The organism is Caulobacter sp. (genome assembly GCF_049283275.1).
In the GTDB taxonomy this organism is placed as follows: Bacteria; Pseudomonadota; Alphaproteobacteria; order Caulobacterales; family Caulobacteraceae; genus Caulobacter.
Window position 1 is genome coordinate 1 of record NZ_JBAPVS010000142.1, and the last position, 57,671, is coordinate 57,671.

42 protein-coding genes (1 of these 42 running past the window's edge) are annotated in these 57,671 nt (G+C 66.2%); 10 read left to right on the forward strand and 32 right to left on the reverse strand.

Annotation, left to right across the window (positions count from 1 at the left end):
- From WAL33_RS06975 to WAL33_RS06995, 5 genes are all read right to left on the reverse strand, one after another.
- The coding region (locus WAL33_RS06975) for a hypothetical protein (RefSeq protein WP_422179972.1) at nt 1-103 on the reverse strand (103 nt) is incomplete at its 3' end.
- 13 nt (nt 104-116) lie between these two features.
- On the reverse strand, nt 117-1,196 hold the full coding sequence (locus WAL33_RS06980; RefSeq protein ID WP_422179822.1) for a LacI family DNA-binding transcriptional regulator: 1,080 nt from the start codon (nt 1,194-1,196) through the stop codon (nt 117-119).
- Nucleotides 1,193-4,177 carry a glycosyl hydrolase 115 family protein gene (locus tag WAL33_RS06985; protein ID WP_422179824.1) on the reverse strand — a complete coding sequence of 995 codons (2,985 nt, stop codon included), beginning with the start codon at nt 4,175-4,177 and terminating at the stop codon, nt 1,193-1,195. The genes WAL33_RS06980 and WAL33_RS06985 overlap by 4 nt, the downstream gene beginning before the upstream one ends.
- 96 nt (nt 4,178-4,273) lie before the next feature.
- Nucleotides 4,274-7,126: a TonB-dependent receptor gene (locus tag WAL33_RS06990; RefSeq protein WP_422179826.1), complete on the reverse strand. Its 2,853-nt coding sequence runs from the start codon at nt 7,124-7,126 to the stop codon at nt 4,274-4,276.
- A gap of 588 nt (nt 7,127-7,714) precedes the next feature.
- Nucleotides 7,715-8,428, reverse strand: coding sequence for a sensor histidine kinase (locus tag WAL33_RS06995; RefSeq protein ID WP_422179828.1), 714 nt, complete (start codon nt 8,426-8,428; stop codon nt 7,715-7,717).
- 156 nt (nt 8,429-8,584) lie between these two features.
- Here WAL33_RS06995 and WAL33_RS07000 point away from each other — a divergent pair, with 156 nt between their 5' ends.
- On the forward strand, nt 8,585-8,776 hold the full coding sequence (locus WAL33_RS07000) for a hypothetical protein (protein WP_422179830.1): 192 nt from the start codon (nt 8,585-8,587) through the stop codon (nt 8,774-8,776).
- Nucleotides 8,773-10,227: a hypothetical protein gene (locus WAL33_RS07005; protein WP_422179832.1), complete on the forward strand. Its 1,455-nt coding sequence runs from the start codon at nt 8,773-8,775 to the stop codon at nt 10,225-10,227. The genes WAL33_RS07000 and WAL33_RS07005 overlap by 4 nt, the downstream gene beginning before the upstream one ends.
- Here WAL33_RS07005 and WAL33_RS07010 read toward each other — a convergent pair.
- From WAL33_RS07010 to WAL33_RS07035, 6 genes are all read right to left on the reverse strand, one after another.
- The gene (locus WAL33_RS07010; RefSeq protein WP_422179834.1) at nt 10,224-10,565 is read right to left on the reverse strand and encodes a hypothetical protein; all 342 of its coding nucleotides are present in this window, start codon (nt 10,563-10,565) and stop codon (nt 10,224-10,226) included. The genes WAL33_RS07005 and WAL33_RS07010 overlap by 4 nt on opposite strands.
- Before the next feature lie 79 nt (nt 10,566-10,644).
- A complete protein-coding gene (locus WAL33_RS07015) occupies nt 10,645-11,190 on the reverse strand; it encodes a toxin-activating lysine-acyltransferase (protein WP_422179836.1) in 546 nt (181 codons plus the stop codon).
- 21 nt (nt 11,191-11,211) lie between these two features.
- Nucleotides 11,212-25,125 carry a cadherin domain-containing protein gene (locus WAL33_RS07020; RefSeq protein WP_422179838.1) on the reverse strand — a complete coding sequence of 4,638 codons (13,914 nt, stop codon included), beginning with the start codon at nt 25,123-25,125 and terminating at the stop codon, nt 11,212-11,214.
- The gene (locus tag WAL33_RS07025; protein WP_422179840.1) at nt 25,122-25,892 is read right to left on the reverse strand and encodes an imm11 family protein; all 771 of its coding nucleotides are present in this window, start codon (nt 25,890-25,892) and stop codon (nt 25,122-25,124) included. Before WAL33_RS07025 ends, WAL33_RS07020 begins: the two co-directional genes overlap by 4 nt.
- Before the next feature lie 2 nt (nt 25,893-25,894).
- A complete protein-coding gene (locus WAL33_RS07030; RefSeq protein WP_422179842.1) occupies nt 25,895-27,304 on the reverse strand; it encodes an HlyD family type I secretion periplasmic adaptor subunit in 1,410 nt (469 codons plus the stop codon).
- Nucleotides 27,301-29,460 (reverse strand): type I secretion system permease/ATPase, encoded by a 2,160-nt coding sequence (locus tag WAL33_RS07035; RefSeq protein WP_422179844.1) that lies wholly within the window; start codon nt 29,458-29,460, stop codon nt 27,301-27,303. Before WAL33_RS07035 ends, WAL33_RS07030 begins: the two co-directional genes overlap by 4 nt.
- Before the next feature lie 552 nt (nt 29,461-30,012).
- Here WAL33_RS07035 and WAL33_RS07040 point away from each other — a divergent pair.
- The gene (locus WAL33_RS07040) at nt 30,013-31,218 is read left to right on the forward strand and encodes a BamA/TamA family outer membrane protein (RefSeq protein WP_422179846.1); all 1,206 of its coding nucleotides are present in this window, start codon (nt 30,013-30,015) and stop codon (nt 31,216-31,218) included.
- A 5-nt stretch (nt 31,219-31,223) separates the two neighbouring features.
- Here WAL33_RS07040 and WAL33_RS07045 read toward each other — a convergent pair whose 3' ends face one another.
- Entirely contained in the window at nt 31,224-31,754 is a 531-nt protein-coding gene (locus WAL33_RS07045) for a YSC84-related protein (RefSeq protein WP_422179848.1), read from the reverse strand.
- Nucleotides 31,755-31,928: 174 nt separating this feature from the next.
- A complete protein-coding gene (locus WAL33_RS07050; protein WP_422179849.1) occupies nt 31,929-32,102 on the reverse strand; it encodes a hypothetical protein in 174 nt (57 codons plus the stop codon).
- Nucleotides 32,103-32,250: 148 nt separating this feature from the next.
- Here WAL33_RS07050 and bla point away from each other — a divergent pair, with 148 nt between their 5' ends.
- Nucleotides 32,251-33,201, forward strand: coding sequence for a subclass B3 metallo-beta-lactamase (gene bla / locus WAL33_RS07055; protein ID WP_422179851.1), 951 nt, complete (start codon nt 32,251-32,253; stop codon nt 33,199-33,201).
- A gap of 10 nt (nt 33,202-33,211) precedes the next feature.
- Nucleotides 33,212-34,408 (forward strand): carbohydrate porin, encoded by a 1,197-nt coding sequence (locus tag WAL33_RS07060; protein WP_422179853.1) that lies wholly within the window; start codon nt 33,212-33,214, stop codon nt 34,406-34,408.
- A gap of 3 nt (nt 34,409-34,411) precedes the next feature.
- Here WAL33_RS07060 and WAL33_RS07065 read toward each other — a convergent pair whose 3' ends face one another.
- The 3 genes from WAL33_RS07065 to WAL33_RS07075 form a co-directional block, all read right to left on the reverse strand.
- Nucleotides 34,412-34,804, reverse strand: a complete 393-nt coding sequence (locus WAL33_RS07065) for a hypothetical protein (protein WP_422179855.1) — start codon at nt 34,802-34,804, stop codon at nt 34,412-34,414.
- A 140-nt stretch (nt 34,805-34,944) separates the two neighbouring features.
- Nucleotides 34,945-35,754 (reverse strand): hypothetical protein, encoded by an 810-nt coding sequence (locus WAL33_RS07070; RefSeq protein ID WP_422179857.1) that lies wholly within the window; start codon nt 35,752-35,754, stop codon nt 34,945-34,947.
- Between the two features lie 2 nt (nt 35,755-35,756).
- Nucleotides 35,757-36,332, reverse strand: a complete 576-nt coding sequence (locus WAL33_RS07075) for a hypothetical protein (RefSeq protein WP_422179858.1) — start codon at nt 36,330-36,332, stop codon at nt 35,757-35,759.
- Nucleotides 36,333-36,505: 173 nt separating this feature from the next.
- On the opposite strand from WAL33_RS07075, the gene WAL33_RS07080 reads away from it, so the two are divergent.
- Entirely contained in the window at nt 36,506-37,138 is a 633-nt protein-coding gene (locus WAL33_RS07080) for a response regulator (RefSeq protein WP_422179860.1), read from the forward strand.
- Nucleotides 37,139-37,206: 68 nt separating this feature from the next.
- Here the strand turns inward: WAL33_RS07080 and WAL33_RS07085 are convergent, their stop codons facing one another.
- Nucleotides 37,207-38,676 carry a histidine kinase gene (locus tag WAL33_RS07085; RefSeq protein ID WP_422179862.1) on the reverse strand — a complete coding sequence of 490 codons (1,470 nt, stop codon included), beginning with the start codon at nt 38,674-38,676 and terminating at the stop codon, nt 37,207-37,209.
- 154 nt (nt 38,677-38,830) lie between these two features.
- Entirely contained in the window at nt 38,831-39,055 is a 225-nt protein-coding gene (locus tag WAL33_RS07090) for a hypothetical protein (protein WP_422179864.1), read from the reverse strand.
- 161 nt (nt 39,056-39,216) lie between these two features.
- Here WAL33_RS07090 and WAL33_RS07095 point away from each other — a divergent pair, with 161 nt between their 5' ends.
- Nucleotides 39,217-40,134: a LysR family transcriptional regulator gene (locus WAL33_RS07095; RefSeq protein WP_422179866.1), complete on the forward strand. Its 918-nt coding sequence runs from the start codon at nt 39,217-39,219 to the stop codon at nt 40,132-40,134.
- Between the two features lie 192 nt (nt 40,135-40,326).
- Here WAL33_RS07095 and guaA read toward each other — a convergent pair whose 3' ends face one another.
- The 7 genes from guaA to WAL33_RS07130 form a co-directional block, all read right to left on the reverse strand.
- Entirely contained in the window at nt 40,327-41,889 is a 1,563-nt protein-coding gene (gene guaA, locus WAL33_RS07100) for a glutamine-hydrolyzing GMP synthase (protein ID WP_422179868.1), read from the reverse strand.
- Nucleotides 41,890-41,947: 58 nt separating this feature from the next.
- Nucleotides 41,948-43,228: an RsmB/NOP family class I SAM-dependent RNA methyltransferase gene (locus WAL33_RS07105; RefSeq protein ID WP_422179870.1), complete on the reverse strand. Its 1,281-nt coding sequence runs from the start codon at nt 43,226-43,228 to the stop codon at nt 41,948-41,950.
- Between the two features lie 8 nt (nt 43,229-43,236).
- Nucleotides 43,237-43,632 carry an MAPEG family protein gene (locus WAL33_RS07110; RefSeq protein ID WP_422179872.1) on the reverse strand — a complete coding sequence of 132 codons (396 nt, stop codon included), beginning with the start codon at nt 43,630-43,632 and terminating at the stop codon, nt 43,237-43,239.
- A gap of 2 nt (nt 43,633-43,634) precedes the next feature.
- On the reverse strand, nt 43,635-45,098 hold the full coding sequence (guaB, locus tag WAL33_RS07115) for an IMP dehydrogenase (protein ID WP_422179874.1): 1,464 nt from the start codon (nt 45,096-45,098) through the stop codon (nt 43,635-43,637).
- Nucleotides 45,099-45,173: 75 nt separating this feature from the next.
- Nucleotides 45,174-46,199 (reverse strand): potassium channel family protein, encoded by a 1,026-nt coding sequence (locus WAL33_RS07120; RefSeq protein WP_422179876.1) that lies wholly within the window; start codon nt 46,197-46,199, stop codon nt 45,174-45,176.
- 8 nt (nt 46,200-46,207) lie between these two features.
- The gene (locus WAL33_RS07125) at nt 46,208-46,915 is read right to left on the reverse strand and encodes an RlmE family RNA methyltransferase (RefSeq protein ID WP_422179878.1); all 708 of its coding nucleotides are present in this window, start codon (nt 46,913-46,915) and stop codon (nt 46,208-46,210) included.
- Complete coding sequence (locus WAL33_RS07130) at nt 46,912-48,039, reverse strand: Ppx/GppA phosphatase family protein (protein ID WP_422179880.1); 1,128 nt, start codon at nt 48,037-48,039, stop codon at nt 46,912-46,914. Before WAL33_RS07130 ends, WAL33_RS07125 begins: the two co-directional genes overlap by 4 nt.
- Before the next feature lie 161 nt (nt 48,040-48,200).
- Here WAL33_RS07130 and hspQ point away from each other — a divergent pair, with 161 nt between their 5' ends.
- Nucleotides 48,201-48,530 carry a heat shock protein HspQ gene (hspQ, locus tag WAL33_RS07135; protein WP_145687186.1) on the forward strand — a complete coding sequence of 110 codons (330 nt, stop codon included), beginning with the start codon at nt 48,201-48,203 and terminating at the stop codon, nt 48,528-48,530.
- Nucleotides 48,531-48,611: 81 nt separating this feature from the next.
- Nucleotides 48,612-49,493, forward strand: a complete 882-nt coding sequence (gene phhA / locus WAL33_RS07140) for a phenylalanine 4-monooxygenase (protein ID WP_422179883.1) — start codon at nt 48,612-48,614, stop codon at nt 49,491-49,493.
- Here the strand turns inward: phhA and WAL33_RS07145 are convergent.
- Complete coding sequence (locus tag WAL33_RS07145; protein WP_422179885.1) at nt 49,451-50,662, reverse strand: acyltransferase family protein; 1,212 nt, start codon at nt 50,660-50,662, stop codon at nt 49,451-49,453. The genes phhA and WAL33_RS07145 overlap by 43 nt on opposite strands.
- A gap of 135 nt (nt 50,663-50,797) precedes the next feature.
- Between WAL33_RS07145 and WAL33_RS07150 the strand changes: the two genes are divergently transcribed.
- Nucleotides 50,798-51,598 (forward strand): LytTR family DNA-binding domain-containing protein, encoded by an 801-nt coding sequence (locus WAL33_RS07150; RefSeq protein ID WP_422179887.1) that lies wholly within the window; start codon nt 50,798-50,800, stop codon nt 51,596-51,598.
- Here WAL33_RS07150 and WAL33_RS07155 read toward each other — a convergent pair.
- The 6 genes from WAL33_RS07155 to WAL33_RS07180 form a co-directional block, all read right to left on the reverse strand.
- Entirely contained in the window at nt 51,595-52,107 is a 513-nt protein-coding gene (locus WAL33_RS07155; protein WP_422179889.1) for a GNAT family N-acetyltransferase, read from the reverse strand. The two genes, WAL33_RS07150 and WAL33_RS07155, sit on opposite strands and share 4 nt — an antisense overlap.
- A gap of 2 nt (nt 52,108-52,109) precedes the next feature.
- On the reverse strand, nt 52,110-53,453 hold the full coding sequence (gene astB / locus WAL33_RS07160; RefSeq protein WP_422179891.1) for an N-succinylarginine dihydrolase: 1,344 nt from the start codon (nt 53,451-53,453) through the stop codon (nt 52,110-52,112).
- Entirely contained in the window at nt 53,450-54,901 is a 1,452-nt protein-coding gene (gene astD / locus WAL33_RS07165; protein ID WP_422179893.1) for a succinylglutamate-semialdehyde dehydrogenase, read from the reverse strand. The genes astB and astD overlap by 4 nt, the downstream gene beginning before the upstream one ends.
- Entirely contained in the window at nt 54,898-55,902 is a 1,005-nt protein-coding gene (locus WAL33_RS07170) for an arginine N-succinyltransferase (RefSeq protein ID WP_422179895.1), read from the reverse strand. Before WAL33_RS07170 ends, astD begins: the two co-directional genes overlap by 4 nt.
- 2 nt (nt 55,903-55,904) lie before the next feature.
- The gene (locus WAL33_RS07175; RefSeq protein WP_422179897.1) at nt 55,905-57,161 is read right to left on the reverse strand and encodes a hydrolase; all 1,257 of its coding nucleotides are present in this window, start codon (nt 57,159-57,161) and stop codon (nt 55,905-55,907) included.
- Between the two features lie 202 nt (nt 57,162-57,363).
- Nucleotides 57,364-57,671 carry the end of a translocation/assembly module TamB domain-containing protein gene (locus WAL33_RS07180; RefSeq protein ID WP_422179899.1) on the reverse strand. Its footprint extends 3,883 nt past the window's final position, so only the last 308 of its 4,191 coding nucleotides appear in the window; its start codon lies off the right edge, out of view; the stop codon is at nt 57,364-57,366.

Genomic DNA, 57,671 nt, shown 5'->3' on the forward strand with positions numbered 1-57,671 from the left:
TGGCGTACGACACGTTCTGCCGATCGATATAGGCGATCAGGTACATCACGCAGAACAACGGCATCAGCCGTCGCGTCACCTGTCCGACGGTGGCGCGTTCCATGTCTTGGGACGCCTTAGGCACGCGGACGAGCCCCGTCGCCAAGTCCCAATGGAGCGTCCGTGCGACGGGGCGGGGCGGTGGACTCACGCTCGATCAGGTCGTGACCGAGCACATAGTCGGCCGTCCGTTCGTCATCGGGGTCGGATGAGCGCAGGGCCCGCATCAACCGATCCAGCGCCACGGCCGCCATCTGCCGCACGGGCTGCCGGATAGTGGTGAGCGGCGGCCAGAGGGTCGTGGCCACCGTCGTGTCGTCGAACCCCACCACGGTCAGGTCGCGCGGCACATCCAGATGCCGGCGATGGGCAACCGAGACGGCGGCGGCGGCCATGTCGTCGTTGCTGGCGAAGATCGCCGTGGGAGCTGGTGCGCAATCGAGCAGCCACTCGGCCGCACGCAACCCCGAGCCATAGGTGAACGTCCCCTGCGCCAAAATCAGCTCAGCCCCCTCCACCGCCGCGATCGCCGCGCGCGCGCCTTCCAGGCGCTCGGCGCTGGCGGTCTGATCAGGGTTTCCAACGATAAAGCCGATCCGCCGATGGCCCAGATCCAGCAGGTGTCGGGCCATGGCATGGCTGGCCTGGCGGTCGTCGATGCGGACGTTGATCGCGTCGATCGGTGGACGACCGGAGGCGACCACGGCGACGGGCAGCTTCGCCGCCCGTAGAATATCGCGCACAACCGACGACTCGCCCTGGGGCGGCGCCAGGACAACGCCCTGCACGCCGGCGGCCAGCAGTTTATCCATTTCCTGCGGAGCCGGAGCATGACCCTTTTCGCCCCGCGCCAAGATCAACCGGGCTCCGGCGCTGGTGGCCTCCTCGAACACGCCGATCAGAAAGTCGCTCATGAAGGCGGCGCTGGGATTGGAATAGATCACTCCGATCCGCAGTTCGCCGGCCGTAACCAAGTTCCGGGCCGCCAGGTTAGGCGCGTAGTTCAGCTCGCGGATCGCGGCCAGCACGGCCAGGCGCGTGACCTCCCGGACGCTGGCGCCGTCATTGATCACCCGCGAGACGGTCATCCGTGAGACGCCGGCCAAGCGGGCGACGTCGATGATGGTGGCGCTGCGGACGCGGTCCGGCCTGCTCAATGGACAACCTTCTTGAAATCTGTCGACGCCGCGGCGGCCAACAGCTGCGCTCCGCGCACGCGAGTCTCCGGCGCCGGCCCATAGGCGCGGGCCGCGCCCACGAACGCCAGCTCAAGGCGATCCAGCGCGAAGCCTGGGTCAAGGGCGTGGATTGTCACGACGTGCGGGCCCGGCTTCAGGCGAAGGTTCTGCACGGTCTCGACGGCGGCGTTGCTCTGGACGCGCTCGAGCCAGCGGGCGCTGAACTCCGGCGCGGTGAAGTCGAGCAGTTGCAACGGCTCGTCGTCGATCTGGACGGCCACCCGCATGCGGTTCTCGGAGGTGACCGGCAGGATCGGCAGGGCCACGACCCGCAGGGTGGCCGGATCGTCGGTGGTGACGGTCGAGAAGCGCCAACTGGCCTTAGGCGCGGAGGCGAGCGCGGCCATGTCTTTGGCGTCGATTGAACGCATCTTGATGTCCGAACGCAGGACCGCGCCGGTATGACCCAACCCCTCCAGCACCGACCACCCCTGCCCCACCTGGTCGGCGTGGGCAGCGTACATCGAGACCAAGCGGTCGGCCTCGATGAACGAGACGTCCGGCGTGGCCTGGGTCGGGGCCAGGACCACCGTCACCGGGATCGGCAGGGGCGCGCCGCCGCACTGGATGTTGACGGTTCCGCGCGTCGCGCCCCTTGGGGCCGAGGCCCAGTCGATGCTGACCATCAGGCGGCGCTCGAGGACCGATGAGGCGGACAGGGTCCCGGCCGCCTCGCTGACCTTGATCCAGGGCTGGTCGGGCGTCGCGGTCCACTGGGCCGTGGCGGTCTTGTCCTTGACGAACAGGTCGACGTAACGCGTCCCGCCCAGTTCCGGATGGAAGGCCGGCAGCTCCGGCGCGGCGTAGCGCAGCAGATGTGGCAGCTTGCGCATGAACTCAGACTCGCCCGGGATCGCGGTCTGGACGTCGTAGAACGAGCCCCCCTCCGCGAACGCCGCGCAACCGGCCTCCTCGCCGCCGGTCCAGCTCGGCGCGGAGGGGGCCTTATAAAATGGCAGGCTGTGGGGCGACATGCCCATGATCCCGGCCCACTTGCCGCCGGCGACAGTCTCGTTGAAGGCCTTGCCGCCGGCCTCGATCCTGGCCTGGGCGTCCAGGATGTTCTGGCCATAGGCGTCGGCGCTGGCCCGATGCTGGTAGGCGTAGGCGATCGAGCGGTCCAGATCCAATTGCCGTTGGTTGACGGCTGTCGCCATGTCGACCGGGAACTTCACCAGCTCGTAGAAGGCGTCCTTGCGGTCAGCAGGCAGGCTCTGCATCAGGGCCGCGCTCTGGGCCGCCAGATCGTCGTAGGCCGCGCGGCGACGGGCGTTCTCGTCGCCGAAGCTGGCCATGTTGAACTCGGTCTGGCGCACCGGCGTCACCGGCTTGGTGGTGGTCCAGCCCATGAATTCGGGATTGCGGGTGAAGGCCAAGTCGTACTGACGCCACAGGATGTCGGCGATCCTCGCCCCATCGGCCGCGCCGAAGTTCTCGCTGGCCCAGCGCTCCAGATGGCGCTTGATGCTGGCCACATTCGGATAGGCGTCGTTGTCGAACGCCATGTCGAGGAACAACTGGGTCAAGTACTCGCCGGGCTTGATGTCGCCGACATTGACGATCCACAGCCGCCGCGCGTCGTACTGGTAGGCCTTGTTCATCTCCTCCCACATCAGGGCGGGATGGGTGTTGGCCAGCCACAGGTACGACATGGGGTAGCCCCAATACGAGATGTGGTAGTAGACGCCCGAACCGCCCGAGCGGGCGCGCTCCTTGGCGTTGCTGAGCCGACGGATGTAGCCGTAGTTGTCGTCGGGCCAGTTCAGCGTGACGTCGTCGGGCACCTTCAGGCCGGAGTCGTAAGCGGGCAGCACCTCCTTGTAGGGGGTGAACACCTGCGGAACCTGGTCGACCGGCGTCTTCAGCTCTTCGCCCAGCATCCTACGCTGCTCGGCGAACACCTGCTCCAGCGCGCGGGCCTGGTCCTGCGGCGTGTTGGCGCCCTGCATGGGACGGTCCTCGATGCCGCGCATCCCGACCGTGTACATGTTCTCGTCCTTGCCCCACCGACGCACGGCCTGACGCCAGTAGTCCATGACCCGCTTGCGGTTCTCGAAGATGTTGTAGGGGCCCATCGTTTCGACGTCCCACTCGCGGATATTGGTGCGCGAGATCATCTCGGCGTGCGAGCTGGCCCGGACCAGGCCGTAGGACTGCGCCATCTCGGCGTTGCCCGGGATCTGGTTGAACGATTTTTCGATGCCGCGCATGCCCGGCCAGAAGGTGTTGGCCTTCAGCCGCCACATCAGCTCGTACACTCGGGCGTAGGTCTTGGGCCCAATGTCGTGCAGCTTCGGGTCGTTGGTCTGCGAAGCCCACGGGTAGAGGCCGAATTCCTCATCATTGAGGAAGACGCCACGGTACTTCACCGACGGGGTCTTGGAGTAGCGCAGGGCGCCGTCGACCGCGACGCGGTCGACTTGGCGGATCTTGACGTCCGCCCACCATTCCCACGGCGAGACGCCCATCTCGCGCGACAGGTCCATCACGCCCCAAATCGTCCCACGCGTGTCAGCGCCGAAGATCAACAGGGCCGGACGGCCGTCCGGGAGGGTCACCTGGGCGCGGCCATAGGTCTCCCATTGGCCGGCGAGACGCGTGGCGTCGACGCCGTTGGCCTTCAGCAGGGCGGCGATGGTCGGCGACCTGGCCAGACCGAAGATCACGACAGGCCCCTGCCCGGCCGCATTGCGCGCCACGACAGGGGTCTTGCCGGTCAGGGCCGCCAGGTCATGAGCGAGAAGTTCGGCGGCCTTGCCCAGCGGCGGGGCCTTGGCGTCGTCATAGACGATGGTCGGCGCGACCTGGCCGTCGAACAGGGTCAGTTCGCCCGCGTGGCTCACCGAGGCCAGCAATGAGAAGGCCGCCAGCGTGAGGACGGCGAGGATTTGGCGGGGCATGACGACTCTCCGACGACCAGATCCTGGCCGCTACCTTACAAATTCTCGGCAATGAGGCGGGGCCCGCCAAAACGCGCCCCGCCTTGGATCGCCTGCCTAGAACTTCGCTCGCACGCCGATAAGGAACTGGCGTCCCGGATAGTAGATGCTGAACGGCGCGCTCTCGAAGCTGGAGTAGGTCGTCAGCGGCTCGTTGGTCATGTTCACCGCGTTGAAGGTGATCTGATACGCCTTGTCCATCCAGTCGGGCGTATAACTGGCCGACATGTCCAGCTGGCCGCGGGCTGCCAGGATGTTCGACACGTTGACGTTGTTCTGCGGCGGGATCGCGATCACCGCGTCATCGGTATAAGTGTAGTTCAACCGCACCGAAACGCCGTAGTTTTCGAAGTACGCGCCCAGCGTATAGAGGTTGGGCGCGATGCCCACAGCCGTGGCGGCCGAGCCCGGCGAGTCCTGCTCGATGTGGGTGTAGTTCGCCGTGACCCCAAAGCCGGCGATCCCGCCCGGCAGGCGGTTGGTGATGAAGTCCAGCGGCTGCTGCCAGATGAACTCCTGCCCTCGGATTGACAGGGTCTGGTCCACGTTCGCCGTGGTGTTGATCGAGATGACCGTGTTCATGTTGATGCCGGTCGCCAACTGGGTGCTGGAAAGCGCCGACAGCGGGATGCCCAGGGTCGAGAACGGCGCCTGGATCTGGCGGGTTTGGGTGAAGCCCTGGATGTCCTTGGCGAAATAGTTGGCGCTGATATAGCCCGCGCCGCCCGTATAATACTCCAGGCCAAAGTCGGCGTTGTTCGAGTAGTAGGGTTCCAGGTTCGGATTGCCCTGCGATGCGACCTGGGCCGAGATGTCGCTGAACGAGGTGCCTGGCAGCATCAGGTTCGGGTTGGCCCGGGTGACGGTGCGCGACCCGGCCAGGCGCAGGACCAGCTTGTCGGTCAGGTTCACCGCGGCGTTGAACGACGGCAGGAAGGCGTCATACGAGCGCTTGGTGGTCTGAAAACTGATCACGCCATTGAGGCTGATCGGACCCTCGATCCGCTGATCGGTGTGGAAGTAGCGGACGCCGGCGTTGTAGTGGATCGACCGGTCCATGAAATCGGTCACGCCGTTCATTTCGACATAAGCGCCCTGGGTGCGCTCGTTGACGAAGCCCGACGGGATGCTTGAGGTGCCGGTCAGCGAGAACGGCGCATCGTCCAGCAGTTGCTGGGTATGAATAGCCGCGTTCAGCTTGTCGTAGTCGGGTTGGACGAACGAGGCCATGCCCGGGGCGATGTTGGCCAGGCTCAGCAGGCGCGACGGACCTGGCAGCAAGTACTGCGAGATAGCGTTGTTGGGGATGGCCGCGACGCCGGCCGCCTGGGCCGCGTTGCTGTTGTCGAACGCCAGGATCTCGCGGGCGGTGTCGTCATAGGCGTAGCCGACGCGGATGTTGTTTTCGTTGTCGCCGAACTTGGCGTCGAAGTGCGCGCCTTCGTTGCGGGTGACGCGCTTGGCGCGCTGGATACGGTAGGAGTCGGTGACCCAGGCCTGGTCCGGATCATTCATGTCGCGGCTGGGCGTCAGGATCGGGAAGTCGCCGCCCTGCGTATTGTCGAACACCACCGACAGGCCCGAATTGGGCGCGGTGTCGAAGATGAAGGACGGCATGTCGCGCAGGAAGAAGCTGCGGTTGTAGTTGACCTGACCGGTCAGCTCGAACCAGTCGTTGGGCGCCCACTTGAAGCTGGGGTTAATGTTGTAGAAATCGACTTTGTCGGAGACAGGCCGAGCCTCGATGAACATCTGGGCGTTGGCGAAGACGCCCTTGGTCAGGACGCCGTTGTCGTCGCGTTCCCAGCCGATCGGCACCAGGGTGGTGGCGTTGCGGACCAGAAGGTTCATGTCCAGGCGGTTGAAGTCGCGCTTGGCCTTTCCGTACAGGGCGTCCAGCGCGAAACTCAGGGTGTCGGACGGCCGGTATTCGGCGGAGAACAGTAGCGACAGCCGATCACGCTTGCCGTCGATATAGGCGTAGCGCGGCAGCCGCGGCGCCAGAGTGTTGCTGAGGTCCTGGAAGCTGAGACCGCTGGTCTGGGAGACGTCCAGCGGCGCTCCGGGCGTCAGGCCAAAGCCGGTGTTGGCCGGCACGGCGGTGGCGAACTTGAAGCCGCCGCCGCCCGCGCCGCCGTTCAGTCCCCGACGATCGCAGGTGGCAACCGTGCAATTGCCCACGATCGGGTTGGTCAGGTTTGGCGTGGTGAAGCCGATGGTCTCGTAGCCGTCGGTGCGATAGCGCTGGGAGCCGCCAGCGACCCCGACCAGGATCCCGAACTTGTCCCAGGTCTTGGAAGCGATCACCGCGCCGCGTGGGCTGACCTTCCGGGAGGCGTTGGAATAGCCGCCCTCGAGCGACATGTTCAGGTGCTGGCCCGGACGATCGAACGGGCGGGCGTTGGCCAGATTGACCGTGCCGGAGATGCCGCCTTCCAGCAAACCCGAGGTCGGGGTCTTGGCGACGGTCAGTTTGGTGAACAGCTCGGTGGGAAACAGATCGAGGTCGATCTCGCGGTTCGAGCTGCCCGAATCCAGCGCCCCATCCGAGGCCACCGCGATCTGGGCGCCGTTCAGCGTCACCTTGGTGAAGGACGGGCCAAGGCCGCGAACCGAGATCTGAACGCCCTCGCCGGTGACGTCCCGGCCCAGCTGGACGCCGGGAATGCGTTGCAGGGATTCAGCGATGTTCAGGTCGGGGAACTTGCCGATGTCTTCGGCGACGATCGAGTCGGTGAAGTTGGTCGCCGAGCGTTTCATCGTCGCGGCGCTGGCCAAGCTGGCCCGGTAGCCCGTGACGACGATCTCCTCGACAGCCGCCGGCTCCTCGGGCGCGGCGGCGACGGGCGCCGCAGTTTGCGCGCCGGCGACAGCCGGAACCAGACCCGCCAGCATGGTGGCGCCCAACAAACATGCCTTCAGTCCGACCCGACGGCTCAAACGAATGACCACTTCGATCCTCCCCTGCGGCGATTGGTTCGCCCGCGTTTTTACTGACAGCGACCCCATTCTTGCGAATGATAACGCTCACATTCGAATGGATAGGTCAGACCAATCACCCTGTCAATCCATCCATAGGTCAGATCTTTATACACTAGCGCGACACCCTCGCCCGAACGCCGCCTACGATGCGCCGACGACGGTGAATCCCCAAAAAAACCCATATACATTTAGCGCATATCGCAAAAGAATGGCGCCCACGTATCGAAATCCGTGGGCGCCAGTGGGGGAAATACAGAGGACACACCATGCGATGTGAACGTTCCCATAGATCATACTGATGAATGCCTGGTCAAGAGGTCTGACCTTTGAGGTGTTGTCTCGGAACCCTCCTCTGCTGGTTGCGACAAAAGCCCATCATTCAGCGACGCTGGGGATGAGCGCAGACGCCGCGCCAGGCTGCATCCTGCTGGATGTGCGCATGCCGGAGATGGACGGTCTTGAGAGGCAGCGGGCGCTGCTTGATCGCTGCGTCGCCTCGCGCAAATCTGGACGCCTTTAAGCTGTCGCCGCGTCGCTGAGCGTCACCCGCACCGTCAAGCCGGCAGAGCTGGATTCGAACTGAAGTTGAGCCCCGATTTGCTTGCTCAGCGCGTGCATCAAACGCAATCCCAGGCCTTCTGAGCGTTCAGGCTCGAAACCCGCTGGAAGCCCTGGCCCGTCATCGGTGACTTCGACGACAAGTTTGCCGTCCGGATGACGACGCGCGGCGACAACAATCGTCTCGAAACGATCATGCAAGGCATGTTTGACCGCGTTGGTCACCGCCTCGGCGACGATCTGGGTCAGGGCCAGGAGACAATTGGATGCCACGAAAAGATCGTCGGAAATCGCCCGCTCCAAGACGAGGTTGGAAGGCAGGGCGCCGCCCAACGCGTCGCAGACCGCACTGAGGGACGCCGACAGAGGCGCCGGGGCTCCATCCCCCGCCTTGGCCATGGTGCGATGCAGCCGCGCCACTAGATCCAACTGCCCCCGTAGCGCGTCTAGCAGGAACACCACCTCCCGGCGCGGCAGCGGACCATCGTCGTCCCCCACTTCCTTGGCTCTCAGGGTGACATGGGCGACAAGGAGCGCGAGGTGATTGGCGATCCGATGATTGGCTTCATTGACGACGGCGCACGCCTCGCAAGGCGATGTGGCCGGGGCGTCTCCTAAGGCCCTATCGGTGGGGGCCGGCGCGGGCCGGCCTCCATCTGCGTCTTCCACCATGGACGCGCTCCTCGTCATTCGGGTCCGGACGCGACGAGCATGCGCCGTGGGACCGGCCAAGGTTTGACCAGCGTCAATCGCCGCCGCCGTTGATCCGCATCAACTCAGCATCAGCGAAGGTCGCCATTCTGCGACTTCATTGACGGGAGACCGCTCATGTCCATCGCCGTCGAAATCCGCGCCAATCAACTCGGCGTCGAAGATGTCTCCGCGCCAGCCAAGATGCGCGATCCCGAGGCCCTGCCCGGGAGCGAGGCCGAGCGGAGGCTGGGAGAACTGCACGCCCTGGCCCGCGGCGCCACGAACCTGGCGGCAAACGGGTCGACGCGGTCCTTGGCGCAACGATGAGCGCGCTCCTGCCCCTTACGGCGCCCGATCCGGCCGTCGGGCGAGACCAAGGCGAGATTGTGCGCGCCTTGCAATCGGGCGCGGCGAGCGGCGCGAAGGGTCCGCTGACGCGGATCGACACCCATATGTCGCACGTCTTTCTGGACGGCGACCACGCCTACAAGCTCAAGCGTGCGGTGCGTTATCCGTTCGTGGATTTCTCGACCCTGGCCCTGCGCCACGCGGCTTGCGACTCCGAACTGCTCGTTAATCGCGCCTTCGCCCCGGAGCTCTACCAAGCCGTTGTGCCGGTGGTGCGAATGCCGGGCGGCGCGATCGCTCTAGCGGAGCCGCCGTCGGACGCGGACCCCAGCCCGTCGGGCGGTGAGATTATCGACTGGGTCGTCAAGATGCGCCGCTTCCCGGACGGCGCCCTGCTGGACGATCTGGCCCGCGACGGTCGCTTGACCGCTGATCAGGTTCGCGCGGCTGTGACACAGGCGGCAGCCGCGCATCAGACCCGCCCGCCCCTGCGTGACCAGGGTCGCGCGAGCGACTACGCCGCGATCCTGGCGGGCCTACGCCGCACGCAATCCCAAGGCGCCGCCCGCTGTGGCCAGTCGATTGCATCCGATGACTTCTTCTTGGCGCTGGAGACCGCCCTTCACGCCCAGGAGCCCTTGATCGAGGCTCGGCGCATGGCGGGGTGGGTGCGCCAGGGTCACGGCGACCTGCACCTGCGAAATCTCTGCCTGTTCGATGGGAAGGTCACCGCCTTCGACGCGTTGGAATTCGACCCGGCCCTGGCGATTGGCGACGTGCTCTATGACGTCGGCTTCCTGTTGATGGACCTCAAGGCGCGCGGCCTGGACATCTTAGCCAACCAGGCCATGAACGCCTATTGGGACGCCAGCGGTCAACCCGAAGCGGCCCTGGCTCTGCTGCCGCTGTTCATGGCGATGCGGGCCGCCGTGAGAATGGCCGTAGCGATGGAGGCGGGCGATGTCGCCCAGGCCGAGCACTATCGGCGCACTGGGCGGATGCTGCTCGAGACAAGCCCGCCGCGCGTGGTGGCGATCGGCGGCCTGCCGGGCAGCGGCAAGCGCGCGCTGGCCGACATCGTCGCCCCGAACCTGCCCGGCCCCTGCGGCGCACGGAAGCTGCCAGCCTTATCTCTCGCTCATGAACCGCTGGACGAGGCTGACCGTGCCGGACGCTGCGCCAGCCCCGGCCGCGCGACCTTGGCGGCCGTCCAGGCTGGCGCCTCGGTGGTGGTGAGCGCGCCGTTTGTGGAGGCGCCGGCGCGCGCCTGCGTCGAGGCGTCGGCGCCGTCGCGATTTACCGGGATCTGGCTAGACGCCCCGCTCGAGACGCGCCTGGCGCCCATGACGCGAGATCCCGCAGAGCAAGCGGCGAGCATGCACGTCGCGCTCGCCGCCGAGCTCAAGGCGCTCATCGCGGCGTCGATCTAGATCGCCGAAGACAGGATCGCCCAGGTGATCTCAGCCGCCAGGCCGTGCAGGCCGTGCAGGCCATGCCGGTGGCGGCCAGGACGCCAAACCGGCCTCGTCCGATGAACGCGGTCGACAGCGGCAAGCTTGAGAACCGTGCGGTCATTGAGGCAGGCGCCCAAGGCGCAAGGCGCGAAGACATCCGCCGCCAACCTATGAATCTCGTCAGGGGGACCACCTGCGCCCCTGCCGCTTGCACCACCGATCGCGCCGGCGAGGGATCGCGCCGCCCCTGAGGCGCGGAGCTTGGCGCGCGCCACGCAGGCGGTTCGACCCGCGATGACGTCCATGTCGGCCATGGAAGCGCCGACGTCCTCGACCTGCTGTGGCGGCTAACATTTTGTCGGCGCGGCAAATGCCGCTGTCACAAGCTCAGGCTCAGCTCCTCCCGCCCAGAACGACCCTCTCACGCTTGCCTGTCCGCGGATCGGTGCGGTGCAGGTGGAACGGCTTGTCCTTGAAGGGGCCGTTCATCAGGTCCAGCAGCATGATCTCGGACAGCTTGTTTTCGCTCGTCGCGAACGGCGAGATCAGCTCGACCAGCCAGGTTCGGTCGCCCGAGGTCCAGTCCTGCGCCGTCAGGTGCTCGCCGGCCTCCAGCCTGGCCTCGGCGGCTTCGGACAGGTTGGCCCAGATCGCCACGCCCAGCGGCAGGGTCTCCAAGCCCTCGCGGGTCAGGCCGAACTGGGCGAACGAAGCCGGGTCGGCGTCGCTGAGCCCCGGGGTAGGCCCGAATCGGAAGATCCGAAATTGCTCGCTGATCACGGCCGGCATGAACGACCATTCCAGCGCCTTGATCTTCAGTTCCCGATGCACGGCCGATTGGCCCAGGAGCCAGACGATCTGGCCGATGGCCTCGGCCACCGTACGCGGCGCGCCAGCCTGGTCAGCAGGGGTCTGTTGAGAGCGACTATGCGAGGTCATGCCGGACTGTACGCCTATCATTTACCGAGCCCGAACATCGGGCAGCGCCGTGAGCAGCGCAAGCGATTGCGCATGGCCTTGCCGCCAGGCGTCGGGACCGAGGTCTGCCGCGCCTTCGCGGGAGAAGCCGGCCATGGCTTGGATCATCCGCAAACGCGTCTGCTGCGCCAGGGCCAGGTTGTTGTCCAGCGCCGATGGCGAAGCCCCCGCGATCATGGCGTCGTAGTCGATCGCTCCCAGTTCCGAAGACGGCATCCGGGCTGCGTCCAGAATGCCGGCCAAGTCGATCTGCGACCAGGACCGCGGCGTCAGGGGTGCGAGCATGGCGTCGTCGATCGCCGCCGTTGGCGGATCGATCTTCGACCGGGCCGCCGGGGCCCGCCCGTCGCCGTCAAACCCCGACACGGTCGATTTCGGCGGCCTGGAGGCTGACGCGGCCGTGCGGTCGATCGCATCCAGCCGATCGCCGTCATCATAGCCCGCATCGTCCCTCTCGGCGTCCGGTTGGTCGCCAAAAGCGAGCATGATGTCACCGACCACCAGGCGGGAGCCGTCGGTCTTGACCAGGTCGGACGTCCCGTAGAGCACGTTCTCGCCGATCGAGGCTAGGCTGGCCCCGGTCAGCTGGCGTGTCAGGTTGAACGCCTGGAAGCCAAGTTCGGCCAGACCGTGCAGTTCGTCCGTCTGGCTGACGCCGTCCTGGTTGCGATCCTGCCAGATCCTGAACTCGCCGAACCGCTCGTCCCGCGCGTCCAGGAAGCCATTGGCGTTGCTGTCGAAAGCCTGCAGCCCCTCAAGATCGGACACCGCTCCCGCCAGATCGCTGGTGAAGGAGATCTCCGCGCCGTTGGTGATCTTGCCATCGCCGTCGCGGTCCAACGCCAGGAAGGCGTCGTCGGCGCCGACCCAGCCGATGCGCACAGCCTGGCCGTCGCCGGCCACGTCGAAGCGCACGGTCGAGTCAGCCCGGCTGATCAGTTCCAAACCGTCGCCGTCCAGGTCGATGACGACCGGCGGCAGCAGGCCCGTGGTCGGCGGCGCCAGGTTCGACGTGTCCGGGGTCGCGTCGATCAGCGTGATCTCCGGCGCGCCCTGATAGGCGAACATCACGTCGCCGACCTGACCCGTCGTTCCGTCGCCGCGAATGAATTGGGTGGTGCCCAAGATCCTGTTATCGGCCGGATTGGCGTCGGTCTCGACCGTGGGGGTCGAGGTCAGGTCGATGGCGGTGATGTCCAGGTCGGCCAGCGAAAAGAGCTCGTCCGCCTGGCTGACCCCGTCCTGGTTGGCGTCGCGCCAGACCTGGAAGGCCGAGAACTGGGCGTCCTGGCTGTCGAACAGGCCGTTGCCGTTGGTGTCGTAGGCGCGCAGGCCTTCCAGGTCGGAAACCGCGCCTTCCAGGTCGGCCACGAAGCTGATTTCCGAACCGTCGTCGATCTGGCCGTTGTGGTTGCGGTCCAGGGCCAGCAGACCATCGCCCGCATTGGACCAACCGGTGAGGTCGCGAACGCCGTCGCCGTTCTGGTCGAAGAAGACACGGCTTTCCGCGAAAGCTGTGATGATTTCACCATCACCGTCAAGGTCCAGAACTATTGGCAAACTATAAAGCGTACTATTTTGAATAGCATAACGCTTACTAGAAATATGTCCGCCGGCATCCGATATATTAAGCGTGAACTGCCAGTCCATGCTTATATTTTCCCACGCCCCCTGCCAGTATCCGTTAATGGCTATATCAAACGTCAAATACCAACTAGGACCACTCCAATATCCAACAGGCGCATCATTACTCTGTGTACTGAAGTAATTTCCAACGACATCAGAAATACTCCAGTATATTGCCTGACTTCCTTCTGGGTCGCTAGCAATAAGAGCAATTACAGTGTATACGTCGAAATTATAATTGTAGAACCCAGTGAGAACTGGAGCCTCGTCCACGTTATCCACGGAGATCGTGATCGGAACCGGCGCCGCATAGGCACCCGCGCTGTCCCAGGCATTGAGAGTCACCGCGTAGGAGGTGCGGGCTTCATAGTCGAGATTGCCGTGTAGGCGAATTTCCCCCATCAGATTGCCCGCCGCGTCACGCGCGCCCGTCAGGGAGGCCACGAAGAGGCCCGGGGCGCCGTCGAGCGACACGCCCCAGCTCTGCCCCGCGTCCGAGTCTTTCACGGTAAAGGTGCCGACCAACTTCCCCGGTCCGGTGTCCGAAAGACTCTCCGCCACATGGATCTTGCCATCGCCCTCGAGATTTACGGTGACAATGGGCGTGTCGTTCTTATCTTCGACATTGATCGTCACGGCGCGCGCCAAACTGGACAGGCCATTGCCGTTCTGATCACGCGCGACGACAGTCAGGTTATAGGCATGCGGCTGGGTCTCGTAGTCGATGGACCCGCCCCTGTAAGAAATCTGACCAACGTTGTTGATCGAAAACTTCTCCGATCCCGCACCAGAAAGTGAGAACTGCAAGCTAGCATCGTAAGAGTCCGGTGCATCGGGATCGCTATAGGGAACTGAACCAACGGGGGAATTCGGGGCGGCAAACTCGCTAATTGAGAACGTCGCGGCGCTGACCGTCGGCGCTTCGTTGACGTTGGTGACCCCGACCGTAAAGAGCTTGTCGTAACCAGCGCCGGCGGTGTCAGTGACGTGCACGGTTATAGTGTAGCTCGTGGCGGCCTCGTAGTTGAGCGGCCCCGTCACGATCAGGGTCGAGCCATTCTCGCTCAACGCAAACGGGCTGGTGTTGTTGACTAGGCTGAATTTCGCCCCATCGCCGACGTCCTGGTCAACGCTGGAGAAGACGCCCACGATCGCGCCTGGCGCTGTGTTCTCCGCCATCGACAAGGCGCGATCGGCCAAGATGTCGGTGGGCGCGTCGTTGGCGTCCTCGATGTAGTACCAGAGCCGGACCGGCGCTGAATTTTTCGAAGGATCGTCGGGGAACGTCGTGTCTCTTGCGGCCACATCGACGGCCAGCGCCACTTCCTGGCGGCCGTCGCCATCGATGTCGGTGATCTGCCGCCCAGAATCCGTACCCAGCGCCTTGAGCGCTTCGAAATCGATGCTGACGCCGGCCCGGCGATAGAGCTGGGCGCCGGACAGGTAGAGCCAATCCCACGGGTCGAGCGTCTCCAGGAAGCCCGGCGCACCGCCATCGGGATCGGTGGCCGAATAGCTGGCGATCAGCGTATTGGCGCTGACGCCCTCGCTGAAGATCCGGGTCGACAGACTCACGGTGGGAACAGTGGGCCGTTCGTTGAGATTGGCGACATTGACCGTGAAGTCCTTGTCGTAGGTCAGACCGCCGGTGTCGGTGATGCGAACCCGGATCAGGTGGGACGCCGCGGCCTCGAAGTTGAGAAGATTGGCGTTGGCCAGGGTCAGCGCGCCGGTGGCGGCGTTGATGGCGAACCGCCCGCCGGCCCCTGCCCCGCCGCCGATATCGACCAGGCTGTAGGTCGGGGTGTCGTTGTCCGCATCGGTGCGGCTGAACTGGGCCAGGAGCGTCCCGTTGGCGACCTGGCTTTCCGCCGTGGTCTCGTTGACGGTGATCGTGCGGTCAGCGGAAAGGCCCGTCGGCCGGGCGTTGATCGGCACGTTCAACACCGTGACCGGCGAGGTCGCGGTCGCGCCGGTGGCCTGCTCACGGCTGATGGCGGTGACGCTCAGAGCCGCCGCGCCTGTCAGGTCCGTCGACCAGCCGGTCGGGCCGACGAGGGCCAGGCCTGACAGCTGAGCCGCGGTTAGCGACCAGACGCCGCCGCCGAGGTTCGTCCCCTTGTTGAGGGTCAGGCCGGTTGGGATATTGGCGATCCGGATTTCCAGGATCTCCGAGCCGTCCTGATCGACCAAGGCCGCCTGGATGTCGAGAGCCAGGCTTCCGCTGTCCAGCGTCGTCGACAGCGGCGCGGCGACCGTTACGGTCGGGACGTCGGCGACGGGGGCGATGTCGAGCCGGAAGATGCGCTCGGTCAACAGACCGCCCGGATCGGTGACCTGCAGCTTGATCGCCACAGCGCCGCTGGTGTTGGCCTTGGCGGTCAGCGTGATGGTCCGCACGCCGTTGGCGTCGGGCGCGCTGACCGTCGGTGGATTGACCAGGCTGAGATCTTCAAGCGCGTAATTGTTCGGATTGACCGCCCTGGCGATGACGGTGAGCCCGGTGACCGGGCTTATGTCGTCAGTGGCGGTGAAGGAGACCGTCAGCGTCCCGTCTTCGTTGACGACCTGGTTGGCGATCGTCGAGACGACCGGCTCGCCATTGGCGTCCCAGTGGTTCTTCCACTGGTTCTCGAAGGCCAGGTCTTGGTGCAGCGCGTCGTAGTCCGTCTGGGTCGCCGGTTTGGCGTACCCGGCCATCAGCGACACCAGACCTTCGGCGTTGATGGTGTCGCTGACGTGCAGACCGGCCAGGATGAAGTCGATCTTGTAGTTCGCGCGATCCGAAGCCGACACGCTTGGATCCACGTACCAGTCCTTGATCGTGGTCGCCACCGACGTGCCGATCACGCTGATCGTCAGGCTATTGCCGGTCCGTTGGAACCACAGCTGGGACCGATCAATGTCCTGATAGCCGATGACATCGATATCGTCGCCGTTCGAGTCGTACTCCCGGATTTCGTCGGCGCCGGAATTTATGTCGATCAGATAGGTGTCGCTATCGTCCCCGCCGACCAGGATGTCGGCGCCGGCGCCGCCGACCAGCACGTCATTGCCGGACTGGGCGTCGAGATAGTCGTCTCCGTCGCCACCGAACAACTGGTCGTTGCCCGCGCCCCCTAGCAAGGTGTCGTTGCCGCCGCCGCCTTCAAGGATGTCGGCGCCGTTCGATCCGGTGATGCTGTCTGCGTGGTTTGAGCCGATCACCTTGTCGAAAGTGTCTTCGAACACGTCTCCGAATGCGTTGCCGCCGGTGCCGCCGCCCGCCGCGAGGCTGAGCGTCACGCCCGTGGCGGCGGCCGTGTAGCTCAGGGTGTCGAAACCGGCCCCACCGAGCAGGTGATCGGCGCCCGACATGCCCTCCAGGATGTCGTCGCCGTCGCCGCCGCGCAAGATGTCGTTGCCGGCCCCGCCCTGCACCAAGTCGTTGCCGTCGCCGCCGTCGACCAGGTCTTCGCCGTCGCCGCCGTTTAGGATATCGGCGCCACTCTCCCCATAGAGAGCGTCGTTGCCTCCGCCGCCTGCCGCATTGTCGTCGCCGTCGCCGCCGAGCAGAAGGTCGGCGCCGGAGCCCCCATCGAGACCGTCCGCGCCCAAACCGCCTTCGAGCCGGTCCACGCCGTCAGCGCCGGTGAGAGTGTCCGCGCCGTCACCGCCGAACAAATCGTCATCACCCGCTCCGCCCCTGATCGTGTCATTGCCCCCTTGGCCATACATAACGTCCCGGTTTGCCTGCCCCATCATGCCGTTGTTGCTGGCGTCGCCATAGGAGTAGTCGTCCTGATTGGTGACGTTCAGGCTGAACACCTTGGTGAAGCTCAGCGCGCCCGCCGCTCCCGCAAGGTCCTTGACGGTGATCGACAGGTTGACGGTGTTCCCGGCCTCATAGTCCAGAGCCGCCCCGGCCTTGAGCCGAAGCTCGTTGCCGTTGACGATCTCGAACCGGGAATCGGCAACGCTGTAGCTGAAGGCGGCGAAGCCGGAACCCGGCGTCGTGTCCGGGTCGCTGGCCGACAGGGTTCCCAACGAAATAGCCGGCAGAGACGCGCCGGACATGGGCCGGTCCCGTTCCGCCACCGAGTCGACCGTGGGCGCGAAGACAATGTTCGTCGGCGCCTCGTTGGCGTCTTCGATGTTGACGGTCAAGGCGAGCTGGCTCGCCGAGCCCAGAACCCCGTCCCAGGCCTCGACCTTGAAACTATAGACAAATTCCTTGATCCCGTCGCCGTCGGTGTCGACCAGCGACGCACCGGCCGCCAGGGCTTCGAAATCCAGCTCCAGTCCAGTCTTGAATTGGACGGCGTTGCCGACGGTTTGCAACCAACCTCTGGGGTCCGACACGATCCGCACGGTCGGCGTCGTATTGTCTGGGTCTGTTAGATTGAAGGTGGCGATCGTCATGTCGCCCAGAGCCGCTCCGGCGCCGCCTGCGTTCTCCGACGCCAAGGTGATCGGCTGGGCCGACAAGACCGGCAGGTTGGGCGTCTCATTGACGTTGAGAACCGCGACGGTGAAGTCCTTTTCCAGCCACGCACCAGCGCCGTCGGTCACGCGTATGCGAACGACGTGGCTGCTGCCCGCCTCGTAGTTCAGCGCCGCGCCGTTCTTGACCTTGAGTTGGCCTGCCGGCGTGATCTCGAAGCGTGCGCCAGCATCGTTCGACAGGGTGTAGGTCGCCGTTTCGCCTGGGCCGTCGGGATCGGTGCTGGCGAACTGGCCCAGGAAAACGCCGTCGGGCGAGTTTTCGTCGATCTCGAGTACGGCAGGCCCCGTCAGGCTGTCGGGCGCGTCATTGATCGAGACAACGGTGAGGGCCACTGTCTGCTGCACCACATGCCCATCGGCGTCGGACACCGACAGTACGAAATGCTCGGCGCCATGCGCGTTTGCGTTGGGCGTATAAACCCATGCGCCGGTGACGGCGTTGAGTTGCAACGTTCCGAACGTCGGCGCGCCGACCACGGCATAGCCGGTCACATTGTCGTCGTCGTCGACGGCGCCGACCTGACCAACGATCGCCACGTCCTCGTCGGTGACCAAGGTCTGGCCGGCGACGACGGGCACGGCCTTGCCGCCCACATGCCAGGAGGGCGCGGCTTGGGCGGCGATGGCGGCGGGCATCACAGCGGGCGGCGCGAAGGAAACGGCAGTCATCGCGTCGATCAGCGCCTGAGCATGGCCCAGAAACAGGGATGCGCCGTCCAGGGCGATCTCTTTCATCCGCGCGCCGCTTGCGGCGTAGAAGCCGCTAACCGTGATCGCGGTCGTGCCGCCGATCACCGCGATCCGCAGATCCTCGCCCGAACGCGTCAGCCAGATGCGATCGGAAGCCACGCCACCGATCACGACCCGATTGGCGCCCGCGGCGTCGATGATCCAATCGGCGCCGGAATTGGCGTCGAAGCCGAACGTGTCGTCGCCTGCCCCGCCGTCGAGCATGTCATTGCCGGCTTCGCCGACCAACAGGTCGTTGCCGTCGCCGCCGAACAGCTGGTCGTTGCCGGCCCCGCCCACCAGTTTGTCATCGCCGGCCTCGCCTTGGAGGAGGTCGGCGCCCTCGCCGCCGCCCAAGGTGTCCAGGCCGTCGCCGCCGTAGAGGCGGTCATCGCCGTCGTCACCCGTGAGCTGGTCGTCGCCAACGCCGCCGAGCACCTCGTCATTGCCCGCTCCACCGCTCAATAGGTCCTTGCCGGCGCCGCCCTCGAGCCGGTCGCCACCATCCTCGCCGGCCAAGGCGTCGTCGCCGTCGCCGCCGTAGAGGATGTCGTCGCCGGCGCCGCCGACCAGCACATCGTCGCCGGCGCGACCGTCGAGGACGTCATTGCCGCCCAGGCCGAAGAGCCGGTTGAGGCGATTGTCGCCGTTGATCTGGTCGCCATAGGCGTCCGAACCGACCACGTTCTCGATGGTGCTGACGCCCGCAACCGCCAAGATGACGTCACCCTGCGCGTCGCCGCCCGAGGCGGTTTGAGCGGCCAGGTCGATGGCCACGCCGGCCACGGAGCTGACATAGCGGATCGTGTCGCCATAGCTGGACGGATCGCTGGCGTTGATCGACAGGCCGTCAGTCTGACTGTCCGTGCCGCCGTTTAGTGTGTCCGCGCCGGTCCCGCCTTCGAGAATGTCGTTGCCGCCCCCGCCGTCGAGCGTGTCGTCGCCCGCGCCGCCCGAGATGACGTCGTCGCCCGCCAGACCGCTGAGGACGTTGTTGCCGGTGTTGCCCAGCATGAAATCGCCGTCGACCGTCGCGGCCTCACCCGCGAGGCGAAGTTTGGTCAGGTCGGCGACAAGGCCATCGGCCAGTTGCAGGGTTTCGACGGCCCGGTCCGCGATGGCCTGATCGTACAGGGTCACCGACTCGGAGCCATCGAGCGAAAGGTTGAGATAGTTGGTTCCTCGGGTCGCGATCAGGTTCGAAAGACTGATTGTAGAGCCCATCGCGAGGGTGTCCGCCCCACCGTCGCCAGCCGTGATCCGCTCCAGCACAGTTTGCACACCATTGCCGCTGCGGTTCGCGCCGGTCTTCCATTGACCGCTGGAATAGGGCCACGAGCCGCCAGCCGGCTGCGCGGCCTGATCGGTCGCGTAGAGGAAGTCGACGCCATCGCGGCTTTGGTAGACGACCTCACCGTCGGCGAGCCGCGTCACGGTCAGCTGATACTGGTAGTACACCCCGGTCACGCCGGTAGCCGCGCCCAAGCGCATCAGTTGCCAAGCGGCCGCGAAGTCGGTGTTGAGGACGCCATTTTTGTCCAGAATCTCCTCAAGAGTCAGCACGCCCTCACGGATGCTGTCGGCGCCGTCGCCGCGATTGAATTCGTAAGTATCGCCCCCCGCTCCGCCCAAGAGATTATCATTCCCCAGGCCGCCCCGCAGGATGTTGTCGGCGGCATCGCCGCCGAGCCGGTCCGAGCCCTGGCTGCCTTCAATCCCTTCCATGCCGGAATAGACGTCGCCAATACCGTTGCCGCTATTGGCGAAGGCTGCGCCCAGATAGGCGCGCACCCCACTCGTGCTGTTCGAGGCGTAGGACACAAGGTCGGTTCCCGCGCCGCCGAACATCAGGTCGGCGCCCGCCCCGCCATCGAGGCTGTCGTCTCCCACGCCGCCATAGAGATAGTCGTTAGCCGCGCCGCCCAGCAGCTTGTCGGCGCCATCGCCGCCGGTCAGGATGTCCTGGCCGACCCCGCCGTTGAGGATGTCATCCCCTGCCCCGCCGGTGATCCAGCTGCTGGTGGCCGCCGCTGTCAGCGTATCAGCGCCGTCGGTCGCGCCGCCCACCACGGTGTAGTCGCTCATCAGCGCCGTGCCGGTAGCCAGGAAGCTGAACTTCTCGATCGGCCGCAGTTCCGCGCCCGTCGCGGCCGACCACCAGTCCCGGATGGTGATCTTGTCGTTGGCGCCGGCGAAGCCGCCGGTGGCGTCAACGTCCGAGACGGTGATCTCCAGATCGTTGCCGACCCGGCGCAGCAGCAGGTCCTGGATGTCGATCCCGACCGCGAACTCCAGGATGTCCGTGCCGGCGTTGACCCCGATCACGCCCCCCAGCGCGCCCTTGTGGCGCCTCAGGACGCGGGCGGTTGCGTCATAGTCGTAGTCGGCGCCGTTGATCCAGTTGGAGCCATCAAAATAGACGGTGGTGGTCGTGTCCTGAATGTTACCCGTGGTCTTGACCACCGTGCCGTTCTCGCCGAGGTGGTAGCCATCGACATAGGCGCCGTCCACCCAGACCCGATCCCAGTTATCCACCAGGTCGTCGATCAGCACATCCTGGCCGTCGCCGCGCGCATAGCGGATCACATCGTCCCCGGCCCCCGCGGTGATGGTGTCGGCGCCCTTGCCCCCCGCCAGGATGTCGTAGCCCGCGCCGCCCGACAGGTTGTCGCGCCCGCCGTCGCCCAGCACGGTGTCGTTGCCCGCACCGCCGATCACGATGTCGTCGCCGCCCCCGCCCGAGACCAGGTCGTTGTTGGCGTCGCCCGACACCAGGTCGGCGCCCAGCCCCCCGAAGCCGAAATCGTCGCCGTTGAGGCCGTAGATCTGGTCGGCGCCGTCGGTGCCGACGATCCAGTCGGCGCCGTAGCTGCCGATGATCACCGACTGTCCGGCCACCCCGACGATGTAGGAGGTGATGTCGCCGATCCGGATCTCGTCGCCGTTGGCGAAGCGCAGCCACTCCACCTTGCGGGTGCTTTCGAACCAGTCCTTGATCGTCAGGCTGTCGCCGGTCAGCACCTGGGCCCCGGCCGAGTTCTCGGCGGTCAGTTGTATGACCAGGTCCTGGCCGTTCACGCCGGAGCGCCTCATGCTCAGATTGCGCATGGTGACGCCGACGCCGAACACGACGGCGTCCTCGCCGCCCTTCACCGAGCCGTCGACCTCGTAGTTCCCGTTGCCCGCCCAGTTGCGGGTCAGGGTTCCGGCGTTGAGCTGGCTGATGCGATTGTAGAACGAGTCCCCCGCCGCGCCGGCCACGCCGGCCGGATCGGACTCGTCGAACAGCACGTCGTTGCCGTCGCCATAGCCGAACACGTACTGGTCCGTGCCCGCGCCGCCCAGCACCGCCGCCGAACCGTCGGCCTGCTGGTCGTCGCCCGCCCCGCCCTCGAGGATGTCGCCGCCGGCCCCGCCGACCAGCAGGTCCACCCCGTCGCCGCCCTTCAGCCAGTCCGACCCCGTGCCGCCATACAGGCGGTCATTGCCCTCGCCGCCGTCCAGCAGGTCGCCGTTGCCGCCGTTGACAGTCACGGCGGCCGCCGCATCGACCACCAGCTCGAAGTCGGGATTCTGGATATTCGGGAACGCATTGATCATCCCCGTGGGAACGATCCCGGCCGAAACCACGTCGCCTGCGAACAGCATGTCGTCGCCGTCCTCACCGAACAACCAGTCGTCCAACTTGCCGCCGACGAGCCGATCGTTCCCGACCCCGCCAAGCACGTCGTTGCCGAGATCGCCGGCCCGCACGACGTCGTTGCCGTCCCCTGCCTCGATCACGGCGGTAACTTGGATATCCAGCGCAGTTGTGGAAGATCCCGCGCCAATGGTCAGGCCGCCGGTCGACGTCAGAGTCCTTCCCGTCACCTGGATGAAGTCCGCCAAAGCTGAACCGTCAACCTTCAGCTTTCCGGCGGAGTCGATTGTGTCGCCAAAAGCGCCGGCGACCTCGCCTGCTTCAGTGACGAAAATGAAAACCCGTTCGTTCTTCTCGCTAAGCTGGAAGTTCAAGGCCGTCGGCGCGTAGGCGAGGCCGTCAACCTTGCCGCCGAACGTCTCATCAAGGAACAGGGTCCAGCCCCCGATCCAATCGGTCGAGGCGCGCCTGTCCAGCCCCAAGGCCAGCGCCTGAGCCACGGTGATCGTCCAACCAGACGCGAAGACAGATTCCGGGTCCGACTCCATGAGCGGGGTGATTAGGTCTCTGTTGGCCAGAAACTCGCCATAGCTCCGGGCTGTGGCCAGATTGCCGTAAAGCGCCGCCGCATCGAAGCCGCTGCCTGCTTCGAGCGTGGCGAGCACCGCGCGTTTTGTGAGTACATCGCCCCCGGCCAGGCGGGAAACTAGATCTCCCAACGCGATCGAAGACCCGTAAGCGATCAGCGCTTCCGGGTCGCGGGTCGTGTAGCTAATGCCAGCGCCCACCGTTGAGTATCGGAAGTCCTTTCCCTTGCTGCTATAGGAGCCCAACCGGACCGATGCAGGATCCATGATGATCGAACCACTGGCGGCGATCACCGTATTAAGTGTGCCAGCGACGGACATCGCCATGGCGGCCATGCCGTCTTTCGAACCGCCGTTCTTCGACCAGACGGATGTGACTCCGTAACGGCCCTCCGCCGCATTCCATCCAAGCTCGGCTCCCGCCTTGGGCTTGCCACCGAACAGTGAGCCGACAAGACCGCCGATAATGAAGCCGGCAAAGGCCCCAATCGCCGCGCCCAAGGGCCCTGCAAGCGCTCCAATTTCGGCGCCGAAGAGAGTTGCACTTGAAGTTGCCGTCGCGGCGACGACGAATTGAGCGACCACGAACGTGGCGCCGATCGCTGAGCCAAAGGTTGAGCCGAGTTGGCCGCCAACGCTGTCGAAACTGATGAGTTGCGAAGCGAGCCAGGTGCCAACGAACGCACCAGCGGCGTTCAACACATTGGGGCCTAGGTCATGGTTCCAGCTGCGACCGTTGGCTAGGTTTACTGCGATCGTCGAAATCGCCGCTCCGCCCACTGTGGTCGTGACTTGCGCGGGCAGGCCTTCAAGGCCGATTTCGGCTACTAGTTCTCCGAAGAGATAGGAACTGACCGCCCCCAGTCCAGCATCCTTGAGATTTCCCGGGAAACCCTCGAATGCATCTGAGAAAGCTTGGCGTGTGCCCCCGTGCTCCAACGCATCGCCCAGCGTTGAGCCAATCGTGCCGAGCACCGTCCCCACCGAGAGCTTAAGCCAGGGGTCATGAATCTTCAAAAGGTTGGAAATATTCGAGCCAAGGATCGATCCAAACTGGGCGGCCGTAAACCGAGAGCGTTGAGTTTCAGCGACCAGTCTCCCGTCAGCATCTTTCTCGTATTCAACCGCGCTTACATCCGTGCGCGTCTCTTCGAGAGCGCCATCCTGGTCATAAGATTCTTCGGAATTGAGATTGAAATAGAGTCCTTGCCGGATCTCGTAGTCAGCATCAAGCGTACTGCGGATATGGCCAAGAATGCTCTCTGCCGATTGGACTACTTGTTCGCTATGCGTCACACGACCACGATCATAGGTCGCGGTCGTCGTCTTGGAATAGCCTCCATTCGGCGCGAGTGACACGCCTTCAAATCCACTCCCCCCAACAAATCCGCCTCCGCCGACCGCAAGAGCGCCTGGCTTCAGGCGGAATGTCATGCCAGTTGCTTGCCCGAGCGCGGAAGCCATGCTCCTGAACGTACCCATGGCGTAGGCGCCGAGAACCTGAAAGACATTCGTGCCTGGCGCCCGACGCGCGATGACTACGATTTCGTCGACTTCATTAGGTAGCTTGACTGTAGTGACCTCTACGGCTCCTCCTTCGCCATCCTCGGCATGCGCCACGCTGGCGAATTCAGCGCCAATACGTCGGGCGAAGGCCGCAATCTCGTCGCGTCGCTTGTAGATCTCGTAGGCGAACATCGCGGCGTCGTAGATGTCGAGCGCGGTCGATACGACGTTCAAACCAGGAATAAGCTTGGGAAGAATGCGTTTGACGAGGAACTCGGCGCCTTCGCCCGCGGCCCACTGGCCGGCCTTTCGCAGCAAGCCGCGCTCGGCCAGATCGCCGACGACGTTCCGAAGAGTCGCGCCGACCTTTCGGTATTCAACCTCCGCGCCTGCAGCGCCAATCGACCTCGCGTTGATCTTCGATTCCGTCTGACGGATCAGCTCGTCGCGCTGGGCGATCAGCTGCGCGCGATCAGCGATGGGCGCCGTCTTAATCTGGTCGGTGAGGGTGTGGGTTTGCTCAACAAGGTTGTCGACACCCAGGCTCTGATCAACAGCTTTGATCTTGTCATAGAAATTAGCGTCATCCGGAACGCCAAGACTCTTGGCTTCGGCGGCGATGGCGCGCAGGTTTTTCACCGCGTCAGGATCGCCCGGCGTCAGGGCGATCGTCCGGCCACCGCCCAGATCCGATAGTATCTTGAAATCTTTTACTTCAGCTGAATTCAGAGGCTGAGATAGAATTCGCGCGTTGTATTGCTTGGCTATTTCGACTGGATTTGCACGTTGCGCGGCATTCGCGCTCTGCCATTCCGGCGACGCGACCAATTTTGACACCGGAACATACTTTTTCGTCGCGGGGTCGAAGTTCGTGGCGCTATTGATCAGCTGTCGATTAGAATCAACCCAAGCTGACGATTTGAATTGAACTTCATTTGCCGTTTTCTTTAGAAATTCGCCCATCTCCCGTCGAATTTGATTCTTTTGCTCTGGGGTTACATCCGGATTCTCGAATATGAAACGATAATCACTTTCATATTTCTGATTTAGAATGTCCAGAACAGCCTGCGTCTTTGCTGGATGACTTCCGTTGTGCGGAGCATCTCCAAGTAGTGAGTTTGTTGGCTGCTGCTGTATATTATCGGCCTTGGAGTCAAAGTCGAATATTTCTCGACCTTCATCGCCGAGTGCTAGAAACTGCTTAACAAAGTTTGACCCAGATTTAAGAAATATTTCTTTGGGTATTGTGTGATCTCGCTGATAACCCGCGATCACTTCACCTGTGAGATTCATGCGCCCCGTGGGCTGATACGGAGCAGTCATGCTTGCACCGGCGGGTTGAGCGCAAGCAGGCCAGCCGGATCAGAGTACACGACGCCCGTGACGCCAGCGGCTTCCATCGCCGCCTTAAGTTCGAGCGATACAAAGACCCTCGAAACGTCCCTCTCGTCCCTGAATATATGGACCCCTTCAGCGATATCTTGTCTTATGCGATAGCCGTTAGCCACGCGCAGCGAGACCCTCAAATCGTGAGGAGGCAGGGGCCAGCGCACTCCTTCAGCCCTGATATGCGAATTACCCCAATCAATTGCAGGGACCCTCCTCAACACATCAATTATAAGGTATTCGCCAAGAGAAACGCCATTCCTATTTCTTCGGTGTATCGCCTTAGATTCAATATGGCCGCTATCGAATGACTCCAGAATGTCCAAACATTTCCTGGATACCAATATATAGCTGGACGTATTCTCGAAATCCGGCACTCCGGTAGATTTCTCTTCACGAATGAAGATTGGGGTCTCGACCACTGCAGCGAGGCCATGTCCACCACCAAGCAGATGGTCGACACTTGGCTCATTTGCCCATTGCTCGACAGCTTGAAAGCGAGCGTCATTCTCAGCTTGAAAGAACCGGCTCTCGCCCTTGACGAGCGGCTGCACCGGCTCGATCAGGCGCACCTCATTCAAGCTCATGCCCTGAAGTTCGGGATGATTTTGCACGAGGATCTTTCGCGCTTCTTCACCGTAAATTCCCGCCGGCACGATTCTCGCCATCACTTCACCCGTTATTTCGGAATTAGCTGCGCTCATACTCACCGCTCCCGCCCCCCCTCCCTAACCCGCCGCGCCAGGGGCGACAGCAGGAAGCCGATGATCCGGCGTTCGCCGGTCTTGATTTCGACGGTGGCCGAGAGGCCCGGGGCCAGGGCGAGCTTGCGCCCATTAACCATGATCCAGGGTTGAGTAAGCTTGACCAAGGCGGGAAATACAAGCCCCTCCTTCTCGTCCTCGACGGCGTCGCGGCTGATGTGTTCGATCGTGCCGTGGACCACGCCGTAGCGGGTGAACGGATAGGCCTCGAGCTTGATCTCGACGCTCTGGCCTTCGTGGACGAAGCCGGCGTCGCGGTTCTGGACGCGGGCCTCGATGATCAGCTCGCCGCCGCGCGGCACCAGCACCATCAGGGGGTCGGCCGGCTTGACCACCCCGCCCAAGGTGTGGACCTGCATCTGCTGGATCACGCCGTCCACCGGCGCGGTCAGGACGGTGAGGCCGGCCTTGTCGCTGGCCTTGGCCAGTTCCTCGCCACGCAGGCGCTGGTTGGCCTGAGCCTCGGTCAGGGCGTCGAGCACCTCGCGCGAGAACTCGCCCTGGGCCTTGGCGATCTGCTGGTCGACGCCGGCCACGGCGGCAGCGGCCTTCAGGCGCTCGTCGCGGCGGATGGCCAGGTCCTGGCGCATGCCGACGACCTGCTGCTCCAGCTCCGAGACCTTCATGCGCGGCGCATAGCCCTTGACCACCAGCTCGCGCATGCCCTTCAACCGCTCTTCGGCCAGGGGGATCTGCTGGCTGAGCTTGAGGATCTCGTTGTCGATCATCCCCAGCTCGCCCTGGCGCTGGAGGCGGTCCTGCCTGAGTCCGGCCAGGGTGGCGGCCTGCTCGCGGCGCTTGGCCTCGACGAAGGCGCGTTGGGTGGCCACCGAGGCGCGGTCGGCGCCGTCGGGGGCGTGGAACGCCGCGCCGCGTCCGTCGGCGTAGTCGACCAGAGCCGTGGCGCGGGCCGCGTCGATGTCGGCGCTGAGCAAGGCCTGGCGGGCCTGGGCGACGTCGGCGGCGGTGGCGGTGGGATCGAGGTCGACCAGGGGCTGGCCGGCCCGCACCGCCTGGCCCTCGACCACGTGCAGGGCCCGCACCACCCCGTAGTCGGCCGCCTGGATCAGCTTGACGTTGCCACGCGGGATGATCTTGCCCGGGGCGGCGGCGACCATGTCGACCTTCCCCAGGATTGACCAAGCCAGGGCCAGGACGATGAAGGCCAGCATGGCCCACAGGATGCCGCGTCCCAGCGGGTTGGGCGGGGTCTCCAGCACTTCCAGGGCGGCGGGCAGGAAGGCGGTCTCGTCGCGCGGCGTGCGGTCGCGATCGGCGATCCGTTGCAGGCGCCAGCTCTCGACAAAGACTTCCCAGTGACGGGCCCAGTCGCGCAGCGCCACGGCGATCATGTCCGCACCCCCATCTGCTTGGCGTAGAGCTGGGCGTAGCGACCGCCCTGGCGCAGCAGCGCCTCATGCGTGCCCTGCTCGGTGATCCGGCCGCGCTCGACGGTGACGATCCGGTCGGCCTGGCGCACGGCCGACAGGCGGTGGGCGATGATGATCACCGTGCGCCCGGCGGTCATGGCCTTCAGATTGCCCTGGATGATCTCCTCGCTCTCGGCGTCGAGGGCCGAGGTGGCCTCGTCGAAGATCAGCACCTTGGGCCGTCCGGCCAGGGCGCGGGCGATGGCCAGGCGCTGGCGCTGGCCGCCCGACAGGTTGCCGCCGCGCTCGTCGATCTGGGTGTCGTAGGCCTCGGGCAGCTCGAGGATGAACTCGTGCGCCCCGGCCATCTTGGCGGCCGCCACGACGGTCTCCATCGGCATGGCCGGATCGGTCAGGGCGATGTTCTCGCGGACCGTGCGGTTGAACAGGATGTTCTCCTGCAGCACCACCCCGACCTGGCGCCGCAGCCAGGCCGGATCGACCACGGCCAAGTCGACGCCGTCGACCAGCACCCGGCCGCGCTCGGGCACGTGCAGGCGCTGGATCAGCTTGGTCAGGGTCGATTTGCCCGAGCCGGACGGGCCGACGATGCCCAGCACCTCGCCGGGCTCGACCACCAGGTCAATATCGGACAGCACCTCTGGCCCGTCGACCTTGTAGCGGAAGCCGACATGTTCCAGGGCGATGCGGCCGACGATGTCGGGCAGGCTGGAGCGCGACGGCGAGGAGGCCGGCTCGGTGGGACTGTTGAGGATGTCGCCCAGCCGGGCCACCGAGATCTGGGCCTGCTGGAAATCCTGGGCCAGTTGAGCCAGGCGCAGCACCGGCCCGGCCACCTGGCCGGCCAGCATGTTGAAGGCCACCAGCTCGCCCACCGTCAGCTTGTCGCCGACGACCAGGCGCGCGCCGAAGAACAGCAACGCCACACCGCCCAGCTTGTTGATCAGCTGGATGGCCTGCGAGCCCCAGTTCGCCAGCATCCGCGCGTCGAAACTGGCCTTGATGTAGCCGGCCAGTTGGCGCTCCCAGCGGTTCTGCATCTGCGGCTCGACGGCCAAGGCCTTGAGGGTCTCCACACCCGTCACCGCCTCGACCAGGAACGACTGGTTCTCGGCCCCGCGGGCGAACTTCTCGTCGAGCTTGCGGCGCAGGGCCGGCCCGACCAGCAGGACCACCAGGGCGTAGAGCGGCAGGGTGATCAATACGATCAGCAACAGCCAAGGGCTGTAGAGCCACATCACCGCCAGGAAGATCCCCGCGAACAGTAGGTCCAACACCGCGGTCAGGGCCGAGGAAGTCAGGAATTCGCGGATGTTCTCCAGCTCGCGCACCCGGGCCACGGAGTCGCCCACCCGGCGGGCCTGGAAATAGGCCATCGGCAGTTGGGTTAGGTGCGAGAACAGCTTGGCGCCCAGCTCGGCGTCGACGCGGCTGGTGGTGTGCGAGAACAGGTAGGTGCGCAGGCCACCCATGGCGACCTCGAACAGCGACACCACCAGCAGGCCGACCGCCAGGATCTCCAGCGTCGTCAGTCCCTTGTGGACCAGCACCTTGTCGATCACCACCTGGAAGAACAGGGGAGTGATCAGGCCCAGGACCTGCAGGAACAGCGAGGCGACCAGCACGTCGCGCAGCAGGTGCCGATACTTGACCAGGGCAGGGATGAACCAGGTCACGTCAAAGGCGCGGGCAGCCCCGGCGACGTGCTCGCGGGTGGTCATCAACAGCAGCTGGCCAGTATGAACGGCGGCGAACTGGTCGATGGTCAGGGTGCGGGGACGCTGTTCGCCGGGATCGAACACCAGCACCCGGTCTGCGGCGGCCTGCAGGACGATCAGCCAGCCCTCGGTCACGCGGGCCATGGCCGGCAGCGGCTGGCGGTGCAGCAGAGCCGGCGCGGCTTGCACGACCTTGGCCCGCACCTGCAGGCGCTTGGCTAATCTTAGCAGATCGTTGGCCGACGCTTCTTCCGAGCCCAGCCCCAGATCGTGGCGGAGATGGTCAGGATCGGCAGGCTTGCCCAGAAAGCCCAGCATGGCGGCGAAACAGACTAGCGCAGACGCGCCCGTCGGCGCCTCGCCGGCCCCGCCCATGGACAGGTCGCCGTCAGCGCCCACGTCCGCCCTGAACCTGACGGCCAGCCCCTCCGTTCACATCCGTGCGCATTGCTCGAAACGAGCAGCGACGCCGCACCCCATACACTGTCACGAACACCCCCGAACCTTCGCTAACCATGTTGCAGGAGCAATTAGGCGTTGCAATCGCAATCTTTGAGAGATCAATGAAAGGTTGAAGATCCACCGCTATTGCGGCTGGCGCCTGACACGCGTCGGAAAGCGACTTATTGCTCGACTTCGCCGAATCTATTCGCTCGCCACTAACGAGACATCCATCCCTCTGACCGGGAGGTTGTCGCGATCGGCGTTGCGGAATCTGAACGCCGCATGCCACGTCAGGCCAACCCAACTTACTTCCATCCGTTCCTACGCCACAGCACTCCCCTCCTCTTTGCGCTCTGGCAGGCATCTTAGGGCCTGTTCACATGCCCTCCTGTCCGGAGGTCCACATGCGTACCATCTCGATCATCAGCCAGAAGGGCGGGTACCCGGATCGAGAGCAGCTCGAAAGCCGCGGGCGTCACATCCAGGATTTGACGGCCGAGTTCCTGAATGCGCCATCAGGCGTCCCTCGATCGGCTGACCTGTTTTTTGGGGGGGGGCGGGTTTCACCCGATTGTCCACATTCCTCCCTCGCCGAACCCTCTTGGCATGCACACCCCGGCTGGACGACACCTTCGTACCCTCCCCGCGATCATCGCCGCTCTTGCGGTGACTGGCGCCGCGCACGCCCAGGAAAAGCAGCCGAAGGAGGCGGGCCGCGCCTTCAGCTTCGTGGTGTTGCCGATCCCGATCTCAAGCCCGGCGGCGGGGAACGGGTTGGCGGTCGCAGCGGTGGCGCTCTACCGTGTCGAGGGCGCCGAGCGTCCTTGGGCGACGGGGCTCGGGGCGCTGAAGACAGACACGTCGAGTTGGGCGCTCGCGGCGGGGCAGAAGGCGTACTTGGCCGACGACCGCTTCCGGCTCACCGCGGCGGCGGCGGTGGGCGAGTTCCACATCGACTACTACGGCATCGGCCAGGGTTCCGGCGACCGCGACCGCTCCATCCCGATCACCGAGAAAGGCCAGGGCGGCGTGGTCTCGGGACTTTGGCGCACGGCGCCGAACCTCTATCTCGGGCTCGAGTACCGGTTGATCGACCTTAGGACGAGCCTGGACCTGAGCCAGCTTCCGTTCCCGGACCTGGCAATTCCGCAGATCGAGCTGCGCAGCCGTAGCTCTTTGCTAGGCCTGGCCGGCGAGTACGACACGCGCGACAACGAGTATCAGCCGCAGCGCGGGGTCTATGCGACCGGGAAGTGGATGTGGGCCCATAGAAGGCTCGGCGGCGACTTCAACTACACGCGGGTCGAGTTTGGCGGGAACGCCTACCTGCCGGCCGGCAAGAGCGGCGTATTCGCGGTCCGCAGCGCCGTCTGCTCGGCTTCCCAACGGGCTCCGTTCTACGATATCTGCAGCTTTGGCAGTGGCGCCGACCTGCGCGGATACGTAGCCGGCCGCTACCTGGACCGAGCGCTCTACGCGGTCCAGGCCGAATATCGCCGCCCGTTATTCTGGCGGCTGGGGGGTGTAGCTTTCGCTGGCGTGGGCGGGGTGGCGCCCAGCTTCGGCAAGCTGAGCCTCGACAACGCACTCCCGGCCGCCGGTGTTGGCCTGCGGTTCCAGGCCTCGAAGAAGTACAAGGTCAACGCCGGCATCGACTATGCGCGGGGCAAGGACTCCGGGGCCGTCTACTTCCGCATCGGCGAAGCATTCTGAGCGGCTCAGGCAGCGGGCTCGATCCGGCTGATCCTGGAGCCTTCCAGCCCCAGGCCGGCCATCAGGCCCTTCTGACCGAAAGGCACGGCGTAGACGTCTTGCTTCAGGGTGGTGGTGTTGGTCGCGCGCGCCCTACCCTTGTCCAACACGACGATGCTCGGGCCGCTGCCGATCGCCCAGCCGTTGCTCTTGTCCAGGTAGTCCAACGCGGACTGGGTGATGAAGAACAGGGCGAAGCTGAAGGTCTGCGCGCCGACCTGCAGCCCGTAGGATGCGGCCGCAATGCGGTAGTAGCCCTCGGTGCGGCCACCGGCGCGCAGCACGCCGTCGCCACCCTGTCCGCCCACCACGAGACCGGCCTTGACGATCTTCGGGAAGATCAGCACCGCCCGGGCGCGATCGCCGAGCTCCTTGGCCTTGGGGCTCGTCGCGTAGAGTCGCGCAAGGGCTTCGTCCGCTTCGCGGTCGAGCTCGGCGACGGTCGCGGCTTGCACGGCGGATCCGGCCGAGGCGACACCAGCAACCAGCCAGAGCATGACGGTGCGACGGTCAGGACAGGGGCAGCTAATTGAACGGTGTAGGGACATCGGGGGGCTCCATCGGCGGTCTTGGTCGTATCTCGGCTTCGGAGCCGCCGCTGCGCCATCCGGTGAAACCCGTGGCTCTGAATCCCGGCGGACCAACGGCGGGACGCCGGCTCATGCGTAGCCTCAGACCACGGCGGCGGGTCGCGTGACGCGCAGGAGGCCCAGGCGGAACGGCAGCGCGCCCAGGACGGCGCCGGCCAGAGGGGTCACGATGAAGAGCCAGAGCTGTCCGAACCCGGTGGTCGTGGTCTCGATCGAGATGTTGCCGATGTTGACCCGCGTGCGGCGACCCTCCACCGCGTCGCGCCGTCCGGCTGATCCGGGCCCCAGGCGAGGGTTTCGCCCGATGGCGCGGCCCTGCCCAACTCGAATGATCAAGGGCGAGCGGGAGCGCCCGCCCGGGCGGGCCCTGCTGGGAGGACATGCGGTGTCTGGAAGCGAACCTATGTGGAAGCATACGCTGGCGGCTGGCGTCGCCATCATGGTGCTGGCGGCAATGGGGCCGGCGCACGGACAGCGCCTGCCGCCGGGCGTGACGCCCGAGCGCCTGGCCACCGACAACAAGCTTTTCCTGAGCCTGGCGATCAAGGGGCTGCACTGGGAGGAGCCGGCCGAGCCGGTGAAGATCGCTGGCCCCCTCTACTTCGTCGGGACCCGCGGGCTGGGCGCATTCATCTTCGCCACGTCCGATGGCCTCGTCCTGATGAACACGGGCATGCCATCGTCTGGCCCTATGATTGCGGCGTCGATCCGCAAGCTGGGCTTCAAGCCGGAAGACATCCGGCTGATGATCAACGGCCATGCCCACATAGACCACGCCGGCGCCTTCGCCTACTTCAAGACCCTCTCCCCCAGGGCCGAACTCGCGGTCATGCGCGAGGACGTCGCGGCGATGGAGAGCGGCGACAAGGGCGACTTCAAGTACGCCGACGACTTCGTCTACGCGCCGGCGAAGGTGGACCGCATGCTGCGCGACGGCGAGCGCATCCAGCTGGGAGATGTGACCCTCACCGCCCTGCTTACGCCAGGCCACACCCGCGGCGCCACCACCTGGATCGCCGAGATCGTCGACGACGGACGGCCGCTGACCGTCGTGTTCCCGGATGGCGCCGGCTTCAATCCGGGATACCGCATCACGAAGGATCCATCCTACCCCGGCATCGAAGCCGATTACCGACGAACGCATCACACACTGGAGATGCTGAAGCCGGACATCTGGCTGGCCCAGCACAACGAGTACTACGATTTAGAGGGTAAGCGCGCGCGGGCGCGGACGGATGGCGTCAGGGCCTGGATCGATCCGGAAGGGTACCGCCGCTGGGTGGCGAGCAAGAACCTCGCGTTCGAGACCCTGGTCGCTCGAGAATCGGGGGCTCAAGCGCCCGACGGCGAGTGAGGAGCCGGCCATGCTCCCTCGGTATCCAGCTGTCGGATCCGCTTCCGCGGCGCTGGTCCTGGTGTCGGCTGTCTCGCTTCCCGCCGCAGCGCAGGAGACGGACCGGCTTAAGGCAAATGCCTCATGGACGCAGTTCGCCGGCGGGCTCGTCGGTGGTGACGGCGATCAGGACGGTCGCTATGGCGGGTACGTGGCGGCCGAGTTCGAGATAGACGGCGGCGCGGTCGGCCTCTGGGAAGGCGCCTCCATCAATGTCTACCCAGAGTACATCTACGGTCGGAACGTCAACGGCAGCGCCTCCGGTCCCGTCTTCCCCGTCAATGTCGGCCTGGCCTACCCCAGCAAAGACCGTGATGACTTCGACGTGTCGCTGTTCGTGCAGCAGCGGATTGGTCGCGCCACCGTGCAGTTCGGCAAGATCAACAGCATGCGCCGCGGGCGCGCGACGCCGATGATCAGCGGCGGCGGCCTTGAAGGCTTCCAGCACACGGTGCTGGCCTCTCCGCCCTCCATCATAGGCCAGCCGGTCCGCTTTGGCGTGATGGCCACCATCCCGCTGGATGGGCCCACGTTGAGCCTTGGCGTTTGGGACCCGGAGTCGACCATCAACAAGACCGGCTTCGAGCATCCCTTCGAGACGGGCGTAGCCGGCTATGCCCAGTTGGCCTTCCCGGTGACGCTCGGCGGACGAAGCGGCAGCCAGAAGATCGCCGTCTACGGCAGCACGAAGCGCGGCTTAGACCTGCAGGACGTACCCGAGGTGATCCTGCCGCCGGAGAGCGAAACGGTCCTGGGGCAGAAGAAGGGCCAATGGCATGTCCAGTACAGCTTCCACCAGCATCTGCACGAGGCGTCCGCGCCCGGGGGGCGGGGATGGGGGGTGTTCGGACGCCTGGGTGTGTGGGACGGCAATCCCACGCCGTTCCGATGGCAGGCGGCGCTGGGGGTAAGCGGAGAAGCGCCCTTCGCCTCACGACCGCAGGACCGGTTCGGCGTCGGCGTGTTCCGCACCCAGCTCAGCGCAACGTTGCGTCAGGGACTGGCCCCCATCGTCGTGCTGGATGACGAAACCGGCGCTGAGATCTTCTATACCCTGGCCGTCGGCGGACCACTGCGCTTGACGGCCAGCGCGGAATGGGTCGATCCGGCGATCGCCGCGCGAGGCGAACTTGTCTACATCGGCCTCAGAGCCAAGCTTGAGTTCTAGGCTTCAGCGCTCCCCCCAAAGTTCGATCCTGGCCTGGCCCCGCGCGTTACCCGGGCGTCTATAGGTGAGCTCGACGCGCCGGATGAACCGGTCCCGGCCCCGCAGATCGATGCGGCGCGACCAGCCGCCCTGCTCGATGCGGAAGCGCAGCGGGATATGGTCGGGCGCGCCGTTGCTGTAGATCACGTCGAGGTCATAGACGTAGATCGCGTTGCCTTTGACCAGCAGGCGAATATGGTCGAAAGCCGCTCGCGCTGCTGTCACGACGATCACGTCGTGGTCCAGGTTCCACCGGACTGTCCGGGCGCCCAAGAACACCCGGCGGTCCTGAGTGGCCCCCGCGCCGGCGGAGAGCAGCCAGCCTGCGCCGCAAAGCACAAAGGTACGACGATACATGGTGTCTTCTCCCTCGGTGCGGCCGACAGGGGGGGCAATCGGCGCCACGTGAAGTGGGTGAACGCGCTGCCGCCCGGCCGCACCAGCAGCCTCGCCCGAACCTCACCCGACAACCATCGGGTGAAGGCCCCAGGCGAGCCTCATCTGAGAGGCGGCGCGAATGACGCCTTCAAGGTCTCCATGGCCTGCTGGGACTCGATGACGCCGCCCATCTTCGGCTCATCGATATCGATTACGAGGACAAGGGAGAGCACCGTCAGCCCGATAAGCGTGGCGCCGGCCAAGCGCGCGCCGGGCCCCGCCAGCAGACGTCCGAGCAGAGCAGCCGTGGCCAGAAAGTAGGCCAGCAGCACCAGGAACACCTCCCCCGGCACGCGTGCGAGCCGCGCGGTTCGGCGCGCAGCTTCCAAGTTCAGCACTTCGTTCACAGCGTCGAGGAAGGGGACGGCGAACGGCGTGGAGCGCACACTGGGAAACGCCGCTTCGGTCGCTTGCCACAGCTCAGCGGCGAGACGATCGTTGACCGCGAGCGCGGTCCGGACCTCGCCAGGCCGAGCAGTGGCCAGCCGAATCCGCGCCTCGACGTAATCCTCCAACAGTTGCGCCATGACGGTGCGATGCGGCTCATCCAGGAGGCGGGCGCGAAGGTGCGCCGTACCGATCGCGTTAGCCTCATCCAACACCAGGGCGCGGCGGGTCTGGTAGCCGTCCACGGCAAGGAAGAAGGTGAAGCCCAGCAACAGGGCTAGCAGCCCAAGGATGGCCGCAACGACATAGGCTTCCTGGGTCTGCTGGTGGTTCGCCTCGACAGGGTCCGGCTGCGCCTGCGGGCGAGGTGGCCGGCGCATGGCGACCCCACCTAGCCAAGCGCCCGCGGCGGCGCAGAGCAGCAGCAGGGCGAGAAGCCATGGCGGCCAGGTGGCGACCTGATCCAACAGCCGCGCGGCCATGCTTACCAACGAAGGGTGACGCCGGAGCGTCGGGCGATCCGGCGGGTGAGTTCGAAGGAGGCCGCAGCGATGGCGCGAGTGTTGGGGTCCGCCCCTGGAGCGGCGCCGTTTCTCGGCGCCAGATCGCCCTCCACACGATTTAGCGCCACGTAAAGCCGGTCGACGGCCGCACGATCCTCAGGCTCCGTCAGCAGCGCGTCCATCTGCAGCGCTTTCCAGCGAAGCATCGCAATGGTGACGACGGCGGCCCGCTCTTCGGCCTGGCAGGATTGCGGCGCCCGCTGGCGGCAGGCTCGCAGATCGGCCACCTCGGAGATCAACTCCCCTGTTGCGGCGTCGAGGTTGGCGAGGAACTCGATAACGAACGTCGCTTTCAACTTCTGCTGTTCGAACGCGTGCCCGACAATGGGCGCCAGGACTATGGTGGCGACAACGGTGCCCAGCACGGTCGCCACATGCAGCCACAGCGGCACCTTGTCCTGGAACAGCCCTCGCCACACCCAGCGCGCGATCTGCCGCAGTCGTTCCGGCGCGGTCGGTCCGCGCGTTTCGGCGACCTCATGCGCCGCTCCACCCATGCTAGCCTCCAGATCCGAGAACCCGGAGTATGGAGCCGGGGCGGACGCGCCGCCCTCCGGTCAAACCCTTAGCTTCGGGCCATGGCGCTGCTCGCGGCTCAGGAATGCGGGTTAGGCCCGATGGGAACAGGCGGCGCTAGCCCTATACTGAACGACAAAGCCGAGAGGCCGGCATGCTTCGTATCCTCATCGCCGACGATCATGAGATGGTCCGTAAGGGCATCCGCGAGCTAATCCAGGATCATCCGGGCTGGGATGTGTGCGGCGAAGCTGGCGACGGGCTCACTGCGCTGGAGCTGGCGCTCAAGGAGCGTCCCGACATCGCCATCCTGGATATCTCGCTTCCGCTGCTGAACGGCGTCGCGGCTACGCGGCGCCTGGTGCATGAGTGTCCACGTACGCGCGTGCTACTCTACACGATGCTCGACGACGAGGAGAGCGTCACCAACGGCTTGGCGGCCGGCGCGCGGGGCTACGTGCTGAAGACCGACAGCGCCGAGCATCTGACCTCGGCGATCTCGGCGCTGGGCGCCAACCGACCCTTCTTCTCGTCCCTCGTCTCAGAGATCCTGCTCGAGACGGTCAACCACCGCAAACGCAGCCGCCTGGACAGCTTCACAGACCGCGAGTTGCAGGTCGCGCAACTGATCGCCGAGGGCAACTCGAACAAGGCGACGGCCCGCACCCTCGGCATAAGCATCAAGACCGTCGAGAGCCATCGCGCCTCGGCCATGCGCAAGGCGGGCGTGCACACCGCGCCCGAGCTGGTGCGCTTCGCCATCAAGCACAAGCTGATCCAGGCCTGACTGGGAGTTCACCCGATAGGCCGCGCCCCAGCGGCGGCACAGTATCGAGATGTCCGCGATCTTTCCCCCTATGCGGATCTCGGGCCATTACGCCCCGTGCGGGGCGCGGCGGCGGGCGACCGCTCATCTTGTCCTCGCACACTTGTCGGCGGACGAGCGGTCGCCGGCTTCTGCGCCGGCCAGCGCGCCACCAAGGCCGCGCCCGCGCAGCCGCTGCGAATCTGCAACTGGCCCCCGAGTTGGCGGATGCGCGAGTGCATGGCGTGCAGGCCCTCCCCGAGGCGCCGCCGGCCTGCTGGAAAGCCGCGACCGTCGTCTCGCACCTCGCACTGAACGACGCCCCGAGCGACGCCCGCCCGGATGCAGACATGCGCCGCCCCCGAGTGGCGGTGGATGTTGACCAGCGCCTCCTGCACCATGCGGAACAGGGCGCGCTGGCCGTCTTGGGACAGCGCGCGCGGCGGCAACCGGACGTCCACCTCCATCTCAATTCGAGCGCGCCGTGCGAAACCCTCGGCCAGAGCCCGCACCGCCGCGCCGATCGGCTCGCCGCCGGAGCTGGGTGGATGGATCAAGAACGAGAGGGTGCGCACGTCGCGCTGGGCATCGGCGATGCTGGCGGCGAGTTCGTCCAACACGCTTGCGGCCTCACGCCCGTCCGCGACCAACGAGCGGAGACGCGACACGGCCAGGCCGATCGCAACCAGTTGTTGGCCGGTGGAGTCATGCAGTTCCATGGCGATGCGCCGCCGTTCGGCCTCGCGGGCGGCGATTATGCGCTCCGTGGCGCGCTTGGCCTGCGCCCGGGCCTGGGCCAGTTCCGTGACGTCCTGCAGCAGCAACAGCCATGCATCGCCGTTGCGGTGGCGGAAGGGAACAAGCCGAACATCCAAGCGCCGTCCCTGACCGCCCGCGCAACTGCCTTCGAATTCGCGCGCCCCAGCGTGCAGCGCGCGGCGGGCCCGGCGGAAGAGGCGGCTCAGACCAGGGACGACTCCGCCCTCCGCGCCCAGGAGGTCGGCGCCCGGAGTGGCGGTCGGGGCGATGCCAATACTCGCAAAGTCATGCCAGGCGGCGTTGGCGTCCAACAGGCGACCATCCCGGTCCAAGATCGTCATCGGCCAACTCAGCACGTCGAACGCTGGTGCAAGGACTGATGGCCGGCGTAAGGGTCGCGGACGACCGCCACTCGGCTGAAAGATCAGGTCGGCTCCGCCGGCCCGGGCCTGCACGAGCACCTCGATCGAGGCGCCCGGTCGGAAAGACGATGGGAAAGTGGCACGGCTCGCTTCGCCGAAGTCGAACGCCTGCTGCACGGCGTAGGAAACCCGCCGCGGCAGTCCGGCCTCGCGGATATCGCGCCCAAGGGTCACGGTTTCGTCGAGGCCCAGCCAGATCTGGGCGGCGCGGCTGATCCCGGTCACCAGCCAGAGCCGGTCGATTCCGATGACGCAGTCGGGCGCATCGGCGAAGGGCTGGGGGTCCGGCCACGGATCGCCGGCGGACAGTGCAACGTCTTCAGGCAGGACCTGCTGCACGTTCGGCGCCTCTCTGCGTCAAAGTAACAAGACTACGGCGAAGATTTAACTGGAAGTTGTGCCTACTCGCGCGAAAGACACTCGCCAATGCACGCGACGGCCGACGCTTTCCGAGGACGCTGGCATAAGCAATCAGGTGATCACCTGAAGGGCGTCAACCCAGGGGCGTTTCCTGCGAGCCTTCCACGGCGATGACCAAGTCCAGCACCGCTTGCGCCAACGTGCTTGCGCGGTTGGCCGTGAACGCGGCCTCATGGCGGTCCAGCGTGCGCGTGCGAGCGGCCCGAACGAGGCGTTCCGCGCTCACGGGCAAGCCTTCCGCGGCCTGGGCGATCCGACGAGCGTGTCCGAGCCAGTCGATCGGAACGCGGGCCCTCATCGGCTCTCTCCTGACTGCGCTGTCCTGCGTCGTTCCGCCGGCCCCATCCTCTCGCTCCCTATCTGGCGCGGCGGAGGTAACACTGGCGCCCGAGAGGTGGGTCACGAAATTCTTTCGCCACAGGGATAGCCAACGACTATTATCCCGCCGGAGACGCCACAATGTTCTCGCCCCTCGACCTAAGGCATCTGGAACAGATCGCCGCCATCCGGCGGGCCGGAGGGTTCAACGGCGCGGCGCGCGCCCTCGGCATCTCGCAGCCGACGCTGAGCAAGAGCATCGCCCGCCTGGAGGCGCGCCTTGGCATGAAGCTGTTCGAACGCGGCGCAAGGGGCGCGACGCCTACGGCCTACGCTAACTATCTCGGCGAGCGCGCGGAGGCGCTGCTGCAGAGCGCGGCTCAGCTGCTACGAGAGGCGCAGCAGATGGTCGACGGCGACTCTGGGCAAGTCCGGATCGGCGTCGGGCCCGTGGCGCGTCTCGCCCTCCTGCCGCAGTTGGTCAGCCTCGCTGCTGCGCGATTTCCGCGATTGCAGCTTTCTACCTTGCAGAGCAGTCCCCTGACATTGCTGGCGCGGCTGCTGAACGGTGAGTCCGACGTGATCTTCGTGCACCATGAGTACGCGGAAAGTCATGGCGACCTGATCCGCGCCAAGATCCTCACGGACGACATCATCGTCGTGGCGCGGGCCGGTCATCCTGCAGGCGATCGCGGCCCCCTCGCACCTCGCGACCTCCTGGGTTACGCTGCGGCAACGCCGACCGTGACGCCGGCGATCCGGGCCTGGCTGGGCGCAGCCTCGCCGGACACCGATGGCCATGCCGCTGCGTTGTTCTCGGATGACTACAGCGTGATCGCGCAGCGGTTGCTCGATTCCGATTTGATCGCCTTCGCGCCTCGGTTCGCCGTGGCCCGGGAACTCGCCGAGGGCGCCTTCATCGAGCTGCCGATCACGCGACCCGCGCCGGCCTACGAATGTTGGATGCTCACCACCCCGGAACTCTGGCGCTCACCCGTCATCCGAGCGCTTGCCGACGCCGCACGTGAGGCGAGTGAGGCCCCGCGCGGTACGCGATGACGGCCAAGGCGATCGAGTTGGTAGCGCCCCTGCCCATCTGTCCAGATTGCCGGCGCGGGATTCGGATTGTGCGCCCTCTTCCCATCAGACCCTGCTCGGCATCGCGGCAGGCTCTCGCAACCTGGCGCAGACGCGCCCCCATTACTCATCAATTAAACTCAATAAGTATTTGATTTTATTATATTTTATCCCTTATTCCCACTCGATGGTGCCGGGGGGCTTGGAAGTCACGTCATAGACCACGCGGTTGACGCCGCGGACCTCGTTGATGATCCGGGTGGCGGTCTTGCCCAGCACGTCCCAGGGGAATTCGAAGAAGTCGGCGGTCATGCCGTCGGTCGAGGTCACCGCGCGCAAGGCCAGGACGTTCTCGTAGGTGCGGGCGTCGCCCATCACCCCGACCGTCTTGACGGGAAGCAGCACGGCGAAGGCCTGCCAGATCTTGTCGTAGAGGCCGGCATTGCGGATCTCTTCCAGATAGATGGCGTCGGCGTCTTGCAGCACCTTGACCTTCTCGGGCGTGATGTCGCCGGGGATGCGGATGGCCAGGCCCGGGCCGGGGAACGGGTGGCGGCCGACGAAGGCCGGGGCCAGGCCCAGCTCGACGCCCAGGGCGCGGACCTCGTCCTTGAACAGCTCGCGCAGCGGCTCGACCAGTTTCAGCTTCATGAAGTCCGGCAGCCCGCCGACATTGTGGTGGCTCTTGATCACCGCCGAGGGGCCGCCGCGGGCCGAGACGCTCTCGACCACGTCGGGATACAGCGTGCCCTGGGCCAGGAAGTCGGCGCCGTCGATCTTGGCGGCCTCGCGGTCGAAGATGTCGATGAACTTGCCGCCGATGATCTTGCGCTTGGTCTCCGGATCGCTGACCTCGGCCAGGGCCCCGAGGAACTCGGCGCCGGCGTCCACGTGGATCAGTGGAATGTTGTAGTGGTCGCGGAACAGGGTCACGACCTGATCGGCCTCGTTCTTGCGCAGCAGGCCGGTGTCGACGAACACGCAGGTCAGCTGGGCGCCGATCGCCTCGTGGATCAGGACGGCCGCCACCGAGCTGTCGACGCCGCCGGACAGGCCGCAGATCACCTTGCCGTCGCCGACCTGGTCGCGAATCTTCTGGACCATCTCCTGGCGGAACGCCGCCATGGTCCAGTCGCCGGTCAGGCCGGCGATGTTGAACAGGAAGTTCTTGTAGATCTTCGAGCCGTTGACCGTGTGCACGACCTCGGGGTGGAACTGCACGCCGTAAATCTTGCGGACGTCATTGGCGATGGCGGCGAACGGCGCGCCGGTCGAGGTGGCGATCACCTCGAAGCCGTCAGGGATGGCGGTGACGCGGTCACCGTGGCTCATCCAGACCGTTTCCAGCCCGCCGATGTCGGCCAGACCCTGGAACAGCGGGCTCTGCTTGCCGATGGTCAGTTCGGCGCGGCCGAACTCGCCCGCGTGGCCGCCCTCGACCTTGCCGCCCAGCACGTCGCACAGCAGTTGCTCGCCGTAGCAGACGCAGAGCATCGGCACGCCCAGCTCGAACAGCTTGGTCCCGATGCGGGGACTGTCGGCCTCCAGCACGCTGGCCGGGCCGCCCGACAGGATGATGGCGCTGGGGGCGTAGGCGTCGACCATGGCCTCGGCCTTGTCGAACGGATGGATCTCGCAATAGACGCCGGCCTCGCGCACCCGGCGGGCGATCAGCTGGGTCACCTGGCTCCCGAAATCGACGATCAGAACGCGCTGGTGATGGGTTTCGGCAGTCATGGGCAGAGGCTCTCCAGCGTGTCGTTTCGGTTCGGTTCGGTCTCCCTGTCGGGAGCAATTAGGGCGCGTAGGACCCGCGCTCGATCACCGCGGCGAAGAAGCCGTCAGTGCCTGCGCGATAGGGGGTCAGACGCAGATAGCCTTCCGGCGTGATGTGTTGCTCGACGCCCGCCAGGGTGATCGGCTTGACCGAGAAGCCCGGATGGCGCTCGACGAACGCCGCCACGCGGTCCTCGTTCTCCTCGGCCAGCAGCGAGCAGGTGACGTAGATCAGGCGGCCGCCCGGCTTTACGAAGTCGCCCGCATCGGCCAGAACAGCGTCCTGCTCGATCTGGCGCTTGGCCAGTTGGTCGGGCGACAGACGCCACTTGGCGTCGGGGTGGCGGCGCCATGTGCCCGAGCCGGTGCAGGGGGCGTCGACGAACACCAGGTCCAGCTTGCCCTCCAGCCCCTTCAGCGGTTCGCCCTCGATCGGCGAGCGGATTTGCAGGTTGCGGACCCCTGCCCTTTGGCCGCGACGGATGGTGTCGGCCAGGCGGCGGGCGTCGCTGTCGTGGGCGTAGATCTGGCCGCTGTTGCCCATGGCGGCGGCCAGGGCCAGGGTCTTGCCCCCGCCCCCGGCGCAGAAGTCCAGCACCTGCTTGCCCTTGATCGGGCCGGCCAGGGCCGAGACGATCTGCGAACCCAGATCCTGGACCTCGAACCAGCCCTTGGAGAAGGCCGGCACGGCCTCGACCGACGGGGTGCGGTCGGCGGCGCCGGGCGCTGGTATGCGGAAGGCGGTGTCCAGCACGCCGGCCGGCTCGGCCCCGATCAGGGCCACGGCCTTGGCGCCGCGCTCGACGTCGGTCTTCAGCAGGTTGATGCGCAGATCGACCGGCGCGCGCTCGGCCAGGGCCGCCATCTCGGCCGCCCGGTCCTGGCCCAGGGCGCGGGTAAGATGCGGCTCCAGCCAGTCGGCATAGTCGCCAGCCACGGGGGCCGGCGCGTCGGCCAGGGCTCGCGGCGAGGCGATGCGTTCGCGCTCGGCATCGGTCAGGGCGCCGGGGCCGTGCTCCTCGCCCGTGGCTTCGGCGATGCGGTCGAGCGACCATTTCCAGTCCTGGGCCAGCACGCCCAGCACCACGCCGCGCGGGCTGTCGTCGCCCATCATCCAGCCCAGAGAACGCTTGCGGCGCAGGGCGTCCAGCGCCAGGCCCGAGACGAAGGCGCGATCCTTTGAACCCGCGTAACGGGCGCTCTCGCCCCAGCGCTTCAGCGCCATCCGTACGGGGAAATGACGCGTCTCGATCTCGGTGAGAACCTCGATCGCCGCTGCTAGTCTGCCGCCGTCGCGCATTTTTGCTTTCAGATCACCAAGGCCGCCAGGACCAGGCAGATGCCGATCAGGGAAGCCAGCCAGACCAGCGACCGGATGACCGGCACGCCGAAGGCATAGAGAAAGATGTAGACTGCTCGCGCTCCGACATAGAGCACCGCGCCATGGGCCGAGAACGTGCCCTGGCGATCACCCAGATAGACGACCAGCACGGCGGCGGCGAACAGCGGGAAGGTCTCGCGGAAATTGGCGAAGGCGCGTTCGAGACGCCCCGCCATTCCCGTCAGCACCACCGGCGTGTCGCGAGGCCCGACGTTCCACTTCAGACCGCGCTGCGGCTGGGCGGCCGCGGCCGCCCAGAGCAGATGAACCAGGCCGATCACGACGGCCAGGCCCAGCATCTGAAGTTCGAGGGCCATCCGCACGGCTAGACCGCGCTCGGATAGTTCGGCGCTTCCCGGGTGATCATCACGTCATGGACGTGGCTTTCACGCAGGCCGGCGCCGGTGATCCGCACGAAGCGGGCCCGGTCCTGGAATTCGGCGATCGTGGGGGCGCCGACATAGCCCATGGCGGCGCGAAGACCGCCAACCAGCTGGTGCAGCACCGGAGCGATGGCGCCCTTGAACGGCGTCTGGCCCTCGATGCCTTCCGGCACGAGCTTGAAGCTGTCGGTCACTTCCTTCTGGAAGTAGCGGTCGGCCGAGCCGCGGGCCATGGCGCCCACCGAGCCCATGCCGCGATAGCTCTTGTACGAGCGGCCCTGGTACAGGAACACCTCGCCGGGCGCCTCTTCGGTGCCGGCGAACATCGAGCCCATCATGGCGGTCGAGGCCCCGGCCGCGATGGCCTTGGCCAGGTCGCCCGAATATTTGATGCCGCCGTCGGCGATGACCGGCGTTCCGCTTTCCCTGGCGGCGCGGACGGCCTCCATGATCGCGGTCAGCTGCGGCACGCCCACGCCCGCGACGATGCGGGTGGTGCAGATCGAGCCCGGGCCGATGCCGACCTTCACCGCGTCGGCGCCGGCGTCGATCAGGGCGCGAGCGGCGTCGTAGGTGGCGATGTTGCCGGCCACGATCTGAACCCGGTTGGCTTCGCGCTTCAGCCGCGACACGGCGGCCGTGACCTGACTGGAGTGGCCATGGGCGGTGTCGATGACGACGACGTCGACGCCGGCTTCCACCAGTCCCATCGAACGCTCGAAGCCGGCGTCGCCGACGGTCGAGGCCGCACCGACCAGTAACCGGCCCTTGTCGTCCTTGGCGGCCAGGGGATGAGCCTGGGCCTTCTCGATGTCCTTGACGGTGATCAGGCCGACGGCGCGATAGGAGTCGTCGACGACGATCAGGCGCTCGATCTTGTGCTTGCGCAGCAGCTCGCGCGCCTCGCGGTGATCGATGCCTTCCGAAACCGTGATCAGGTTCTCGCGGGTCATCAGCGCCGAGGCCGGGACCTTGTCGTCGCCCTCGAAGCGCATGTCGCGGTTGGTCAGGATGCCGACCAGCTTGCCGCTCTTGGCCTCGACCACGGGGAAGCCCGAGATCTTGCGGCGGGCCTTGATCTCGCGGATCTCGGCCAGGGTGGTGTCGGGATTGATGGTCAGCGGATTGATGACCATGCCGCTTTCGTACCGCTTCACTTCGCGCACGTGGTCGGCTTGTTCGTCCACCGTCATGTTACGGTGCAGGATGCCCATGCCGCCGGCCTGGGCCATGGCGATGGCGAGCCGGCTTTCGGTGACCGTGTCCATGGCGGCGGACACGAGCGGGATGTTCAGACTGATTTCACGCGTGAACTTGGTCTCGGTCGTCACCTGGGTGGGCATGACGTCTGACGGACCGGGTTCGAGCAAAACGTCGTCGAAGGTGAGCCCTTCGCGAATCTCCATTGGAGTCTCCATTTTGCGAGCCGCGTATACCGGCGCCCCCTGGGCTTGTCGAGGCCGCCCGAGGAATTCGGCGCTCTAACCGACAATCGTCTCGGGGTTGGGAACGCCCATGCGGGAGATCACAACCAAACCATCGCCCGGTCGGATGACGTCGTTGGCGCCGGGCCGCAGAGCGCCGCCCTCGCGGCGATCGATGCGAACCACCAGCAGGCCGCCTCCCCGCCGCTCGAACTCGCCCACGGTGATCTGACGCCCGCCGAACGCGGCGGGCGCGACGATCACGCCCAGCTCGAGGCCCATGCTGGTAAGCGACGCGGCGCTGCCGGCCTCGTCGGTGACGGCGCCTTGCAGATACTCCGCCAGCTTTGGGAACAGGATCAGCTCGGCGATCCGCTCGGCGCCGATGTGGGTTGGCAGGATCACCTTGTCGGCGCCCGCCTGGATCAACTTGCGCTCGGTGGACGGCCTCTCGCCGCGGGCGATGATCTCCAGTCCGGCGTTGAGGCTTCGCGCCGACAGCGTGATGAACACGTTGGCCGCGTCGTCGGGCAGGACGCTGGCCAACACCCGGGCGCGCTCCACGTGGACGGCGCGCAGCACGTCCTCGTCGGTCGCATCGGCATGGCGGCACAGATAACCCAGTTCGCGGGCCTCCTGGCAGCGCTCCGCCTCTCGCTCGATGACGACGAAGGTCTCACCCGCCATGGACAGGTCCGCGGCCAGCATGAGGCCGATCCGGCCAAATCCGCAGATGATGATGTGGCCGTCGAGGCGTTCGATATCGCGTTCCACGCGCTTTCCAAAAAACTGTTCCAGCTGCGACTGGGTGAGCGCCTGCACGAGCGCGCCGGTGACCATGATCACACCCGTGCACCCAAACAGCATCGTGGCCATGGTGACGGTATGCAAGTAGTCGGTGTCGATGGGGCGAACTTCGCCATAACCGACGGTGAAGATGGTCAGGGTGACCATGTAGAGGGCGTCGTCGAAGGACCAACCCGCTTCCATGTAGGCGATCACCGCGACGAGGGCGATCATCAGCACGAACAGGATCGCGATCAGGAGATTGCGGAACGGGCGCGCCGTCACCCCCTCGAGCACGCCCGCCCTCACCGCCCCTTGAACCCCGTCGCCACCAGGAAGACCTCGGAGCTGTCGCTGCGGCTGGCCTTGGGCTTGAAGTGCACGACCTTGTCGAAGTGCTTTTTCAGCTGGCCGATCACCGCCGCGGTCTCGCCGCCCTGGAAGGCCTTGGCCACGAAAGCCCCCCCAGGCTTGAGCACCTCGATGGCGAAGTCAGCGCCGATCTCGATCAGGCCGACGATGCGCAGGTGGTCGGTCTCGCGATGGCCGACCGTGTTGGGGGCCATGTCGGACATCACCAGGTCCGGCGCGCCGCCCAGCAGGTCCAGCATCTTGGGCGGACAGGCCGGGTCGGTGAAATCCATCTCCAGGATGTGGGCGGGCGCCACCGGATCGACCGGCAGCAGATCGACGCCGACGATGTCGGTCACGCCGCGTTCGGTGGCCATCTGCAGCCAGCCGCCCGGCGCGCAGCCCAGGTCGATGACGCGCGCCCCTTTCTTGAAGAAGCGATACTTGTCGTCGATCTCGCTGATCTTGAACGCCGCGCGGCTGCGATAGCCCAGGGCGCGAGCCTTGGCCGAGAACGGGTCGTTGATCTGCCGCTCCAGCCAGTGCTGCTGCGAGGGCGTGCGGCCAAAGGCGGTCTTCAGGCGCGCCGGCTTGGTGCGACCGCTGTCATTGCCGCCGGCCGGCGGCTTGACCATGCGCTTGCGGGGAGGTTCGTCGTTCATGCGTTCACCGTCGAGGGGCGGGAAGCCCGACCAGAGCCGCCTCGCCGACGCCGGCGCGGCTTCTTCTGCTGATCGGACATCAAGGACATCAGAAGACCTTCTCTAAGCCCCCGATCGGCGACACGCACGCGAGAACACGGCCAAAGCTCCTGAACGGCCTGCAGGATCGCCGCCCCGGCCAGCACCAGATCGGCTCGGTCAGCCCCGATGCAAGGCTCCAGCGCCCGCTCCTTGGCGGTCAGGGTCAACAGCCGGTCGGCCGCCGCCTCGCACTCGTGACGCTGCATCCACAGGCCGTCGACGATGTTGCGATCGTAGCGCGGCAGCCCAAGGTGCAGGCCGGCCAGGCTGGTGATCGCGCCGGACGTGCCGACCATGTGGGCCCGGTCGTCCTCGAACAGGCGACGCATGGGCTCGGCGTGTGGGAAGGCGTCGATGCGCGTCTTGACCGCGTCGACCATGGCCCGAAACCAGCCCTCCTCAACCCGCTCGCCCTCGGGAAAGCGCTCGGCCAGGGTGACCACGCCGATCGGGATCGACAGCCAGGCCTTAATGGGCAGTTTCCAGGTCGCGAACTGGCGCGGCTTGCTGTCGAGCCCGTCGCCCTTGAGGTCCACCCAGGACAACTCGGTCGAACCGCCGCCGACATCGACCACCAAGGCCGCCTCGGCGTTGCGGTCGAACAGGCTCATGCAGCCGGCCACCGACAGCTGGGCCTCTTCCTTGGGCGTGATGATCTGCAGCCGCAGCCCCGTCTCCTCGGCGACGCGGCGGACGAAGTCAGGACCATTGGCCGCACCCCGGCAGGCCTGAGTGGCCACGGCCTTCACGCGCACCACCTTGCGACGGCGGATCTTTTCAGCGCAGACCTTCAGGGCGGCCATGGAACGGTCCATGGCTTCGTCCGAAAGCTGTCCGGTCTGGGAAAGTCCCTCGCCCAGACGCACGATGCGGGAATAGGCCTCGACGACGCGGAATCCGCGCGGCGAAGGGGTCGCCACCAACAGGCGGCAGTTGTTCGTACCCAGGTCGAGCGCCGCATAGCACGACTGCTCGCCTGGCGGCCGGCGCCGGCCCGAGCCCGAAGGCTGAGGCGCGCCGGGCGCTCTCGGCGCCTCCGACATGGTCGTTCCACCTTGTCTCGCAGGCGATTCGCACCGAACCGCCTCACTTCGAGAGCGAGCATAGCGGTCGGATTCCCCCGCCGAAAGGCCTCGCCTTGTCATCCGGTCACGGAACTCTACGTTCAGATTCCAGTCAGGAGACTCGGTGTAGATTGCCGGGCATGAACTCGAGACTCGCCAAATTCGCGATCGGCCAAGTGGTCAAACACCGGATCTTCCCCTTCCGGGGCGTGGTGTTCGACGTCGACCCCGTGTTCGCCAACACCGAGGAATGGTGGAACTCCATTCCCGAGGACATCCGGCCGACCAAGGACCAGCCGTTCTACCACCTGCTGGCCGAGAACGACGACAACACCTATGTCGCCTATGTCTCCGAGCAGAACCTGCTGGCCGACGAAACCGGCGAGCCGGTCGGCCACCCGCAAGCGGCGGTGATCTTCGAGAGCTTCGATCACGGCGCCTACAAGCTTCGCCCCCGGATTTCGCACTAGGCGCAAGCTCTCTCCGAGAGATCCCGGTTCTCACGCAAAATCCGAACGGAATTTGCCACGAACCGGGCGTAACGTCGTCTGATGAGCGCAGACGGTTTTAGCAGCGGCCCTCCGCCCGGCGCGGCCGCCGATTGGACGATCGATCAGGGCTGGGAAAACTATGCCCAGGCCGAGCATGATGTCTGGATCACCCTTTACGAACGCCAGACCGCCCTGTTGCCGGGCCGGGCCTGCGACGAGTTCCTGCGCGGGCTCGACGCTCTGGATTTGCATCGCTCGGGCATTCCCGATTTCAAGCGGATCAACGAAGAGCTTCAGCGCCTGACCGGCTGGAGCGTGGTGGCCGTGCCCGGGTTGGTGCCCGACGACGTGTTCTTCGACCATCTGGCCAACCGCCGCTTCCCGGCGGGCCAGTTCATCCGCAAGCCGCATGAACTGGACTACCTGCAGGAACCCGACATCTTCCACGATGTATTCGGCCACGTGCCGATGCTGACGGACCCGACCTTCGCAGACTACATGCAGGCCTATGGCCAGGGCGGCCAGCGGGCTCTGGGCCTGGGGCGGCTGGCTAACCTGGCCCGCCTCTACTGGTACACGGTCGAGTTCGGCCTGTTGGAGACCAAGGCGGGCCCGCGAATCTACGGGGCCGGCATCGTCTCCTCGCGCACGGAGTCGATCTTCGCCCTCGACGATCCCTCCCCCAACCGCATCGGCTTCGACCTGGAGCGGGTGATGCGCACGCCCTACCGGATCGACGACTTCCAGCAGGTTTATTTCGTCATCCCCTCGATCCAGACGCTGCAGGAGGTGACCTTGCGCGACTTCGGAGCGTTATACGACCGCCTGGCCGGCGCCAGCGACCTCGGCATCGCCGAGATCACCAGCGCCGACCGGGTGATCACCGCGGGCAGCCAGGCCTATGCGAAGGCCGGTGGCCGACTTGCCTCGGCGGGCGGCTGACCTTTCAGGCCGAACAGCATCCGCACGCCCGGAACGCGCCGGACGATCTCGTAGGTCGCGAAGCAGCCGGCGAAGGTCAGAACGATCAGGATCGCGGCCTCGAGGGCCTGAGGCAGGCCCAGCTTGGCCAGATGGTGGGCGGCGACCACGATCAGGGTCTGATGCACCAAATAGAACGGGAAGACACCCAGGGTCAGATAGCGCAACGCCGGCCCGCCGCGATTCAGACGCCTGGCGCCGAAACCCAAGATGGCGGCGATCGCGCACCAGGTGTCGGTCGCATAGACGAAGCGCATCGCGAACCGCAGGGCTTCAGGCGGAGCGGCATTCTCGGCCCGGTAAATCCAGGCATAGCTCGCCCAAGCCACATAGGCCGCCACGGCCAGGCTTAGTGCGGGCCAGCGCGCGGCGATCAAGCGTTCGCGCAGGACCTCGGACTTGGCCAGGCCGAAGCCGATGAGGAACGCCGAGAACGACACCGCATGCACGTAGTAGTCGCCGACCAAGGCGTGGGTTTCGCCATAGCGCGGATAGAGCCAGGCGCGGATCAGGCCCAGGAAAACGATCGGCCACAGGATGAGCCCAGGCCCGCTCAACACGCGCTCGGCGCCGGCCTGGATATAAACGCCTGATCGCTTCCAGAGCAGCAGCAGTCCGGCCAGCGCCAGGGTGTAGACCAGCAAATAGGCCACGAACCACATGTGGTTCCAGGTCGGCGTGACCAGACACCCATCCGGACCGCACCAGTGGCCCGACGCCGTCACATAGCGGATCCAGAAGTTGTCGAGGATCGAGGCCGGCGCGCCCGGATGGGCCGTCACGTACTCGACGATCTGGTAGTAGGACTGCGGCGGCACGATCACGAACATCGCAAACAGCAGCGGCGGGGCCAGACGGCCGATCCGGGCGCCAGTCAGCTTGGCGACCGGAACCTTGTCGGCCATGAACCGCGTCGCCGCGCCCGAGACCAGGAACAGCAGGGTCAGGCGCCACGGATTGGTCAGCATCATCAGCGGTTCCAGCGCTTCGACGGGATGCGGCGACTTCACGTGCCAGTCCCAGGGCACATAGAACATGCCGACGTGGTACAGGATCAGCAGGAAGAACGCGCCGACCCGAATCCAGTCGAGGTCGTATCGGCGGTCAGGGATCGAAGCGGTCGAAAGCATGACAGGGCGTCCGGCTTGAAAAACGATGCGAACGTCGTGGCCCGCACCGCCGCCCGAGGCCAAGCGCCTGGGGACCAGCGGCCGCCGGCAGGGACGAGCGGAAAAGCGTCCGGGACCAGCGGCGCGCTTTTCGGGATGAACGGCGAAGAGCGGCAGGGCATCGGACGCGCCTGGCTGCTGGGCGCCTCTCTGATCTCGTGCATCTCCGTGGTCAACGTCCTGACCATCCGCCACGACGCGCCGCATTTCGGCACGCTGGCCCCTGCCATTTGGGAAGGCAGCAGCGCGCTGGTGACCGTGGCGATCTTCATGATCCCCGCCGCGGTCGCTCTGTGGACCACGCGGACAGCACCGCGCTGGTGGCGGGCCCTTCCCGTTCACCTTGTGGCGGTGGTTCTTTACTCGATGCTGCACGTCGCCGGCTTCGTGGCGTTGCGAAAGCTGGCCTACTGGACCTTGATGGACGGCCCCTACGAGTTTGGGCCGCTGTCCTCGGAGTTCCCCTACGAATTCCGCAAGGACCTGATGGCCTATGGCCTGGCTTCGATCATCTACTACCTGTCCTTAAGGCGCAGCGCGCGTGAGGCCGTGCTCGCCCAGACGGCGTCGGCGCCCGCCAGCTTCGACATCCGCGACGGCGCGCGCCTGGTGCGCGTTCCTGTCTCCGAGATCCTGGCCGTGCGCTCGGCCGGCAACTATGCCGAGTTCCTGCTGGCCGACGGCCGGCGGCCCCTGATGCGTTCGTCGCTCAGCGCGCTCGAGACCCAGATGGTCAAGCACGGCTTCCTGCGCACCCATCGCTCCTGGCTGGTCAATCCGGCACGGGTGACCGGTCTGCGCCCTGAGGGCTCGGGCGACTATGCGGTCGAGTTGGGCGCGGTCGAGGTCCCGCTGTCGCGGCGCTTTCCCCAGACCCTGTCCGCGTTGCGCGGCTAGTCCAGCAGCAGGCCCATGACAATGTCGTCCTCGACGTGGCCGTCGGGATAGCGACCACGACCGATCATGCGCCCCTCGATCTGGAACCCCAGCCTTTGATAGAGCCGCTGGGCGCCGAGGTTGGCCGCGCCAGTCCACAGCTCGATCCGACCGATCGGCGGCGTCATCGTCCGGGCGACCTCGATCAGGGCGCGGAACAGGGCCGAGCCGACGCCCCTGCCCTGCCAGTCCGGATCGACCGCCACGGTCAGGTCGGTCAGCACATGGGCGAAGATCGCCACCTTCATCCGCTCGACATGCAGCTCGCCGCACACCGCGCCGTCGACGTCCACGGCCACCAGGTTCACTCCGCCGTCCGTCGCGACCGCGATGGCGTGGGCGACATAGTCGGCCGTCACTTCGTCAGGCTGGCGCGCCAGGCCGCCGGGACGGGCGGCGACCTTGCGATGCAAGGCCAGGATCGCGCTCGCATCGTCGGGCGTCGCGGGGCGAACGCTGAAGTCGGTCATGCTCAGCCGGCTCTCTGGAACGGATAGAAGTCTCCGCCAAGGTCGAGGATCGTCGTCAATTCGTCCAGCGCCTCGCGGCTCTCGACGATCAGCGCCGGATCGGTCAGGTCGGCCGGGGCGAGTCGGTCGCGATAGTGGCGCTCGGCCCACGTGTTCAGGCGATCGTGCAGGTTCGCATCCAGCCGCTGGCCGGGATTGGTCGCCGCCAGCTCGACGTCGGTAAGCACCACCCGCAGCCTCAGGCAGGCCGGGCCGCCGCCGTTGCGCATGCTCTGGCGCACATCGACATACTCCACCCGGCCGATCGGGCCGTTCGAACCCGCCAGGGCCTGGGCGGCCGCGTGGGCCCGCGGATTGTCGCGCGTCTCGCCCGGCGCCAGCAGCACCAGGCGATCCTCGCCGGGCAGGACCAGCAGTTGGGAATTGAACAGATAGCTCTTCACCAGGTCGTCCATCGGCAGGTCAGCCTCGCTGATCTCGACGAAGACCGGTTCGAACAGACCGTCGGCCGCGCGGCGGACGCCTTCCTCCATCGCCGCGCGATCCTCGAAGGCGCGCTCATGGAACAGCAGGCACTCGCGCGTGCCGACACAGACCACGTCATTGTGGAACGCCCCGGCCTCGATCGCGGCCTTAGCCTGACGGGCGAAGACGCCGCGCGCCGCGCCGTGGCGACGCGCGATCGCCTCGAAGGCCTCGCGAGTCTGGCGAGCGGGGTAACGGCCGTCCCAGTGCTCGAACGCTTCGCGTCCCCACACGAACAGATTGACCCCGGCCTCGCCATGGTCGGCGCACAACCGCACATGGTTGGCCGCCCCCTCGTCGGCGAAGTGCGCCTGGGCCGGCAGCGGGTCGTGCACGGCGAACCGCCTCTCGTCAGGGAACAAGCGGCGCAGGGCCCGGGCCGTCTGCCGGCCCTCCAGGCTACGGTGCAGATTGGTCAGCAGATTGGCGGGCGTGAAATGCACCCGGCCGTCGGCGGTGTCGGCGCTGGGCGTGACCGTGGCGGCGTTGGCGGCCCACATCGGCGAGGCCGAGCAAGACGCCGCCGCCAACGCCGGCGCGTCTTTCCAGGCCTTTTCCAGCACCTGCGCGTCCGAGCCTGAAAAGCCGATCGCCCGCAGCAGCGTCAGATCCGGCCGCTCGTGCGGCGGCAGCACGAACTGCGGCACGCCCCAGTCGGCCAGCTTGCGCATCTTGGTCAGGCCTTCCAGCACCGCGGCGCGCGGGTTGGAAACTTCGCCGGCGTTGATCTGACTGGCGATGTTGCCGGGCGACAGCCCGACATACGAGTGGGTCGGCCCCACCAGACCGTCGCAATTGACCTCGACCGCCCGCGAGGTCATTCGCGCAGGCCCTTGATATCACTCAGGGTATTGATCACGCCTTGCGCTTCGAAACTGGCCACGGGATAGGCGCAATAGTCGGCGGCGTAATAGGCGCTGGGCCGGTGGTTGCCCGAGCTGCCAAGGCCGCCGAATGGCATGGTCCCGGCCGCCCCCGTGGTCGGCCGGTTCCAGTTGACGACGCCGGCCCGGATGCGCTTGAGGAATTGGTCCCAACGTGCTGTTTCGTTGGAGATAAGTCCGGCTGAAAGTCCATACCGCGTGGCGTTGGCGGCGGCGATCGCCTCGTCGAACGATCCGACCCGGCGCACCTGCAGGAGCGGCGCGAACAGCTCCTCGTCGGGCACGGTCTCGCCAGTGACGTCGATCAGGCCCGGCGAGACGAACGCCCCGCTCAGACCGTCGACCGCCGTCATGGCGCGCACGGTCTGGCCGGGCATGGCCTCGGCGCCGGCCAGGGCCATGGCGGCGGCGCGGTCGGAGATCAACGGCCCCATGAACGGCTCTTCGGGGCCATTCCAGGGACCGATCACCAGGCGTTCGGACAAGGCCGCCACGGCGTCGATCACCGCCCGCCCCGTCGCGTCGTCCGGGACAATCAGCCGCCGGGCGCACGAGCACCGCTGGCCGGTGGTGATGAAGGCGGACTGCACGACCAGGGCGGCCACGGCCTCGGCGTCGCCAGCCTCCCAGACCACCAGCGGATTGTTGCCGCCCAGCTCCAGCGCCAGGATCACGTCCGGCCGGTCGGCGAAGTGGCGGCGGAAAAAGGCGCCGGCGCTGGCCGAGCCGGTGAACAGCAGGCCGTCGATCTCCTGGTCGATCAGGGCCTGGCCGACCTCGCGCCCGCCCTGAACCAGGTTGACGACGCCGGGCGGCACGCCGGCCGCTTCCAAGGCTTCGACCAACAGCTGGCCGGCCAGGGGCGTTTCCTCCGACGGCTTGAACACCACGGTGTCGCCCGCCAGCAGGGCCGGCACGATGTGGCCGTTGGGGAGGTGGCCGGGGAAGTTGAACGGTCCCAGCACGGCCATCACCCCATGCGGACGATGGCGCAGCACCGCGCGGCCGAAAGCCATCTGGCTGGCGTGCTCGCCGGTGCGTTCGTCATAGGCCTTGATCGAGGCCTCGACCTTGCCGGCCATCGAGCCCAGCTCGGCCTTGGTCTCCCACAGCGCCTTGCCGGTCTCGCGGCTCAGAGCCTCGGCGAAGGCCGCCGTGTTGGCGACGAGCGCATCCTTATACCGGCGCAGGACCGCGATCCGCGCCTCGCGCGGCAGATCGGCCCAAGCAGGGAAAGCCTTGCGAGCGGCTGCGACCGCCGCCGCCACGTCGGTCGGACTGGCCGTCGCCTGGCGCCAGATCACCTCGCCGGTGGTCGGATCGACCGAGGTCGCCTCGGAACCCGCGCCGCCCCGCCAGACGCCGTCGACGAATACGCCCTTCATGCCTTCACCCGCACCATTTCGCCGTCCTTGACGCCCAGGGCCGCCGCGGCGTCCCGGCCGATGACGGCGCTCTCGCCGTCGATCAGCACCGGCGCGCGCACGGCCCGGAAACGGGCGATCGCGCCCGAGCAGACCAGGGCCTCCTCGCCATAGGCGTCCTCGCCCAGCCGCACGCGCAACCGCCGGCCCTCACGCACCGTCTTGATGTCGTCGCGTCGCGCCGCCACCGTCGGGCCTGCGTCGAAGATGTCGACTAGCCCCGCGAAGCGAAAACCCTCGGCCTCCAGCATGGCCCGCGCCGCCTCGCCTTCGCGGTGCACGCGGCCGATGGTCTCCGAGGCCGCCTGGGGCAACAGTTCGGCGTAGATCGGATGACGCGGCGCCAAATCCAGGATGAACTGGCCGTCGGTGGAGGCGCTCATCATGTCGGCCTCGTCGAATTCCAGTCGGAAGAACTTGCTCGCCACATGGTCCCAGAACGGACAGCCGCCGTCGTCGTCGAACCAGCCGCGCAGCTCGGCCAGCACCATTTCGGCGAAGCGTTGCGGCTCCAGCCCGATCAGCATGTAGCGCGACTGGGCCAGCAGCCTCCCGGCCCCGCCCTTGCGGCGCTCGGGTTTGAGGAACAGCGAACCGACCTCCGACCAGCCGGCGCACTCGTTGACCAGCACCAGGGCCCGGTGGTCGAACCGCTTGTCCAGGGTCGGCGAAGACTGGGCCAGAGTCACGACGCGGAACGAGAAATGCGGGCGCTTGAGGCCCACCCCCGCCTTCACCCCGGCCACGCCGATCACGTCGCCTTCCGCCAAGTCCTCGAGCATCAGGGTGAACCAGGCCTCGGGCGCGGCGACTTCGGACTGGAAACTGGCCTCGGACAACGCCAGGCGGGCGCGCAGGGTCTGCTCATCCTCCGGCAGGCTGGTGAAGCCACGGCCCGACAACACGGCCAGCTCCATCAGGCTGTCGAAATCGGCGGGCGTCGCGGGACGGACGACAAGCATGCTCAACGAGTCTCCGCGAGATCGGTCATGGCGGCGCGCAGGGCGGGACCGTCGATCTCGCTGCTCGCCAGTTTCATCAGGATCAGGGCCGACAGCTGGGCGCGCTCGACAAAGCTGTCGGGCCATGCGTGCTCGGCTTCGCTGTGGATGTCGCCGCCACGAACCCCCAGGGTGTCGACGTTGGGAAGGCCCGAAGCGAACAGGTTATTGCCCTCGCAGACCCCGCCGGACGGTTTCCAGGCGATCTCCTGCCCCAGCAGCGCGCCGGCCTCCTTCACCGCCCCGAACAAGCGCTGCTGAGCGGCGTTGAACGGCTTGGCTCCGCGGGTGATGCGGCCGTGCAGATGGGCGTGCAACCCCTCGCCCGTGGAAGCGGTGATCTTGCCGATCTCGTCCTCGAACCAGGCCGCGTCCTCGTCCGCCGGGAAGCGCACGTTGAAACGGACCACGGCGACGTCAGGCACCATGTTCAGCGGCGAGCCGCCGTCGATCTTGGCGATGTTGCAGGTCACACCCTCGCGCTGCCCGTTCAGGGCGTGCAGAGCCTGGGCGATCCGCGCGGCCTCCATCACCGCGTTGCGGCCTGCGGGGAAGTCGCGACCGGCGTGGGCGGCCTTGCCGTGGACCACGATGTGGAAGTTGCCCGATCCCTTGCGGGCGCTGGCCAGAGACCCGTCGGCCAAGGCCGGCTCGTAGGTCAGGCCCACATGTCCCAGGTGCGCGAACTGCGCCAGAATCGGGGCCGAGGCGACCGAGCCGATCTCCTCGTCGGGCGACAGCAGCACGCGATAGCCGACCCGCGCGGCCAGAGGGTGACGCTCGAAAGCCTCCAGCGCCGCCAGCATGACCGAAATTCCGCCCTTCATGTCGGCGATCCCCGGTCCGTGCAGGGCGCCGTCCGGGCGCGTCGTGACCGTCCGGAAGGCCGAGGTCTCGGGATAGACGGTGTCGTAGTGGCCGGTCAGCACGACCTGGACCGGCGCTTCGGGCCGCACGACCACGGCGATCGCCGCTGGATGGGCTTGCTCGCCGATCCGACCATCGGAACCGACCTCAGGCGAGGCGCCCAGCGGGATGTCGGTGGGCGCGGCCGGAAGGCCGGCGAAGGCGTCGAGCAAAACTTGCCGCTGACGCTCTAGACCGCCCAGGTGCCGGCTTCCGGAGTTTATGGCGCACCAGGCCACCGCCCGATCGATGATCAGGGGCCCCTGATCGGCCAGATGTCGCAGAACGGCGCGATCCTCGTCGTTGAGTCGCATGAATCCACTGTCTCCCTCAGTTCAAAACTAAACCAAGGGCCGCGGACAATTCGTGCTTCCTCGAACGGGGAAACCGGTAGCCCGCGCAACAGCCTTGCTCCGAATAGGACCGATCCCGGTCGAAGCCAGGTCGGTATCCGGATCTGTCACTGCATCTTTGCCGCCGCCGTTTCGGGCCTGAGGCGCGAACCGGCGAAGACAGTTAGTTGTAGTCCTTTCGCCAGCGGACGGAAAGCTGAGCATCGCCCTGGCTGCCGAGCTTGGAGACCAGCGACAAGGCGCGGCGGATCCGCCATTCGACCTGGGCTGAAGAGCCTTCACGCCCGCCGCCGATGATCTCGACATAGACATCGTCGGTCACGTACTTGCCGCCGGCCACGGTCATGCCTGTGGCGCTTTCGGCGAAGGACAGTCGGTCCAGCCCGGCCAGGTTGCGCAGGTTGCCGATCACGTCGAAGCCGCCGCCGCCGGCCAGCGCCGCCAGCGCCGACGCCAGTTGTGCGGCCTCGA

Excerpts from the sequence above, each read along its gene's own strand:
- WAL33_RS07170 (WP_422179895.1), bottom strand. The coding sequence starts at position 55,902 with ATGCTTGTCGTCCGTCCCGCGACGCCCGCCGATTTCGACAGCCTGATG.
- phhA (WP_422179883.1), top strand. The coding sequence starts at position 48,612 with ATGAGCGCAGACGGTTTTAGCAGCGGCCCTCCGCCCGGCGCGGCCGCC.
- bla (WP_422179851.1), top strand. The coding sequence starts at position 32,251 with ATGTGGAAGCATACGCTGGCGGCTGGCGTCGCCATCATGGTGCTGGCG.
- WAL33_RS07175 (WP_422179897.1), bottom strand. The coding sequence starts at position 57,161 with ATGCGACTCAACGACGAGGATCGCGCCGTTCTGCGACATCTGGCCGAT.
- WAL33_RS07045 (WP_422179848.1), bottom strand. The coding sequence starts at position 31,754 with ATGCTCTGGCTGGTTGCTGGTGTCGCCTCGGCCGGATCCGCCGTGCAA.
- guaB (WP_422179874.1), bottom strand. The coding sequence starts at position 45,098 with ATGGAGATTCGCGAAGGGCTCACCTTCGACGACGTTTTGCTCGAACCC.
- astB (WP_422179891.1), bottom strand. The coding sequence starts at position 53,453 with ATGACCTCGCGGGCGGTCGAGGTCAATTGCGACGGTCTGGTGGGGCCG.
- WAL33_RS07080 (WP_422179860.1), top strand. The coding sequence starts at position 36,506 with ATGCTTCGTATCCTCATCGCCGACGATCATGAGATGGTCCGTAAGGGC.
- WAL33_RS07000 (WP_422179830.1), top strand. The coding sequence starts at position 8,585 with ATGTCCATCGCCGTCGAAATCCGCGCCAATCAACTCGGCGTCGAAGAT.
- WAL33_RS07155 (WP_422179889.1), bottom strand. The coding sequence starts at position 52,107 with ATGACCGACTTCAGCGTTCGCCCCGCGACGCCCGACGATGCGAGCGCG.
- WAL33_RS07010 (WP_422179834.1), bottom strand. The coding sequence starts at position 10,565 with ATGGCCGACATGGACGTCATCGCGGGTCGAACCGCCTGCGTGGCGCGC.
- WAL33_RS07070 (WP_422179857.1), bottom strand. The coding sequence starts at position 35,754 with ATGGCCGCGCGGCTGTTGGATCAGGTCGCCACCTGGCCGCCATGGCTT.
- WAL33_RS07020 (WP_422179838.1), bottom strand. The coding sequence starts at position 25,125 with ATGACTGCTCCGTATCAGCCCACGGGGCGCATGAATCTCACAGGTGAA.
- WAL33_RS06985 (WP_422179824.1), bottom strand. The coding sequence starts at position 4,177 with ATGCCCCGCCAAATCCTCGCCGTCCTCACGCTGGCGGCCTTCTCATTG.
- WAL33_RS06995 (WP_422179828.1), bottom strand. The coding sequence starts at position 8,428 with ATGGTGGAAGACGCAGATGGAGGCCGGCCCGCGCCGGCCCCCACCGAT.
- WAL33_RS07150 (WP_422179887.1), top strand. The coding sequence starts at position 50,798 with ATGAACGGCGAAGAGCGGCAGGGCATCGGACGCGCCTGGCTGCTGGGC.
- WAL33_RS07065 (WP_422179855.1), bottom strand. The coding sequence starts at position 34,804 with ATGTATCGTCGTACCTTTGTGCTTTGCGGCGCAGGCTGGCTGCTCTCC.
- WAL33_RS07095 (WP_422179866.1), top strand. The coding sequence starts at position 39,217 with ATGTTCTCGCCCCTCGACCTAAGGCATCTGGAACAGATCGCCGCCATC.
- WAL33_RS07105 (WP_422179870.1), bottom strand. The coding sequence starts at position 43,228 with ATGCGCGACGGCGGCAGACTAGCAGCGGCGATCGAGGTTCTCACCGAG.
- guaA (WP_422179868.1), bottom strand. The coding sequence starts at position 41,889 with ATGACTGCCGAAACCCATCACCAGCGCGTTCTGATCGTCGATTTCGGG.
- WAL33_RS07015 (WP_422179836.1), bottom strand. The coding sequence starts at position 11,190 with ATGACCTCGCATAGTCGCTCTCAACAGACCCCTGCTGACCAGGCTGGC.
- WAL33_RS07075 (WP_422179858.1), bottom strand. The coding sequence starts at position 36,332 with ATGGGTGGAGCGGCGCATGAGGTCGCCGAAACGCGCGGACCGACCGCG.
- WAL33_RS07025 (WP_422179840.1), bottom strand. The coding sequence starts at position 25,892 with ATGAGCGCAGCTAATTCCGAAATAACGGGTGAAGTGATGGCGAGAATC.
- astD (WP_422179893.1), bottom strand. The coding sequence starts at position 54,901 with ATGAAGGGCGTATTCGTCGACGGCGTCTGGCGGGGCGGCGCGGGTTCC.
- WAL33_RS07040 (WP_422179846.1), top strand. The coding sequence starts at position 30,013 with ATGCGCCATCAGGCGTCCCTCGATCGGCTGACCTGTTTTTTGGGGGGG.
- WAL33_RS07005 (WP_422179832.1), top strand. The coding sequence starts at position 8,773 with ATGAGCGCGCTCCTGCCCCTTACGGCGCCCGATCCGGCCGTCGGGCGA.
- WAL33_RS07060 (WP_422179853.1), top strand. The coding sequence starts at position 33,212 with ATGCTCCCTCGGTATCCAGCTGTCGGATCCGCTTCCGCGGCGCTGGTC.
- WAL33_RS07125 (WP_422179878.1), bottom strand. The coding sequence starts at position 46,915 with ATGAACGACGAACCTCCCCGCAAGCGCATGGTCAAGCCGCCGGCCGGC.
- WAL33_RS07030 (WP_422179842.1), bottom strand. The coding sequence starts at position 27,304 with ATGATCGCCGTGGCGCTGCGCGACTGGGCCCGTCACTGGGAAGTCTTT.
- WAL33_RS07145 (WP_422179885.1), bottom strand. The coding sequence starts at position 50,662 with ATGCTTTCGACCGCTTCGATCCCTGACCGCCGATACGACCTCGACTGG.
- WAL33_RS07090 (WP_422179864.1), bottom strand. The coding sequence starts at position 39,055 with ATGAGGGCCCGCGTTCCGATCGACTGGCTCGGACACGCTCGTCGGATC.
- WAL33_RS07130 (WP_422179880.1), bottom strand. The coding sequence starts at position 48,039 with ATGTCGGAGGCGCCGAGAGCGCCCGGCGCGCCTCAGCCTTCGGGCTCG.
- hspQ (WP_145687186.1), top strand. The coding sequence starts at position 48,201 with ATGAACTCGAGACTCGCCAAATTCGCGATCGGCCAAGTGGTCAAACAC.